At 69.8% G+C, this 57,088-nt stretch carries 50 protein-coding genes and 9 pseudogenes; 17 read left to right on the top strand and 42 right to left on the bottom strand.

What is annotated here, in order from left to right:
• Nucleotides 1-44: 44 nt before the first annotated feature.
• From BJF85_RS08590 to BJF85_RS08455, 30 genes are all read right to left on the bottom strand, one after another.
• A complete protein-coding gene (locus tag BJF85_RS08590) occupies nt 45-389 on the bottom strand; it encodes a hypothetical protein (protein ID WP_075846518.1) in 345 nt (114 codons plus the stop codon).
• A 13-nt stretch (nt 390-402) separates the two neighbouring features.
• Nucleotides 403-1,095 (bottom strand): hypothetical protein, encoded by a 693-nt coding sequence (locus BJF85_RS08585; RefSeq protein ID WP_139320533.1) that lies wholly within the window; start codon nt 1,093-1,095, stop codon nt 403-405.
• Nucleotides 1,088-2,200 carry a DUF5047 domain-containing protein gene (locus BJF85_RS08580; RefSeq protein ID WP_075846516.1) on the bottom strand — a complete coding sequence of 371 codons (1,113 nt, stop codon included), beginning with the start codon at nt 2,198-2,200 and terminating at the stop codon, nt 1,088-1,090. Before BJF85_RS08580 ends, BJF85_RS08585 begins: the two co-directional genes overlap by 8 nt.
• Complete coding sequence (locus tag BJF85_RS08575) at nt 2,197-3,600, bottom strand: hypothetical protein (RefSeq protein WP_075846514.1); 1,404 nt, start codon at nt 3,598-3,600, stop codon at nt 2,197-2,199. Before BJF85_RS08575 ends, BJF85_RS08580 begins: the two co-directional genes overlap by 4 nt.
• On the bottom strand, nt 3,597-5,189 hold the full coding sequence (locus tag BJF85_RS08570) for a phage tail tape measure protein (RefSeq protein ID WP_075846513.1): 1,593 nt from the start codon (nt 5,187-5,189) through the stop codon (nt 3,597-3,599). The genes BJF85_RS08575 and BJF85_RS08570 overlap by 4 nt, the downstream gene beginning before the upstream one ends.
• The gene (locus BJF85_RS08565; protein ID WP_139320532.1) at nt 5,189-5,653 is read right to left on the bottom strand and encodes a hypothetical protein; all 465 of its coding nucleotides are present in this window, start codon (nt 5,651-5,653) and stop codon (nt 5,189-5,191) included. The genes BJF85_RS08570 and BJF85_RS08565 overlap by 1 nt, the downstream gene beginning before the upstream one ends.
• Nucleotides 5,654-5,663: 10 nt before the next feature.
• A complete protein-coding gene (locus BJF85_RS29855; RefSeq protein WP_255375488.1) occupies nt 5,664-5,798 on the bottom strand; it encodes a hypothetical protein in 135 nt (44 codons plus the stop codon).
• Nucleotides 5,799-5,845: 47 nt separating this feature from the next.
• Complete coding sequence (locus BJF85_RS08560) at nt 5,846-6,121, bottom strand: hypothetical protein (RefSeq protein WP_075846511.1); 276 nt, start codon at nt 6,119-6,121, stop codon at nt 5,846-5,848.
• Nucleotides 6,121-6,591: a hypothetical protein gene (locus BJF85_RS08555; RefSeq protein ID WP_075846510.1), complete on the bottom strand. Its 471-nt coding sequence runs from the start codon at nt 6,589-6,591 to the stop codon at nt 6,121-6,123. The genes BJF85_RS08560 and BJF85_RS08555 overlap by 1 nt, the downstream gene beginning before the upstream one ends.
• On the bottom strand, nt 6,588-6,947 hold the full coding sequence (locus BJF85_RS08550; protein WP_075846509.1) for a hypothetical protein: 360 nt from the start codon (nt 6,945-6,947) through the stop codon (nt 6,588-6,590). Before BJF85_RS08550 ends, BJF85_RS08555 begins: the two co-directional genes overlap by 4 nt.
• Nucleotides 6,944-7,297 (bottom strand): head-tail connector protein, encoded by a 354-nt coding sequence (locus BJF85_RS08545; RefSeq protein ID WP_158056838.1) that lies wholly within the window; start codon nt 7,295-7,297, stop codon nt 6,944-6,946. Before BJF85_RS08545 ends, BJF85_RS08550 begins: the two co-directional genes overlap by 4 nt.
• A gap of 2 nt (nt 7,298-7,299) precedes the next feature.
• Nucleotides 7,300-7,497: a hypothetical protein gene (locus tag BJF85_RS08540; RefSeq protein ID WP_075846507.1), complete on the bottom strand. Its 198-nt coding sequence runs from the start codon at nt 7,495-7,497 to the stop codon at nt 7,300-7,302.
• A 2-nt stretch (nt 7,498-7,499) separates the two neighbouring features.
• The gene (locus tag BJF85_RS08535) at nt 7,500-10,448 is read right to left on the bottom strand and encodes a phage portal protein (RefSeq protein ID WP_139320531.1); all 2,949 of its coding nucleotides are present in this window, start codon (nt 10,446-10,448) and stop codon (nt 7,500-7,502) included.
• Nucleotides 10,449-10,541: 93 nt separating this feature from the next.
• On the bottom strand, nt 10,542-12,029 hold the full coding sequence (locus BJF85_RS08530; protein ID WP_083666115.1) for a hypothetical protein: 1,488 nt from the start codon (nt 12,027-12,029) through the stop codon (nt 10,542-10,544).
• On the bottom strand, nt 11,992-12,390 hold the full coding sequence (locus BJF85_RS08525) for a hypothetical protein (RefSeq protein WP_075846505.1): 399 nt from the start codon (nt 12,388-12,390) through the stop codon (nt 11,992-11,994). The genes BJF85_RS08530 and BJF85_RS08525 overlap by 38 nt, the downstream gene beginning before the upstream one ends.
• Before the next feature lie 510 nt (nt 12,391-12,900).
• A complete protein-coding gene (locus BJF85_RS08520; protein ID WP_075846504.1) occupies nt 12,901-13,083 on the bottom strand; it encodes a hypothetical protein in 183 nt (60 codons plus the stop codon).
• A complete protein-coding gene (locus BJF85_RS08515) occupies nt 13,080-13,373 on the bottom strand; it encodes a DUF6214 family protein (protein WP_075846503.1) in 294 nt (97 codons plus the stop codon). The genes BJF85_RS08520 and BJF85_RS08515 overlap by 4 nt, the downstream gene beginning before the upstream one ends.
• Nucleotides 13,370-13,510, bottom strand: coding sequence for a hypothetical protein (locus BJF85_RS28750; protein ID WP_222844471.1), 141 nt, complete (start codon nt 13,508-13,510; stop codon nt 13,370-13,372). The genes BJF85_RS08515 and BJF85_RS28750 overlap by 4 nt, the downstream gene beginning before the upstream one ends.
• Before the next feature lie 492 nt (nt 13,511-14,002).
• Nucleotides 14,003-14,239: a hypothetical protein gene (locus BJF85_RS08505; protein ID WP_075846502.1), complete on the bottom strand. Its 237-nt coding sequence runs from the start codon at nt 14,237-14,239 to the stop codon at nt 14,003-14,005.
• 810 nt (nt 14,240-15,049) lie between these two features.
• Nucleotides 15,050-15,268: a hypothetical protein gene (locus BJF85_RS08500; protein WP_075846501.1), complete on the bottom strand. Its 219-nt coding sequence runs from the start codon at nt 15,266-15,268 to the stop codon at nt 15,050-15,052.
• A complete protein-coding gene (locus tag BJF85_RS08495) occupies nt 15,268-15,591 on the bottom strand; it encodes a hypothetical protein (protein ID WP_075846500.1) in 324 nt (107 codons plus the stop codon). The genes BJF85_RS08500 and BJF85_RS08495 overlap by 1 nt, the downstream gene beginning before the upstream one ends.
• Before the next feature lie 66 nt (nt 15,592-15,657).
• On the bottom strand, nt 15,658-15,933 hold the full coding sequence (locus BJF85_RS08490) for a hypothetical protein (RefSeq protein ID WP_083666113.1): 276 nt from the start codon (nt 15,931-15,933) through the stop codon (nt 15,658-15,660).
• Nucleotides 15,930-16,208 carry a response regulator transcription factor gene (locus BJF85_RS08485; protein ID WP_075846499.1) on the bottom strand — a complete coding sequence of 93 codons (279 nt, stop codon included), beginning with the start codon at nt 16,206-16,208 and terminating at the stop codon, nt 15,930-15,932. Before BJF85_RS08485 ends, BJF85_RS08490 begins: the two co-directional genes overlap by 4 nt.
• Nucleotides 16,209-16,242: 34 nt before the next feature.
• Nucleotides 16,243-16,710, bottom strand: a complete 468-nt coding sequence (locus BJF85_RS08480) for a hypothetical protein (protein ID WP_075846498.1) — start codon at nt 16,708-16,710, stop codon at nt 16,243-16,245.
• Complete coding sequence (locus BJF85_RS08475) at nt 16,710-17,387, bottom strand: lambda exonuclease family protein (RefSeq protein WP_075846497.1); 678 nt, start codon at nt 17,385-17,387, stop codon at nt 16,710-16,712. The genes BJF85_RS08480 and BJF85_RS08475 overlap by 1 nt, the downstream gene beginning before the upstream one ends.
• Nucleotides 17,374-17,571 (bottom strand): hypothetical protein, encoded by a 198-nt coding sequence (locus BJF85_RS08470; protein ID WP_075846496.1) that lies wholly within the window; start codon nt 17,569-17,571, stop codon nt 17,374-17,376. Before BJF85_RS08470 ends, BJF85_RS08475 begins: the two co-directional genes overlap by 14 nt.
• Entirely contained in the window at nt 17,568-18,578 is a 1,011-nt protein-coding gene (locus BJF85_RS08465; protein WP_075846495.1) for a DNA cytosine methyltransferase, read from the bottom strand. The genes BJF85_RS08470 and BJF85_RS08465 overlap by 4 nt, the downstream gene beginning before the upstream one ends.
• Nucleotides 18,575-18,724, bottom strand: a complete 150-nt coding sequence (locus BJF85_RS28745; RefSeq protein WP_222844470.1) for a hypothetical protein — start codon at nt 18,722-18,724, stop codon at nt 18,575-18,577. Before BJF85_RS28745 ends, BJF85_RS08465 begins: the two co-directional genes overlap by 4 nt.
• Nucleotides 18,724-19,050 carry a hypothetical protein gene (locus BJF85_RS28740; RefSeq protein ID WP_075846494.1) on the bottom strand — a complete coding sequence of 109 codons (327 nt, stop codon included), beginning with the start codon at nt 19,048-19,050 and terminating at the stop codon, nt 18,724-18,726. Before BJF85_RS28740 ends, BJF85_RS28745 begins: the two co-directional genes overlap by 1 nt.
• A gap of 335 nt (nt 19,051-19,385) precedes the next feature.
• The gene (locus BJF85_RS08455; RefSeq protein ID WP_083666109.1) at nt 19,386-19,616 is read right to left on the bottom strand and encodes a helix-turn-helix transcriptional regulator; all 231 of its coding nucleotides are present in this window, start codon (nt 19,614-19,616) and stop codon (nt 19,386-19,388) included.
• 200 nt (nt 19,617-19,816) lie between these two features.
• On the opposite strand from BJF85_RS08455, the gene BJF85_RS27190 reads away from it, so the two are divergent.
• Nucleotides 19,817-20,158, top strand: a complete 342-nt coding sequence (locus BJF85_RS27190; protein ID WP_139320529.1) for a hypothetical protein — start codon at nt 19,817-19,819, stop codon at nt 20,156-20,158.
• Nucleotides 20,159-20,324: 166 nt separating this feature from the next.
• Here the strand turns inward: BJF85_RS27190 and BJF85_RS08450 are convergent, their stop codons facing one another.
• The gene (locus BJF85_RS08450; RefSeq protein ID WP_075846492.1) at nt 20,325-21,875 is read right to left on the bottom strand and encodes a recombinase family protein; all 1,551 of its coding nucleotides are present in this window, start codon (nt 21,873-21,875) and stop codon (nt 20,325-20,327) included.
• A gap of 35 nt (nt 21,876-21,910) precedes the next feature.
• Between BJF85_RS08450 and BJF85_RS08445 the strand changes: the two are divergent.
• Nucleotides 21,911-22,207: pseudogene (locus BJF85_RS08445) on the top strand (hotdog fold domain-containing protein); the annotation flags it as partial.
• A 144-nt stretch (nt 22,208-22,351) separates the two neighbouring features.
• Nucleotides 22,352-23,967: pseudogene (locus BJF85_RS30895) on the top strand (GMC oxidoreductase).
• Nucleotides 23,968-23,970: 3 nt separating this feature from the next.
• On the opposite strand, the gene BJF85_RS08435 reads toward BJF85_RS30895, so the two are convergent.
• Entirely contained in the window at nt 23,971-24,579 is a 609-nt protein-coding gene (locus tag BJF85_RS08435) for a dTDP-4-dehydrorhamnose 3,5-epimerase family protein (protein ID WP_075846491.1), read from the bottom strand.
• Nucleotides 24,580-24,897: 318 nt separating this feature from the next.
• Between BJF85_RS08435 and BJF85_RS08430 the strand changes: the two are divergent.
• A pseudogene (locus BJF85_RS08430) lies at nt 24,898-26,063 on the top strand (NADP-dependent malic enzyme).
• A 126-nt stretch (nt 26,064-26,189) separates the two neighbouring features.
• Here BJF85_RS08430 and BJF85_RS08425 read toward each other — a convergent pair.
• Nucleotides 26,190-27,617: a bis-aminopropyl spermidine synthase family protein gene (locus BJF85_RS08425; protein WP_075846490.1), complete on the bottom strand. Its 1,428-nt coding sequence runs from the start codon at nt 27,615-27,617 to the stop codon at nt 26,190-26,192.
• A 178-nt stretch (nt 27,618-27,795) separates the two neighbouring features.
• Here BJF85_RS08425 and BJF85_RS08420 point away from each other — a divergent pair, with 178 nt between their 5' ends.
• The 5 genes from BJF85_RS08420 (at nt 27,796) to BJF85_RS08400 (ending at nt 33,069) form a co-directional block, all read left to right on the top strand.
• On the top strand, nt 27,796-28,908 hold the full coding sequence (locus BJF85_RS08420; protein WP_075846489.1) for an ABC transporter ATP-binding protein: 1,113 nt from the start codon (nt 27,796-27,798) through the stop codon (nt 28,906-28,908).
• The gene (locus BJF85_RS08415) at nt 28,905-29,597 is read left to right on the top strand and encodes an ABC transporter permease (RefSeq protein ID WP_075846488.1); all 693 of its coding nucleotides are present in this window, start codon (nt 28,905-28,907) and stop codon (nt 29,595-29,597) included. The genes BJF85_RS08420 and BJF85_RS08415 overlap by 4 nt, the downstream gene beginning before the upstream one ends.
• Nucleotides 29,594-30,280: an ABC transporter permease gene (locus BJF85_RS08410; protein ID WP_075846487.1), complete on the top strand. Its 687-nt coding sequence runs from the start codon at nt 29,594-29,596 to the stop codon at nt 30,278-30,280. Before BJF85_RS08415 ends, BJF85_RS08410 begins: the two co-directional genes overlap by 4 nt.
• 38 nt (nt 30,281-30,318) lie before the next feature.
• Nucleotides 30,319-31,194, top strand: coding sequence for an ABC transporter substrate-binding protein (locus tag BJF85_RS08405; protein WP_187346887.1), 876 nt, complete (start codon nt 30,319-30,321; stop codon nt 31,192-31,194).
• A gap of 312 nt (nt 31,195-31,506) precedes the next feature.
• Nucleotides 31,507-33,069 carry a S8 family peptidase gene (locus BJF85_RS08400; protein WP_075846485.1) on the top strand — a complete coding sequence of 521 codons (1,563 nt, stop codon included), beginning with the start codon at nt 31,507-31,509 and terminating at the stop codon, nt 33,067-33,069.
• 66 nt (nt 33,070-33,135) lie between these two features.
• Here the strand turns inward: BJF85_RS08400 and BJF85_RS08395 are convergent, their stop codons facing one another.
• The 6 genes and pseudogenes from BJF85_RS08395 to BJF85_RS08370 all read right to left on the bottom strand — a co-directional run bounded on the left by BJF85_RS08395 (nt 33,136) and on the right by BJF85_RS08370 (nt 46,222).
• Nucleotides 33,136-36,816, bottom strand: a complete 3,681-nt coding sequence (locus BJF85_RS08395) for a multifunctional oxoglutarate decarboxylase/oxoglutarate dehydrogenase thiamine pyrophosphate-binding subunit/dihydrolipoyllysine-residue succinyltransferase subunit (RefSeq protein ID WP_369822123.1) — start codon at nt 36,814-36,816, stop codon at nt 33,136-33,138.
• Nucleotides 36,817-37,162: 346 nt separating this feature from the next.
• Nucleotides 37,163-40,869 (bottom strand): annotated as a pseudogene (locus tag BJF85_RS08390) (ABC transporter ATP-binding protein).
• A gap of 129 nt (nt 40,870-40,998) precedes the next feature.
• On the bottom strand, nt 40,999-41,889 hold the full coding sequence (locus BJF85_RS08385; RefSeq protein WP_075846483.1) for an ABC transporter permease: 891 nt from the start codon (nt 41,887-41,889) through the stop codon (nt 40,999-41,001).
• Nucleotides 41,890-41,891: 2 nt separating this feature from the next.
• A complete protein-coding gene (locus BJF85_RS08380; protein WP_075846482.1) occupies nt 41,892-42,965 on the bottom strand; it encodes an ABC transporter ATP-binding protein in 1,074 nt (357 codons plus the stop codon).
• Between the two features lie 413 nt (nt 42,966-43,378).
• Nucleotides 43,379-44,481 (bottom strand): annotated as a pseudogene (gene ald, locus BJF85_RS08375) (alanine dehydrogenase).
• A 178-nt stretch (nt 44,482-44,659) separates the two neighbouring features.
• Nucleotides 44,660-46,222 carry a CdaR family transcriptional regulator gene (locus BJF85_RS08370; RefSeq protein ID WP_075846481.1) on the bottom strand — a complete coding sequence of 521 codons (1,563 nt, stop codon included), beginning with the start codon at nt 46,220-46,222 and terminating at the stop codon, nt 44,660-44,662.
• A 105-nt stretch (nt 46,223-46,327) separates the two neighbouring features.
• Between BJF85_RS08370 and BJF85_RS31275 the strand changes: the two are divergent.
• Nucleotides 46,328-46,453, top strand: a pseudogene (locus tag BJF85_RS31275) (VOC family protein); the annotation flags it as partial.
• Between the two features lie 2 nt (nt 46,454-46,455).
• Nucleotides 46,456-46,713: a VOC family protein gene (locus tag BJF85_RS08365; protein ID WP_255375487.1), complete on the top strand. Its 258-nt coding sequence runs from the start codon at nt 46,456-46,458 to the stop codon at nt 46,711-46,713.
• A gap of 25 nt (nt 46,714-46,738) precedes the next feature.
• Here the strand turns inward: BJF85_RS08365 and BJF85_RS08360 are convergent, their stop codons facing one another.
• Nucleotides 46,739-47,227 carry a hypothetical protein gene (locus tag BJF85_RS08360; RefSeq protein ID WP_075846480.1) on the bottom strand — a complete coding sequence of 163 codons (489 nt, stop codon included), beginning with the start codon at nt 47,225-47,227 and terminating at the stop codon, nt 46,739-46,741.
• 60 nt (nt 47,228-47,287) lie between these two features.
• On the bottom strand, nt 47,288-47,893 hold the full coding sequence (locus tag BJF85_RS08355; RefSeq protein ID WP_075846479.1) for a TetR/AcrR family transcriptional regulator: 606 nt from the start codon (nt 47,891-47,893) through the stop codon (nt 47,288-47,290).
• A gap of 154 nt (nt 47,894-48,047) precedes the next feature.
• Between BJF85_RS08355 and BJF85_RS08350 the strand changes: the two genes are divergently transcribed.
• From BJF85_RS08350 to BJF85_RS08325, 6 genes and pseudogenes are all read left to right on the top strand, one after another.
• Nucleotides 48,048-48,845, top strand: coding sequence for an SGNH/GDSL hydrolase family protein (locus BJF85_RS08350; protein ID WP_075846478.1), 798 nt, complete (start codon nt 48,048-48,050; stop codon nt 48,843-48,845).
• A 109-nt stretch (nt 48,846-48,954) separates the two neighbouring features.
• On the top strand, nt 48,955-50,568 hold the full coding sequence (locus BJF85_RS08345) for a carboxyl transferase domain-containing protein (protein WP_075846477.1): 1,614 nt from the start codon (nt 48,955-48,957) through the stop codon (nt 50,566-50,568).
• Nucleotides 50,569-50,601: 33 nt separating this feature from the next.
• Nucleotides 50,602-52,575, top strand: a pseudogene (locus BJF85_RS08340) (biotin carboxylase N-terminal domain-containing protein).
• Nucleotides 52,572-53,725: pseudogene (locus BJF85_RS08335) on the top strand (acyl-CoA dehydrogenase family protein). The pseudogenes BJF85_RS08340 and BJF85_RS08335 overlap by 4 nt, the downstream one beginning before the upstream one ends.
• An 89-nt stretch (nt 53,726-53,814) precedes the next feature.
• Nucleotides 53,815-54,581, top strand: a pseudogene (gene map / locus BJF85_RS08330) (type I methionyl aminopeptidase).
• A 57-nt stretch (nt 54,582-54,638) separates the two neighbouring features.
• Entirely contained in the window at nt 54,639-55,682 is a 1,044-nt protein-coding gene (locus BJF85_RS08325) for an alpha/beta hydrolase (protein ID WP_369822122.1), read from the top strand.
• Here the strand turns inward: BJF85_RS08325 and BJF85_RS08320 are convergent.
• Nucleotides 55,679-56,866 carry an HNH endonuclease signature motif containing protein gene (locus tag BJF85_RS08320; RefSeq protein ID WP_255375491.1) on the bottom strand — a complete coding sequence of 396 codons (1,188 nt, stop codon included), beginning with the start codon at nt 56,864-56,866 and terminating at the stop codon, nt 55,679-55,681. The genes BJF85_RS08325 and BJF85_RS08320 overlap by 4 nt on opposite strands.
• Nucleotides 56,867-57,088 lie beyond the last annotated feature (222 nt).

The raw sequence follows: 57,088 nt of genomic DNA, 5'->3' as shown, positions 1-57,088 counted from the left end.
GGTCAGATCGGGATACGGAAACCCGTAGTTCGGTGTGCTGGGCATCAGGGGAACACCTCCTCTTCCGGTTCCCCGAACTTCGCCTGGTAATCGGCGTCCGACATGATTTCGAACTGCATCCCGATCGAGTCCCGGTGTTCCTCGGCGTAATACGGCGCACTCACAATCCACCCGCCGGGACTCACCCGAAGAAATTCAGGCTCTACAAAGGACGACGGGACGAGAAACAAGCTCGGCCCCTGGGACGACTCGGGGGACGCCTCGTAACACACGTGGTACCGCGCGAATCCCGCCCCGCCGAGCGCGGCCTGTACCTCGTCGGCGTTGTCTCCGTTCCACTGAATCGCGGTATACTTCGGCTCGTTGATTTCCGGGTTCTGTACAGGCATAGCTGGTTCCTTCCTAGAATGGGATAACGGTCAAAACGCGGTTGTTGATCGACGTCGTTTGATTAGGCGACCGATCGGACCGGTAGAGACAACTGAACGTGTTCTGCCCCTGCTCCAGCCCATCCGCAGCAGTGACCAACGTCGTGGCCGAGACAGTCGACTCGATACCGCCCACGCCCTTCAACCACGCGTTAGTGACGGCCGTGCCTGGCGGCCGGCTCGACGCTCCGGTGATCTGCACAGCCTGGTCGATTCGCCCCCACTGTGTGATGACGACGTCGCCGGAGACCACCGCCTCGAAACTGTGGATGACGAGCGCGCGCCGGGACGAACCGATATAGACGGTGACCTCTGGTCCGGGCGCCTCAGCCTGCGTGTAAGAGTCGCTCCAGATCTGCTGCCAATGGGGCACCCGGTCCGACGCGATGCGCTCGCCGGCGCCATATCCCGGTTCGCGCACCTTGCCCATAATGAAGTACTGCGTGCGCATCCGGAGGACGATCACCACGTCGCCCGGCACGTACGCCTGCGGCGCGCCCGTCGACAACACCAGCACGTTGTTGAACACCGTGCCGGCGATCTCCACCGTGTTGAGCCCGGTGATTTCGTCCCACGACTGGATCACGCCCGTATGCCAGCCCACATCGGACGATTGCGCGGCCTGCTCGAGCCGCGGCACGAGCACCGACGCCATGTCTCTAGCCATTGCTGTCACCTCGTCGTTTGAGTTTCGTCGTCGCGGACATGCCACCGTCGGCGAGCAGGCCGAGACTGATCGACTCGAGCACGTGAACCCCCTCGTCACCGGCCGGCGACACCACGCGCACCGGGTCGAGCACCTGCAACGCCGGATTCGGCACCGCGGTCAGATCCATTTCGTGCGGCAGGCCGGTCGAGCGCTCGAGCATCGACTGTGCCGCGTCGCGCGCCTGCTGCACCGTGGTCACGAACGACGACGCGTAGAACCGCGGCACGTGCCCGAACGGGCCCTCCCAGTAGGTCGGCGAATCGGGGTCCATGTCGTAGGCGGCCGCCGACACCGGCGGCAGCTCGCCGACCTCCTCGCCGCGCGCAACTACGGCGTTGTACACGCCGTCTCGGTTCAGCGCGCGGGACATGGACACCATGACGCCGCGCTCGCCATAGTCGACCTCGACGACCGGCACGTCAGCCGGCGGGGGCGACTCGACCCGCAACCGGCCCTCGTGATCCCAATACATGACCTTGCCGTGAGCGTCGGCGAGGTCGGCCAGGAACCCGTACCGGTCGTCCTCGACCACGTGCGCCGAGCGCAGCGTCACCGACGCGTCGAAGTCGAACACGATCTCGGCGTCGGGGTAGACGTCCCGCACCAGGAAATCGAACACCGACTCGACGGTCGAGCCGCCGCCGAACTGCATAGGCCACAACGGACGGGCGTCGATAATGCCGGCCATACGGTCCGACCCCGCGACACGCACCCGGCCGCGCGGCGCATCGTCCTGCTCGACGGACTCGATCCGGAAGAAACCCTGCGACACCCACTCGCGATCACCGTTGCCGAACACGATCCCGCGCTCGACGAACAGCTCGTTACCGTAGGGGGTGAGCATGTCGCCCACGCGCGCAGTCCACGACGACCCGTCGGTCGTCAGGTCGACGGTGGCGCGCACGTCCGCGGTCGAGTCCTGCTCGACCTGCCCGGCCACGATCGGGATTTCGACGCCGTCGGGGTCGACGCCGGTCTGCCCGGGCGGGCACACGCGGGCGCGGGCGCACATGCGGTGCGACCCGCGCACCGCGTCGAGAAACGCATCCGACACCGGCCTCACGGCACGATCACCTCGTCGGGGTCGCCGATACGCTCGGCCACCGATTCCCATGTGTCCTCGACGTCGATCAGCTCGTCCCACGTGGCGAACGTGTCCACGATGGACTGCCACGTTACGGTGGCGCCGACGATCGACGGGGCCGGCGCGGCGACCTCGGTCAGTGGGAGGGTGACGTACCGCCGGCGGGCGCGCGGGGTGCGCCGGTCGATCTCGTACTCGCCCACGACGGCGTACATGCTGCGGGGCACGAGGCAGTCGGGCCCGGACGGCACGTGCACGAACACCGGGTCGCCCGACGACATGACGGTGTCGAAATCGTCGGCGTCGTGCGGGTTCGGGAACGTGATCGTCAGCTCATAGCGGCGCGAGCCGCGCACGTCGGTCACCGCGACCGGCATCGTGCGGCCGACGACCTCGAACGTGCCACCCCGCGCCGGCCGCGAGATCGCCGACCAATCGGTCACCGTCACTTGCCGGTTCAGGAACGGGCGCGCAATGTTCTTGATCCACACCGTCGACAGTGGCGGGGTGATGTCGGTGGTCTGGGTCGAGACGATCAGCGGGTCGGACTCGTGCCGCACCGACAGGTCGGCGAACGACACCACCACGCTGTCGCTCGTACCCTCGCCCCGCGCGCCGCCGAGCGCGACCGGGCCCGGTTCGGTGTGGACGGTGTCGGTGGTCTCGACCTGCCACTCGGCCGGCTCGTCCTCGCCCTGTAGCCACACCTTGCCGCGCAGCGTGTCGCCGACGACCGCGAACCGCACGCGAAACTCGGACTCGTCCTGCGGGTCGTAGGGCGCGAGATACGACTCGGGCATCGGCAGGTCGCCGCCGGCCACATGCCCAATCGACAGTTGCACGATGGTGTCCACGCAATACAGGTGCGCGAAATAGTGGTCGTCGGGCGAGTAGAACCGCGCGCCCAGATAGGCGGCGTGCGCGTCGTCGCCGGGCGCCTCGCTGAACGACACATCGACCGTGATGTCGGCGTCCGCGGTGATCAGGTCGAGCGTGGCCCAGTAGTCCGTGCCGGCCTCGGCGACCGCGACCGTGCCGGCCCCGTCGGCGACGTCGAACGCCGCCGCGTCGGTGGTCGACCAGTCCTGCCCGCCGTCGGCCGTTCCCCACCCGTCGGACACCGTCCGGTCGAACGTGTCGACGGTGGTCGTGCCGAGCACCGACGCCCGGTACGTGTTCGGGACGTTGCCGGCGAACTCGTAGTCGTCGAGCCGCGCCATGCCGGCCGACACCCCGACGGCGTCGCCACCGCGCACCGTGCGCCACCGAATCCCGTCGGTGGAGCGCTCGAACCGCACCTGTTCGGCACCGTCGGGCAGCTCGTCGACGACGAGCCGCACCCGGCCGAGCCTGTCGTCATAGGTCGCTGTGAACGTCACGCGGCACCCCCAGCGCCGGCGCGGACCCGCCGGCGGGTGCGCCTGTTGTCCTCGTCGATCTCCTGCCGCACCACGCGCACAACCTCGCCGCCGACCTCGACGTGCACCTCGACGACCTGCGGCCCGCCGCCGAGCGCGTCGGCGGTCGCGCCGGCGTTGACCACGCGCCCGGTTCGGCCGGGCATGAACAGCTCGGGCCCCTCCTCGCCCACGAGGTGCATTCGACCGGACCGGGCCGTTCCACCGCGGGCGAGATGGGGGATGCTCGGAATGTTCGGGATCGACGGGACACCGACCGCGCCGGACACGCGGTTAACGCCGTTGATCAGTCCGTTTATCGCCCCGATCGCCGAGTTAAGCAGGCTAATCACGCCGTTGAGTGCGCTACGGGCACCACTGCGAATACTAGCCCACACGTTCGAAATAGTATTTCCGACGGATTGGAACGCAGAACCGAGCGAACTACCCGCCGAGCGGAAAGCGTCGAACACCGGTCTAATTACGTTGTTCCAAGCCCATTGCGCGGCGCGCTGGATCGCTTCCCACGCGCCCGTGACGATGTTCCGGAACGTCTCAGAGTTGTTCCACGCGTACACCAGGCCGGCCGCGAGCGCCGCGAGCGCGGTAATCACGATACCAATCGGGTTGGCGCGCATGGCAGCATTCAGCGCGGTCTGCGCGATCGTCGCCGCGGCCATAACCGCCCGGTACGTACGCAATCCGATATAAGCGACCTTGACCGCCGCGGCGAGACCGGCGATCGTGCCCGTGACGAGCAGGATCGCCTGCGGGTTCTCGCGCATCCAATCGCCGACCTGCGTCAGCACCGGCAAAAGGTGGTTTTCCATCGCCGGGATGATGCTATCGGCGATCACCGACAGGAACGGTATCGCGAAATTCTGAATGAGGCCGGCGCCGACAGTCTTCAAATCGTCCATCGCCGCGGCGAACTTGGTCGACGCGTCGATCGCGTCGCCGTCCATGATGATGCCCAGGTCGTGCGCCTTTTGCGCAGCCTCGTCGAGCGACATCGAGCCGTCCTCGAGCGCCGGCATCAACTCCCTGGCCATCTTGGTGCCGAACACCTCGGCCGCCGCCGCGGACCGCTCGGCCGGCGACTCGATGCCCTGCAAGGCGGCGATGGTCTCGCGCATCACGACCTCGGTGTCGCGCGCCTTGCCGTTGGTGTCCTCAACGGACACGCCGAGATTCGCGAACGCGTCGGCGTACTTCTGGTTACCGTCGATCGCCCGCCCAATACGCTGGTTGAGCCGCCCGACCGCACGGTCGAGCCTGTCTTGCGACAGGCCGTTCTGCTCGGCCCAGTAGCGCATTTCCTGCAACGCGTCGGTGGTCACGCCGAGCTTCGGGGCCGTGGTGGCGATCTCGTCGCCCGCCCGCGCCGTCTTGGTGACCGCGCCGGCGATCGCCGCGCCCATGCCCACCAACACGCCCGTGGCGACTTTGTTCATCTTCTCGAAGCCACGTTCCCACCGGCTGAGCTGCCGCTCGCCCTGCTTGGTCGCGTCCTCGAGACCCTTCGTCGACCCGTCGAACCTGATGCGGATGTTCCGCACGCCGAGCGCCATCAGCTACCACCGCCTATGTCGTCGGCGGTGAACCGGCGTTCGATCTCGTCGGCGACGTCCTGCCACGCGCGGCGGATGTCGGCCGACTGGTTCTCGGCCACAGGGAAGAACCAATACCCCTGCTGCCCGTTGTGCGGCCGGAACTGCGCGAGACTGTTCGACCCGAACTCGGCGCCGAACAGGATCTTGTACGCCGGCGCCTTGTTCCGGCCGACCCGTTTCGACCCGCCGACCTGTAGCGAGGGCAGACGGTCGCGGCGCGCCTTGATCGTCGACGCCATAAGCGCCGCCTGCGGCGAGTCAGACTGCGCGGCCTGCCGCGCCCGCGTCGCGAGCGTCTCGGACAACTTCTGCGACCGGTCCCGCAACTCCTGCGATGCCTCTTTCGGGAGACGACGGAACGCGCGCAGCGTCTCGCGGGCGCCCTCAATGGGCATGTTCACCGTGAGCGCTGTCTTACTCATCGCGTGCCCTTCACCCCGAGTACTGTCGCCCCGACCGGTCGGTCGGGGCCCTGCTGCTGCGCTTGCTGCGTTCCTGCTCGTCGGCCCGTTCCCTGAACAGCTCGAGCGCGGTCGCGATCGCCGGGCCGCCCTCCTCGACCCACACCGACGGGGGAATACCTGTTTCGATCGCCAGCGCGACTAACGCGCGGTTCAGGCTTCCCCGTGGGTAGGGTCCTCGTCCTCTCCGTCCTCGGTGAAGTCCAAGACGTTGAGCTCGGCGAACTCGGCCATGGTGCCGACAAACAGCCGCTGACGGCGGGCCGCCTGATAGGCAATCTCGTAGTTGGCCGCCATGGTCGGGTTGTCGCGCAACGTCGCCAACGAGCGGCCCTTGCCGGTCTTCTCCCACACGTAGATGTCACGGGAATCGGCGGTGACGCGGTACTCGTCGCCACCGTCCACCGGCTGCACCTTAAACTCGAACATCAGAACGTACCCTCGTCTCCGTTGTCGCCGCCGTTACCGCCGTCGCCGTTGTCGCCGCTGCCGACCCGCTCGAAATCCGGGACGCCGACGACCTCGAGCGTCACCTCCGTCATTTCCGTTTCGCGCGCCTCACCGCCGGCCGGCCCCGGACGCAGACGAACCTGACCGGTCCACCGCACGTGCTCGGCCGGAATGTCCGGGTGGTGGTCGAGGGTGAACTCGGCCTGCTCGCCGGCGTGCTCCCACAGGAATGCCGAGATTCCCTCCGACCTCCAGTCTGCGTAGAACGTCAGCTCGAGCGTGGGCTCGGGCTCGGGGTCCTCGATGAACTCGCCGTCGGGACAGAACGCGTAGTTGCGCTCACCGTCGCCGATACCGGGGTCGAGGTTCCACGACTGCACCTGGCACTCGAACTGTGTCCCGTCGATCGAGAACTCGATCTGCTTTAGCTTCCTGTGGTGCACGCTCATAGTGCGACCTCCACCGTTAGTTCGTAGCTGGGTAGGTTGTTGCCGCCGGCGTCGAACACACCGGGGTTGGCCTCGGTAACGACCGCGTCGCGCACGTGCTCGTCGATCGCTGCGGCCACGACCGGCACCAGTTCCCACAACCGCGACACCGCGCGCTCATCCATCGCCGCCATGACGTAGACGACGAACGTCGCCGACGTCGGCCCGCCGCATATGCCTTCCCACGTGAGCCGCGGCGGGCCCACGAGCAACGCCGGCGGGTCCGCCACCGCACCCGCCGGATCGCGGTAGACCCGCGCCCCGTCGACGTGGCGGAGCGCGTCCTCGAGGGCGGTAGCCGCCTGCTGCACGCTCATCCGACGCGCGCCCGTGCGTGCCGCCCGATCCGCAACAGACGGGCGATGTCGGGGTCGTTGGCCACGACCGTTGCCGTGCCCTGTTCGGACATGGACACCATGCCGTCGGGCGAGCGCCGGCGGGTGTTCCACCGGCGGGCGAGCATGAGCGTTCCGAGACGCACGTCAGCGGTCGGTGCGGGCAGATCGGACGCCGGGTCCTGGTCGAAGTTGAAGTCACCGCGCCGCACACGCTCGACGAACACCTCGGCTGCCTCGAGGGCAGTCTCGAGGCGCTCGTCGTCGCGCGTGTCCGACTCGTCGATGTCCATCTCGGCTTTCAGGTCGGCGAGCGTGAGCCACCCGGGCATGGTCACCGCCCCCGTCGCAGCTCGTGTTCCGGGACGAGCCCGTCGGGCGTGGGGATCATCCACACCGGACGCCGCCGGCGCGGCCGCGCGGCCGGCGCCGGCTCGGCCGGCTCGGTGGCCGGCGCCTCGTCGACGACCGGCTCGTCGTCAGGGGTCACGGCCGGCGCGGTGGCCGGCCGTGACCTCTTCCGCGTCGCCATGATCAGGCCCCGCCGCCGTCGCCGCCGTTGTCGCCGCCGTTGTCGCTCGGCGCGTAGGTGATCTCGCGGACGCCGTCCTCACGGGTGCACGCAACCGCCTTGTAGCCCCACACCCCAACGTCGACGTACGCGACGCGGTACTGGAACTCCAACCGGTTGGGCGCGCTTGCCCAGCCGTGCACGTCCTCGCGGTTGTACAGGAACGAGGAACCGCCGCCGGCGTCGTTGAGCGCCCACGCGGGCACGCCGGCGAGGCCACCGACGGCGATCGACCCGAAGAACGCATCCGCGGTGCCGTCGGCGTTCGACGGCGACAGCACGGGGAACATGGGCCGGCCGTTGCCGTCCTTCGCGCCCGCAAGCGCGTTGTAGAGCTCGCCGTGCAACTTGAAGTCACGGAACCGGTTACCGCCGCGGACGAACTGGAGCGCGGCGAGCGCCTGCTTCAGTTCGTCGGTGAGCTCGACGTCGGACCCGGTGAGGGCGATCGTCGCGACCGACAGGTCGGCCAGCATCGACGCCGCCGAATTCTCGAGGCCCTCACGGTAGGCGCGCACGATCTGCCGCCACAGGATGGACGAGAGCTGCGGGTTACCGCCCTGGTCCCACGTCTCCCGGGTGATCTCAACCTTGCCGGACACCGCCTGCGGCGTGATCGTCTGCGACGTCGTCGTGAACGTGCCCGAGTCGGGCTCGGTGCCCTCGGTGTGCTCGTTGACCAGGTTCGCCGAACTCTCGAACTTCGGCAGCACGAACGGCGTGTTGTCGCTGATCGAGCCCTTGTTGATCGAGTCCCAAATCGGCGTGACGTAATCGAGCTGGTCGACGTACATGTCGGGCCGCTGCCGCGCCGGGTTCAGCGACTCGACGTCGCCAGTCTCAACCGAGAAGTTCGCGCCGATCCACTCCTCGACGCGGGCGCGCGCCTCGTCGTCACCCTTGGCGCCGGCGATCATGTCCGAACTGAAATCGTGCTGGCCGCCGATACCGTCGAACCGGTACAACGGCTCTTCGTTCACGCTGAACTTCTGCTGCTCGCGGCCGGCCGGGTCGACGAACGCCGGCCCCGCCGTGTTGGCGACCTCGTCGGCGATCTTCTGCGGCAGCTCGGCCTGAACCTGGCCGAGACGCTCGACCGCGCCGGCCATGGCCTCGACTGCGCTCGTGAATGCGGCAGCGTCCGGCCCGGGGGCCGGCGCCTCGTTCTGACCCTCGTCGGGCTTATACACGTGTGTGTCCTTTCTGGACGCTGCGACACCCGACACGCGGGCGTCGTCGAATGCTGGGCTACTGGTGATCGCGACGCCGGCGAGCCGAGCACGCGACACGCGCCGAACCCCACCGTCGTCACCGGTGCGGGACCACTCGACCCCGCCCTCGTCGAACTCGGCCTCGATCGAGAAACCGTCGAGGATTCCGTCCTCGGCGAGCGACAACACGCGGTCGCCGTCCTCACCGCGGGCGATCTTGAAGGTGCCGACGAGGCCCTCGTCGGTGACCTCGAGGCGCCGCGCCACGCCGACCACGTCGAACCGGGCGTGTTCGCGGTTGAGCTTCACCCGCGACACCTCCGACCACGACAGCGAACCGCGGGCGAACGTGTAGGCCGCGCCGGCGGACCGGGCGACCTTGCCCCACGGCACGAGCAGACCCTCGACGGTGCGCCGCTCACGGTCGACGCGGAACTCGGCGTCGACCGGCGGACCGTCGAACGCGATGCGCTCGAGCCCGTCGTCGGTGTCGTCGGCGAACTGCGCGCCGCTCGTGTGTGACATGCGTGGTTCCTCCACTTGGCGGCGAACGCCCGGCCGCCGCACGGGCGCCACGGGCCGCGGCTCGACCGGGATGTCGGGCAAACCTTCCATCGCGCGCACCTCGGCGACCGACACGACGCCGTTCTGTAGTCCGGTCTGGTATGTGCCCCACCGCGTAGTGGGGTCGGCGCGCATGTAGTCGTCCAACTTGAACGCGACACGCTGCCCCCTGCGAGTGACGTCGTTCATCGACAGGCGGTCGGTGATCGCGCTCATGAACGGCGACAGCACGTCGTTGATCCGGTCGCGCCGACGGTCCACAGCGGACTGATAGGTGCGCGACGTCGTCGACACCTGCAAATCCTCGGAGTCGAGGCCCATCACGTTAGCGATCTCAACCGTCGCCTGTTTCTGCATTTCGACGAGCTGCAACTCGGCCGGCGACGGCATGTCCACGGTGTTGTACTTGAGCGACGCCGGCACGTACGCGGTCGAGCCCGCGCGGCGAGCCTCGCCCCACGCCGTGAGAATCTCCTCGATCTCCTCGTCGGTCGTCGGGTCGGCACCCTCCAACGGGGTGAAGTACTCGACAGGCCGCGGGTTCCGCGCGTACATCGCCGACGCACGCTCGAACACGATCGCCCGACGAATCGCACGCGCGGCCGCCGTCAGAATTCCGGGGTTGGGCGAGTCGAACCGGATCATGTCCCGACCGCGCACCGGCTCGCCGTCGACCCACAGCACCGACTCGCCGGGGTACAGACCCGACGGCAGGCGCCGCGGCGGCGCGCCGGCGGGCGGGTTGACCGACACCCGGTGCGCGTTGACGAACTCGGCCGACCGCGGGAACCCATCCGCCAGCCGCGACCGCACCCGCCACCACGCGACACCCTCGAGGAGCAAGTCCTCGACCGTCTGCGACATCGTGACGATGTTGGGCACGGCGTCGTCGATCTGCTCGAGCAACGGCGTACGCGTCTCGGTGCGGTCGGATGCCTTCGTCACCAACGGCAGCGTGGCGATAGAGCAGATCATGTTCCGCCCGCGCAGCACCGCGGGCACCGTGAGCGCCCGGTCACGCGCCACCGGCACATTGGACAGTTCGCGGCCCTCGCGGGTGATCAGATCGTCGATGGGGGACGTGTGCAGGTCCCACGAGAACGACACGTGCGGCTCGGGGGCCGGCGTGTCTGGCACGCCGGCCCACCTCAGCACCGTCCGCACGAATCCCACACCGATAACTATAACGGTATAGAAATACCGGCGTCCACTGTGGCCGCCGGCGTGGCGCTACCGAGCGACGATCACCCGCGGCCGCCCCGCCGGACGAGGCAACGTCAACGCCGCCTGAACCGCGCCGGCCGCCGCGTACACCGCCGACACGTGCCCCGCCCCGCGACGAGCGAACCGCCACCCGTCGCCCTGGTCGAGCCGCTGCGCGTTCATCACGTGCGCGTCGAGCATCGGGTCCGCCGGATGCAACACGCGGCCCGCAGCGACCAAATCAGCGAACGACTGACACGTCTCGGCGACCTTCTGCCCCGTCAACTCGACGAGCTCGAACGGACGGCCCGGCCGCCGGCCCTTCCGGTTCCCGCCGGCCGGCGCAAGACGGTCACGACGGATCACCGCGCCGAGCGCGGCCGCCGGCCCCGACGGGAACCACGCGAGCGCCCGCGGGGCGATCCGGTCGAGCAGCTCGTCGAGCTCGTCGCGCGCGGCGTCCGTCGAGTCCCACGCGGCGACCGGCTCGACACGCACCCGCCCGTCGCCGGCGTCCGCCGCCGCCAGTAGCGCCACGTGCGCCCCGTCCGGTGCGACGTCGAGCCCGACGGCGACCCGGTCGCGCGCACCCTCGAGGGACCCGCCCGGGTCCGCGCCCGTGCTCCACCCGCCCGGGTCGACCGCCGAGTCGAGCACGTCGACCCGCTGGCACAGCACCTCGGTTCGGAACACCGCCGGCGGGTCGGTGGCCTGCGCCGTGGCGATCGCCTGCTCGGTGATCGTGTGCCCAAGTCCGGGGTTGGCCTGCGCCCACGCGTCGCGGTCGTCGAGCTCGCACCCGTCCGGCGCGGACCACTCAAACAGGCCGATGGTGGGGTCGGCGCCGGCGAGCGCGGCCTCGCGTAGCGCGTTCAGCACGACCGACTGGTCGTCGCCGGCGTTCGAGATGCCCACCGTGAGCGCGTCCGGCCGCGCCATCGTCGTTTTCGACAGCGCACCCCACGCGGCCCACGTCTGGTGTTGGCGCAGCTCGTCGAGGATCAACAGGTCGACCGACAGGCCGCGGCCGGCGGCGCCCGTGGCCGCAGCGATGCGATACCGGGCGCCGTTGACGAGCCGCAACTCTTGCTCGCCGTTCGCTCGGCGCACGAGGTCGATCTCGTCGGCGAGCTCGGCGTCACCCTCGGCCAGATCGACCGCGCCCGACCACGACTCGCGGGCGATGTCGAGGGACTGCGCCGCACCGAGCACCAGGCGCGCCCGCCCCATGTACATGAAATACAGGCTCAACGCCTTGAGTAGCGTCGTCTTGCCGTTCTGCCGCGCCACCAGCGTTAGTACGGTGCGGTATCGGAACGAGCCGCCCGGCTCGAGCTCGAGCGCATGAATCAACCACCAACGCTGCCACGGGAGCAACGTCATGCCGAGCATGTCCTCGGCGAACGCGATCGCCTCGAAACCGAGCGTCGTCTTCCTGGTCAGCTTGCGCGCCGGCTCGGTGAACAGGCGCGGACACTCACGCCCGAGCAGCGCGGAGCTCGGCGAGCTTGCCACCCTTGCCACCCTTCCCCGCAGTCTTGCCGGCCGACGCTCGAGCCTTCGGCGAGCCGCCGAGCGCGTCGAGCACGGACAGCAACTTGGGCCCCAGCGACTCGAGCGCCGTACGCGCCGACAGCTTGCCCCGCAACGCCGACACCAACTCGGCGAGCTCGGGGTCGGGATCGTCGTCGTCGAGGCGCCGCAGCACCTTGTCCGCCTGAACCTCGGCCGCGCGCGCCTCGTCGAGCGCCCGGGCGTACTTCTCGGCCAATCGGCCCGCTGCGCGGTCTTCTGCCTGCAACTCGAGCGAATCGAGCGTTTCCGCGACCGACGCGGCGAACGTGTGGTCAGCAGCCTGCATGTGTTCGCGTGTCATGTGCCTACCTCACGTGATCGCGTGTGCGGGGAGAGAGAAAGACAGGGGCAGGGATGTCCCGGGGCCCTCTCGGCGGGGAAAACCGGCTCGAGCTCTGTCCACTGTGAACAGAATTTCGCGCGTCGAGCTGTTGACATTCCACGCTGAGTGTGCCCTCTCGTCTGGTTGTTCTGTTTCTGCTGCGATCAGCGAGGGGCACCCCCTCCCCCCTGGTGCCCTGCTTGTTTCGCAGCTCGGCGCGAGCGTTCACCACCTGGTGTACCTCCTCGGTTTGGGGTCGGTGGGTGTGGTGTTCGAGTTGCTGGCGCCGGCGGTGCGGTTGCACCCCCTGTGCTCGGGACCCCAGTACCCCGGTTTCCCGTCGTCCCGGTGCCCCAGGTCCCACAGGTCGGTGGGGTGTATCCGCTGTCCGCAGCGGGCACAGTCCACCCGTCCTCGGTGACGTAGGGCAGCCAGTAAGCGCGGAGTCGTCGGTGTCGGCGGCCGTAGCGGCGTGCCTGCGTCTCGCGGTCAAACGGCATCGCGGGGCCTCTCGTCGTCGAGTCCGAGCATGGCGAGTAGTTCGGCCATGTCGTCGGCGTCGTGGGCTCGTTCCACGACGGTGAGCCTCGCTTTCGCTCGTTCAATGGGGGTATTGGTGACGTTGGACCCGATCTGCGCTGTGAGGCGGGTGCGGTCGCTGTCGATGCTCACTGGTTCCGTCCTCCTCGGTTGGGGCATGGCCAGGGGTGGCGGCATTCGGCGCACGCGAGCCATGTAGCGCGGTCGCTGCCGAACCGTGCGCGTCGTGGGTAGTGCTCGCCCGCCGCGAATGCCTTCCCCTGCTCGGGCGGCAGGTTCCCGGCCTCGCGGGCAAGTCGTATCCACCGGGCGGCGGTCTGCCGCGTCATGCCGAATGCGTTCATCACCGCGCGCCGCGGGTGCTCGGTTCGCTCGACGGCGGCGCGGTAGACGTCGGCGATCTCGTCGAGGTCGTGTTTCATTCGTCGGCCCCTTCGGGTCGTTCGCCGGTGAGGAGCGCCACGAGGTCGGCGACCGTCATCGATACCCACTGTTCGGCGGGGTTGGCGTTGCCGTGTCGCTTGTGGATCACCAGACCGACGGCGGCATCGTCGTTCATTCGCTCTGTGGCGGCTTCTCGTGTCCACCCCGGGAGATCACACCGGGTGGTGTCTTTCAGCTCGCACACGACGCGCTGAGACCGCAAAGCGGGCGACATACGGACGCCGGAGAGGTCGCCGCGGTCTTTGGCGCCGTTGCGGACGCGTCGGTCGATGCGGTCGTCGACGACCTCGGCGAGGTAGTCGGCGATCTGCCGTTCGAACCGGGCGCGGCCGTTTTCGCGCTGCGGCGGTTTCGGGTCATGTGGGTCTCCTCAGATCAGCGCGAGCTGTTCGGGCTGGGTGGGCTGTCGGGTGTGGGTGGCTGTGCAGGGGCAGGTCCAGTTGCAGGCGCGGTCGGCGAGCCACACGGGCTTGTAGATGGCGCGTTTCGATCCGGGCGGGGTGGTGAGCCACGCTTCGTGTGAACGCGCCGGGCACGTTGTCGTGGTCGCGGCGGAGGTCGCGGGTCCACACGTGGGTGCGGATCCACGTCGCGGTGTCGGCGTCCATCAGGACGCACCTGGCCCGTGGCGTTCCGGTTGCTGTAGCGCCTGGTAGGCCTGCTGAATGGTGTAGACGCGTGTGCCGCGCGCCTTGAGGTCGGCCAGGTCGAGCACGTCGCACCAGTCGGGTTCGGGGATGAGCGGGTAGTCGGCGTGGGTCACGAGCTCGTGGCTGAGTGCGCGGGTCCATGTCGTTTCGAGCACGTGCCGGGCGACGATGTCGACCGCGTCGGCCTTTCTCATGCGGATGTCCTCTCGTGTTGGCGGCACTGCGGGCATGTGGCCGATGCGCCGGTGTCGGGTCGGATGAACAGGCCGCCGGGGGTGCCGTGTTCGCAGTCCTGGCGGCGGTCGCGCTTGGCGCGGTCGATCGCTGCGGAGAGCTGGTCGCGTTCGGCGTCGCGGGCGGATTCCCACTGCTTCGCGGTTCGGCGGGCGTCGGCGCACTGGCCGCAGTTCGGCGGGTCGTCGACGTGGCGGTGTCGCGGGCACCGCTCGCTCGGTCGTTCGTCGGGGTTGTTCGGGGCGGGGGGCGCGTCCGCGCGTCGATAGGTGACACCCCCTCCCCAAGGTGACCACTAGTAGGGACGGGAACGGGGACGGGAACGGGTGCAGCGTGACTCTCGTGTGAATCGGGGGTGGACTCCTCGCGTGAGTCCTCGCGGGATTCCCTGCGTGAGTCACGCCGGGTGTCACGCCGTGACTTTTCGCGTGATCGTTCCTTGCGCTGCCGCCATGCTTCGCGCTCGGCCTCGACGACGGCGCGCGTCGGTTGATAGTCGGCCCAGTCGTGGAACACGTAGCCGTGCTCGCCGTCCACTTCGGAGCGCTCCCACAATCCGACCTCGACGAGCCGTTTCGCGTACCGATGCCGCGCGTCCCACAGCTCGACTTGTTCGTCCGGGACGAACCCGTCGGCCGTGTTCGTGTCGACGTTGTCGGCGCACCACGCGCCGGCGAGCTGCCACAGCCCGACCGCAGCGAGCTTGTCGCGGCCGAGCTTGCGCACCTTGCGGTGTCGGTAGAACGAGTCGTCGGTCTTGAACCAGGGCATTACGCGGTTGCCTCTCGTGCGTATTGCGCCCGCTTCGCGTTGTCGAGGATGCGGGCCGTCGTGTAGGTCGTCTGATGGGTGTGCTCGGCGATCTCGGGGACCGTCCATCCGAGCGCGGCGAGGTCGGCGACGAGCCGTTCCCGCTCGCGCGTGGTGAGCGCTTCGGCGGGCAGGTCCCCGGATCGTGCGAGCGCGTAGCGGCGTGTGCGTGGCCGCATCACATGTCCCCATCACCGGACAGGCCGTCGAGTTCGCGTTCGAGCTCGATGGGCAGCTCGACCTGCCCGGTACGCCGTTCGAACGCGCGGCGCCACAGGCGGCGGGCCTCTTTCCCGTCGGCGGAATCGACCGTGAGCCCTTCGATCGCCCGGATGCGGGCGGTGGGTGTGACGTCGCCGGTGTCACAGTCGGTGGCGATGGTCTTGGTGTCGACGATCGCCACGATGATGTGTCGCTGCTCGGGGTTGTCGACCATCGACGCGGCGATTTTGTCAAGGCCGTTGCGGTTGTCGACGGGAAGGCTGGTGCTGATCTTGGCCATGGGGTGTCTCCTCGGGTTGGAGTGGCCGGCCGTGTCCGCCCCTGCACGGCACGGCCGGCCACCGGGTCAGCGCCGCCGGTGCCGGTCGGCGTTCGGGCAGGTTGCGAAGTGGGGGACGTAGAGTTCGATCCCGCCGGCGCGGCGTCGGGTGGCGTCGGCCTTGCCGAGCACCCCGGCGACGAGCTGCACGCCTTGCAGCATCAGCAGCACGTTTCCGCCGCGGGCGGGGGTGTCGTCGACGGGCATCCGCTCGCCGTCGGCGGTGCGGGCCCACACGATCCGGCCGTTACACGAGCGGCACCGGGCGGAGTGCTGCAACAGGGTGCGGCGGGCGATGTTCACGACATCCACCCCCGTTGGTGTGCGATGTGGACGGCGTGGGCGCGGTTGCGGGCGCCCATTTTGACGAGCAGTCGGCGAACGTGGGATTTGACCGTCTCGCGGGTGATGCCCATGGCGCGGCCGATTCCGTCGTTGTCCAGTCCGCTCGCGATGTGCGGCAGTACCTCGCGCTCGCGTGTGGTGAGGGGCTGGCCGCGCTGCGGGTACCGCTGTCGGTCGATCGGGCGCCGGCTAGGGGCGAGCGGGTAGATGGGTGCCTCGGCGAGGTCGGTCACGAGTCGTCGCCCCCGTCCTGCGCGTCGTCGGCGGTCAGTTCGGCGACCTCGGCCTCGATGACTTGGCGTCGGTCGCGTCGGCGGTCTGCCACTCGCGGCGGAGCTGGTCGAGGCGCGTTTCGGTGAGCGGTCGCACGACGAACATCGCTGACTTTCCGCGAGCCACGAGCAGCGGCACCTGCTTCGGCTTGTCCAGATGGGACAGGTGGCTAATGCGGGTGCCGCCGACCTCGGCGCCGCCGAACCGCACCGCCGGGTCGCAGTAGAGCGTTACGCGCCGGCCGACGTAGGCCGTAGCGTCGGCACCCCAACAGGACACGAGCACGCGGCGCATGGACTTGCCGGGGCGCCATGGTCGCGGGAACTCGGCGAAGTGGATGTTGACGGGTTGCTCGGAGTTGCCCGCGGTGACGCGTTCGATAGTGAACGTGCGCGGCCCGGACAGCAGGTCGACGGCGTCGAGCTGGTCGCTGGTGGGCGCGATGGTGTCGGAGAGGTCCATCAGATCGTGATCTCCTCGTAGATGATCCGCTCGGTGGCGGGCAGTCCCTCGGTTGCGGCCCGGTAGTCGGCGACCATCTGCGCGGCCGTCGTCTCGAACTGCTGGCAGGCCGCGACGATCGCCTCGTGCCACGCGGGATCGGGGTAGAGGCGTTTCGTCCACATCGGCATGCCGCCGCAGTAGCTCACGAAGTCGAGCCACGCGCGGCCGGTCACGAGCAGGCCGGCCTGACACTGCGCGACGTACTGTTCGGGCACCTCGCCGGCGAGGATCGTGCGCAAATGGCCCTTGGCGCGCGGTGCTTTCACCTCGAGGAGACCGTCGTCGCCGACGAGCCCGTCGGGCGAGTAACCAAGCGTCCACGTGTCCTCGTCGCGGCGAAGAAACCCGATCTCGGTCACGGTGTGCCCGTGGTGCTCGGCGTACCGCTCGCGGGCCCGTGGCTCGTCCTCGATGCCGCGCAACATGTCGTCGCTGACGTACGTCGGATCGGTCCATCCGGTGATGCGCTCGGCCACCAGTCGCGCGGTGAGCGCCCGGCTCGACTCGTTCTGCGCGACCTTGAGCGTTTTCCCGGTGACGAGCTGGCCGACGACGGACGCGGTGACGATGCCGGCGCGCTGCGCGAGCCACTCGTCGGACCCCTGAACCACGTCCGGAAACTCAACCGTTGCCATGGGTGGTGTCTCCCTTCGGCGGATGCGGACAGATACGCGTGAGCCCGGTTTTCGGGTCGACGCGGCCGTGTGCGGTGGCGGTGGTGCCGTGCTCGGTGAGGACGACACCGGCGGCGGGCAGGCCGCACACGACGCACGGCACGCCGCGCAGCGGGTAGAGCGGGTGGGGGCGGGAGTCGGTCACGCGATCACCTCCGCGAGGTGGTCGAGCGCGGCCGACGCTTGCTGTGGCACGACGCCGTTACCGAGCAGCCGCAGTTGCTCGGCCCGCTTCAACCCGGGCACGTCGGTCACATGCCCGTCGGGCAGGCCCATGAGCCACTCGACGAACGGCGGCGACAGCACCGCGCCACCACGCGCGCCGAACTCGGTCGGCGCGGGTGCGACGCGTCCGGTCAGGTGCTCCCAGCGTTCGACGGCGGGTCCGTACTGGCCACAGTCCAGAACACGTCCGTGAGCGTCGTCCCGCTGTGGTGACCGCTCGTTGCGCGGTTCGCCGTCGCGTTCCGGCTGCCCTTCGCGTCCGTCGCCGTCGGCGTCGGCAGCAGCCGCGCCGCTGTCGTCGCCAGATCGTCGCCACCCGATGCGGCCCGGTTCGCTCGCGCGTAGTCCGGACCCGAGTGGGACAGTTTCGCCTCGGGTGTCGGTAGCAACGACGAACACCCGGAACCGGCCGTGCGGTGCGCCGACGTCGGCAGCGCGTAGGCCGTGCCACGCCGCGTCATACCCGAGCTCGGCCAGGTCGCCGAGTACGGCACCGAGTGCCCGCACATGAGGCTCGTCGCGTCCGTCTCCCAGACACCACGGGCACGGTTCCACTGCGCTATCGGCTGCGGCACTGAGCAGTCCTCTCACGTTCTCGGCGACCACGACCTGCGGGCGGAGCACGGCGATCGCGCGTGCCATGTGCGTCCACAGTCCGGATCGGGTGTCGGGTCGCATCCCGGCGCGCTTGCCCGCGCTCGACACGTCCTGGCAGGGGAACCCGCCCGTGAGCACGTCGACCGGTTCCACGGCTGGCCAGTCGACGGCGGTGATGTCGCCGAGGTTCGGCACGTGCGGGTAGTGGTGGGCGAGCACGGCGGCCGCCGCCGGTTCGTTGTCGGCGAACCACACGGGCGACGCGCCGAACACGCACTCGGCGGCGATGTCAAGTCCGCCGTAACCGCTGAACAGGCTGCCGAGTCTCACGCGATCACCGCCGACACTGCCCACGTGGCGATGTGCAGTCCCATGTAGACCGCGGCGAACGCCACGAACGCGCACCCGACGATCCCGCCGGGGCCGGCGTCCTCTCGCCGCTCGCGGCGCGGCGTCTCGTGCCAGCGGGCGGCCATCACTCGACACCCGCCCCGGCGGCGAATTCGTCGAGGGTGAACGCGACGATCGGCTCGGGCACGGGGATGGGTGACTTGCGGGTCTTGACCGTGACCGGCGTGCCGTCGCTGAGTCGTCCGTACGCGAGGTATCCGTACTGGCCGCGGGTGACATTCGTGGCGCCGACGCTGCGCGCCCACGCCACGAAGTCGACGCGCTCCTCGAGGTGCACCGACGTGTCGATGTTGGGGAACGTGCCAACCGAGCAGATCGTGCCGGCGAGGCCGTGCTCGTAGGTGTGAGCGATGACGGACTGGAGTCGGTCGATATCGTGTGTGTTGTTCACCGGTGTTTCCTTCCTGTTGGTGCCGGTGTTCGGCGGCCTCGGCGTTGCAGCGCCGGGGCCGCGCTCATGCGGCGTGGGTGATGTCGTGGGGGACGTGCACGGGGGGCAGTAGGCGGCGCAGCGTGGCGAGCGCGTCGGGCCGGGGCTGGCCGGCGTTCGCGATGACGCGGGCGACAAGTTCAGACTTCGCCGCGTCCGTTGCACTGGTGGCACGTGACGTGTCCCGATCGCCGGTCGCTCGGGTCGGCGGGCACGGTTCCGGTGCCGTTGCACATCTGGCATGGCCACCGTTTCGGGGCCCCGTGTCCTGGCTGGGACTTGGCGAACGGGGGCATTCACGCGGCCTTGTCACTGGGAACCGCCAGCAGGTCGGCCGCCTTGACGCGCAGCACCTTGCAGAGCCGTTTGAAGTTCGGCGCGCTCGGTTCGTCGGGGCGCCGGGTGGACTCCCAGTGGCCGACGGTGGAGCGGTCGACGCCCAACGTCGCGGCGAGCTCGCCCTGTGTGAGTCCGGCCATCTCGCGTGCCCGCTTCACCGCCGGGCCGTTCACGCTTGCTGATCTCATGGGGCCCACATTAACCCCCGTAAACCCCCATAGCAACGCACGAGGGGGCGACGTCAGTCCCTGTACGTGGGTAAATGTGGGCCTGTAACACTTCTAGCAGGCAAAACGACTCCAGATTACGACTAGACAACCCACGTTTTCCCACCCAACATGGGCGCGTGACTAGGCGTGAGTACGAACCCGGAACCCTCGGTTGGTGGATGGACGACCGGCGCGGCGAGCTTGGGCTTACGTGGGACGAGGTCGCCGAGCGCGCGAACGTCTCGCCCGAGACGCTGCGGCGGAATGCTGACGACCCGACACGGATGCGCACGACTACGCGGAAGGGAATCGAAAGATCCCTCAGATGGGGGGCCGGAAGTATTGAAGCGATTCTTAACGGCCGGCGACCGATCGACAACCAACCGGAATCAGAACCGGAACCGGAACAAACACGCGCCGACCGGATAGCCGAACTCGAGGCAACAGCCGAACGCCTCGAGGCAATGGCGCGCGACCTGCGCAGACAGCTCGAGGAGCTCGACGAACCACGCGGTGTGTAACGACCTGCTTACGACATTTGGGCGTTTCCGTACGCCGCGGGTAGTTTCCGGCGAGTGGTTGAAAGACGAATTAAAACACGCCTCGACAGAATCGAGGCTCAATTACGGGACGTACGCGACGAAATCAATAGGCTAAAAGGGGGAACACAGCGGCCCGCCCTGCGGGTCATTCGGGAGGGGCAAGCGACACGGACTGTTGCGCCGGCGCGTCCGTGCCACTGGTGCGGCCTGACGGTGCTTCGTGCGAGAACGTGATGCGCGCATGAACCGGCACACCGCGCCCACCTGCACGCATGACGCGCAGCTCGCCCACATGCCCCGGACTGAGCACAACCTCGACGATCCGCCGGCGCGCGGCCGGGTCGTCGATCGCTTCCCAGCGGCGCGCGACGTCCTCGCCCGGCTCGATCAGGCTTCGCAGCACGGGCGGGGTCGACAGCTCGCGGTGTCGCGCGGCGAGCTCGTCGACCCTGGCACGCAACCCCGGTTCGACACGAGCCGCGAACGACACCGACAGGTCGCCGGCCGACACCCGCGCGGCGAGGTTCTCGAGCTCGGCGCGTGCCTCGGCGAGCTCGGCCTCGACCGTCGCGAGCTCGTCGCCGGCGACCTCGCCGTCGTGGCGCAACGCCTCGTGCACCTCGGGCGCCGCGAGCCACGCGACGATCACGCGTTCGGCGATCTCGTCGAGCTCGTCGCGCGGCACGGTCACGCATCCCGACGTGTGGCACCGGTACGCCGGCCGGCCCCGCGTCACCCGCACCGACAGCGGCCCGCCGCACACGTCGCACCGGGCGATCATCGACAGCAGGTGACGGGCGCCGCCGGGCCGGCGGGTGACGCGCTGCGGGTCGTCGAGGACCGCTTGCGCGGTCGCGAACGTGGCGCGGTCGACGATCGGTTCCCACTCGGCCGGCGTGATCTGCGCCGAGTCGCGGGCGAGCCACCATCGCGTGTTCTGGCCGGGGATGTGCACGCGCTCGGCGACGTAGCTTCGGTTCCGCAGCATCTCGCGCAGCGCCACGGGGGTGAACGGGCGGCCGGCGCGGTTGCGCACGCCGCGGTCGGTCCACTCGCGCACGATCGACCGTATCGACGCGCCGGCGGTGAACCGGTCGAACGCCTCGCGCACGAGGCCGGCCTCGGCCGGGTTGGGCACGCGGCCGAGTAGCCGGCCGGTTCCGGGGTCGTACTCGCGGGCGTAGCCGTAGGGGACTGCGCCCGCCGGTTTGCCGGCCGCCGCGCGTGCGGCGTGGTTGCGCGTCACGCGGTCGGACGTCTTGCCCGACTCGTACTCAGAGTCGACGGCGTCCTCGAGGAGTGAGCGCCGGTCGCGCGCGTTGCCGGCGTCGTAGATGCGCCCGTGCGTGGTGACGTAGATGCGCACCCCGTTGTCCTCGCACAGCTCGACGAGCTCGACCCACTCGCCGACCCGCCGGGAACCGCGCGACGACTCCCAGATGATCAGCACGTGCGCGCCGAACCGGCCGGCCCGGAGGTCGGCGAGCAGACGGTCGAACCCCGTACGCGCCTTGCGCGCGTAGCGGCTCGCCGAGCCTGTGTCGTCGTAGGGTTCGCCGAGTGTCCAGCCGTGCGCGTCGGCGGCTCGGGCGTTGTGCTCGTGCTGCTCGCCTTGCGACTGCTGGTTCCCCCACCGGTCGACCGAAACGCGCAGGTACTCGCGGGCGACGGGGTGGGGTGGCGTGGTCGGGACCATGCCGCTACAGTAGCACCCACTAACGAGGCTTATGCGTGCACAACCACCTCGGCACGTTCCACGCGATCGCGGCCTGCAACCTGGCCGAGATCGCCATGGGCATGCTCGCCGAGGCGACCGTCCCGACCACGCACCGCTGGATCCCCAAGGGCATGTCGGTGTCCTATGTGGCCAAGGCGAAGACCTCGCTGACGGCCGTCGCCGAGCTGCCGGAACTGCCGGAGCTGTCCGACGAGGGCACCGAGGTCGTCGTTCCCGTGGTCGTCACCGACACCGCCGGGACCACCGTGGTCACCGCCGACATCACCGTCTGGATCACCCCACGCGGCTGAGCGCTCGTCCCCGATCCGGGCTCCGCCCTCGGGGGAGGTCCCGCGCGTCGGCGACTGATTCATTCGGGTGACATCGATGGACAAACGCGAATTATTCTCGCGTTCTACTTGTGCCGTCGTTGTCATCACGCCAATATCGCCGCCATGACACAGTTGTCCCGCCGCACGTTCCTCGGTTACGCCGCCCTGAGCTCGGCCGCGGCCTACGGGCTGACCACCGTGTCCGCGCGCCCGGCGCGGGCCGCCGACGCCGAGGCCGGTCTGCCCGACTTCTCGCCCGCCGTGGTCGTCGGCACCGGCTACGGCGCCGCGGTGACCGCCCTGCGCCTCGGTGAGGCCGGCATTCCGACGGTGATGCTGGAGATGGGCAAGCTGTGGGACACGCCCGCCGACGACGGGTCGATGTACTCGTCGATGCTCTCGCCGGACCACCGCGCGATGTGGCTCAAGGACCGCACCGAGATGCCGCTCGCCTCGTTCCTCTGGCTCGACATCAACCGCCGGGTCGGCCGGCACACCGGCGTGCTCGACCGGGTGCACTACGGCGACATGTCCGTCTACCTGGGACGCGGCGTCGGTGGCGGATCGCTCGTCAACGGCGCGATGGCGGTGACGCCCCGGCGCTCCTACTTCGAGGAGATCCTGCCCGACGTCGACGCCGACGAGATGTACGCGACGTACTTCCCGCGGGCCAACCGGGAGCTCGGCGTCAACGACATCGACCCCGAGTGGTTCGAGGAGTGCGACGCCTACCAGTACGCGCGGGTGGCGCGGAAACACGCCGAACGCGCCGGCTACCGCACCGTGTTCGTGCCCAGCGTCTACGACTTCGACTACATGCGCCGCGAGGAGGCCGGGGAGTGCCGCGGTCGGCGCTGGCCTCGGAGGTCATCTTCGGCAACAACCACGGCAAGCTGTCGCTGGACAAGACCTACCTCGCCGCCGCGCTCGGCACGGGCAACGTGACGATCGCGGCGCTGCAGGAGGTGCGCGACATCCGCCGCGCCGCCGACGGCACCTACCGGCTCACCGTGCGCGAGCTCGACGAGACCGGCGGCGTCGTCGCCCGCCGCGAACTGGGCGCGCGCCACCTGTTCCTCGGCGCGGGCAGCGTCGGCTCGACCGAACTGCTGCTGCGCGCACGCGACACCGGGACGCTGCCCGGCCTCGGCGAGGCCATCGGCCGGGGCTGGGGTCCCAACGGCAACGTCATGGCCGGCCGCGCGAACCACGCATGGGACCTGACCGGCAACACCCAGTCCGGTATGCCCGCGCTCGGCATCGACGCGTGGGACGACCCGGAGCACCCGGTGTTCGCCGAGATCGCGCCGATGCCCGCCGGGATCGAACTGTGGGTCAGCCTCTACCTGGCGATCACCAAGAACCCCGAACGCGGCCACTTCACCTACGACCCGGCCACCGACTCGGCGAAACTGCACTGGAGCGCCGAGCAGGGGCAGCCGTCGATCGACTCGATGAAAACCCATCTCGACCGGATCAACCGCGTCAACAAGACCGTCTACCGGCACGACCTGTTCGGCGACACGCGGGCGTTCGAGAACCGGTTCACCTACCACCCGCTCGGCGGTGTGGTGCTCGGCGAGGCGACCGACCTCTACGGCCGCGTGCACGGCTACCCCAACCTGTACGTCAACGACAGTGCGCTCATCCCCGGCAACACCGGCGTCAACCCGTTCGTCACGATCACGGCGCTCGCCGAACGCAACGTGGAGCGCATCCTCGCGGAGGACTTCCGCTGACGGTCAGCCGGCCGCGCTGCGGAGTCGGTCGTAGTGGGCCAGGCAGTCGGCGTGGCTGGGCAGGAAGCCGCGCTCGCGGGCCTCGGCCACCGACGGGGCGGTGCGGTCCTTGTCGGACTGCAGGAACTCGAGGTCGTCGGGCCACGGCAGGCCGAGTTCGGGGTCGAGCGGGTTGACGCCGTGTTCGGTGGGTGGGTTGTACGGCGTCGAGCACAGGTACGTCATGACGGTGTCGTCCTCGAGGGCCACGAACGCGTGGCCGAGGCCCTCGGGGATGTACAGCGCGCGATACGTCGTGCTGTCGAGCACCACCGAGTCGTGCACGCCGAACGTCGGTGATCCCACGCGCAGGTCGACGACGACGTCCAGCAGCGATCCCCGCGGGCAGTAGACGTACTTCGCCTGCCCGGGCGGGACGTCGCTGAAGTGCACCCCGCGGAGCGTCCCCCGGCGCGACACGCTGTGGTTGACCTGCGCCAACGTCAGCGGATGCCCCACGGCCTCGACGAACGCCGCCTCCTGGAACGGCGCCGCGAACAGCCCCCTGTGGTCGGGGAAGGCGGGCGGGGTGAACTCGACGGCATCCGGGACGGCCAGCGTGCGGGCTTGCATACCGCGAAGACTAGCGGGACCCCGTTCGGCGACAACGAAGCCACCCAAGCCACCCAAGTCGGACGTCCGTCTTGCTATTAGAGGCATGACCTGCGAAACAAGGTCGAATCTGTGATCCGGACCGCACCGGCACGCTGAGTGCCGGAAGGGATGTCACACTGATACGACCGCCGCGTCCGCGGCTACGCCTGACCAAGGGCCTTGACGGACACCTTGCCGGCAGACGGCGCTACCGCGCCGAGTCAGCCGGGACCAAGGAGCCCTCTACCGACGGGAGCTGCCCGTCGGACCTTCCCTTTTTCAGCCCTGGAGTTAAACGTGTCTCAAGCTCAGGTGAGCGACGACGATATCTTCGGCGGACACGAGGGCGGCAAGCTCTCGGTGTCGGCCACCCGTCCGATCACGGAGCGCGTGATCTGTCCATCGCCTACACCCCTGGGGTAGCGAAGGTCAGCCGCGCCATCGAGCAGGAGCCTGCTCTTGCGAAGCGGTACACGTGGGCGGACCGGCTTGTGGCGGTGGTCAGCGACGGATCGGCGGTACTCGGACTCGGTGACATCGGCGCGAGCGCCTCGCTGCCGGTCATGGAGGGCAAGTCGGTCCTGTTCAAGACCTTCGCCGGGCTGGACTCCATCCCGCTGGTGCTCGAGACCTCCGACGTCGACGAGATCGTCGAGACGCTCGTGCGGCTGCGGCCCTCGTTCGGCGCCGTCAACCTCGAGGACGTCTCGGCGCCGCGGTGCTTCGAGCTCGAGGCCAAGCTCAAGGACGCCCTCGACTGCCCGGTCATGCATGACGACCAGCACGGCACGGCCATCGTGGTGCTCGCCGCGCTGCGTGGTGCGAACCTCGTCACCGGCCGCGACATCGCCCAGCAGCGGGTCGTGATCTCCGGTGCGGGCGCCGCGGGCGTGGCCTGCGCGAAGATCCTGCAGGCCGCCGGTGTCGGCGACGTGACGATGCTCGACTCGCGCGGCATCATCCACACCGGCCGCGAGAACCTCAACGCCGTCAAGGAGGAGCTCGCCGAGACCACGAACAAGGCGGGCCTGCGCGGCGATCTGGCCGACGCGATGGCTGGTGCGGACGTGTTCATCGGACTCTCGAGCGCGAGGATCGACGAGAACCTGCTCGCGACCATGGCGCCCGAGCCGATCGTGTTCGCGCTGTCCAACCCGGACCCGGAGGTCCACCCGGACATCGCGGCGAAGTACGCGGCGGTCGTGGCCACCGGCCGGAGCGACTTCCCGAACCAGATCAACAACGTGCTCGCCTTCCCCGGCGTGTTCCGTGGTGCGCTCGACGCCGGCGCGCGGGCGATCACGGAGAACATGAAGCTGGCCGCGGCCGAGGCGATCGTGTCGGTGGCGGCCGACGAGCTGTCCGCCGACCGCATCGTGCCGAGCCCGCTCGACCCGAGGGTCGCCGAGGAGGTCGCGACCGCGGTCGCGAAGGCCGCGGAGGACGACGGCGTCGTCAGCTGACGTAGCAATCCAGAGGTGCCCCGAGGACGACCGTCCCCCGGGGGGCACCTCTGTGTTCGGAGCTCCCAAGGGCATAGTCGCGTTGAACGCGACTATGGGGCCCTTGGGAGCAGTGTCGGAGCTGCGTCAGTCGCCGAGGCGGTCGCGGACCTCGGCGACGCGGTGGCGGGGCAGGTCGATGAGGCGTTGGTCGGCGACGTCGTCGGGGGCGTCGGGCCAGATGTTGCCGAGGCGGGCGTGCGCGCGGGTGAGCACGGCGCGCACGGTGGCGTCGGTGTGCCCGGTGGCGCTCGCCGGCGGTTCGGCCACGACGATCGCGTGCGTGTTGGTGGGCGTGCTGCGGAGCAGGCGCAGCCGGTACTTCGGGCCGATCAGTTGCGTCAGCGCCTGCTGTGAGGCGGCGTCGACGAGGTCGGGGTGGGAGTTCGGCAGCAGCACGGCGACGCGGTCCGCGTTGACCCCCAGCAGGGTGCGCAGCAGCCACGGCCCGGGGTCGGCGCCGAGGTCGACGGCCACGGCCGTGCCCGGCTTCGTCGCGACCGGTTTGGTCCAGTCCGCGCCGCGTTCCTCGACCCGCAGCCCGTTCTGGCCCGCGAACCCGCGCAGCGCCTCCAGCAGCTCGGGCGTCGTCTCGCCCGCCTCGAGGGACTGCGCACCGCGTGTGTAGATCGTCTGCTTGCTCGTCTTCCGCCCGCCCTTGCGTGCCTTCGTCGTCGGCTGGCACACGTAGAGGTCCGCGGCGCTGCCGATCGCCTGGGCGCCGCTGTACCGGTGGAAGCCGGGCACGATGGACTCGAACGCCAGCCCCAGTCCGATCAGCGCCCGCTGCGTGCGGTGGCCCAGCGCCGGATGCCGCGGGCTGTAGCCGTAGGCGAGCACGAGCCTGCCCGCGGGCGGATCGGCGAGGCATTCGAGCCCGCGCGTGGCGAACAGCGCCATGCCCTCGGGGGTGTACGGCGGATCGCTGAACACGACGTCGGCCTTGCCCATCACCGACAGCGGCAGGCCAAAGCGCAGGTCGGCGTGCACGGTGCGGATCGTGCGCGAGCTCTGCCGGTCGACGTAGTCGAGGATGCGGTCGTCGACGTCGATGACGGTCAGGTCGGCCTCGGGTCGCAGGGCGCGCACGGCCAGCGACGTCAGGTCGTGGTCGCCGAGGAACGTCAACCGCGTGGTGCGCAGGTCGTAGTGCTCGTCGAGCCACCGCGCGCGGCGCACGACCGTGTCGGCCGTGGCCTGCACGTGGTCGAGCGCGGGCAGCGGCGGCGGCACGTGGGCGATGTGCCGGGCGACCTCGGTCTCGAGGCCGTCCGTGGTGTGCGGGCTGCCGGCGTGCTCACGGTAGGTCTCGGCGGCGTCGGCGCGCAGCCACACCGAGTCTCCTTCGCGGTGGAGGTCGCCGCCGATCGCCTGCAGCAGTTCCTCGACGGTGCGCCGCGGGGCGGCGAGTTCGCGCACCAGGTCGTCGAACAGCCAGCGCCGTTCGGCAAGCAACGCGATGGCGTGTCGCAGCGATTTCGCGTCCACGCCGAACACCTGACGCACCGAGTTCATGGCGCCCACCCTAGATGCCGTGACCAGCGGAGCTGCCGCCCGGCCGCCGCCGCCCGCCGGGCCACGTCACGAGCGGGAACTCGGTTCTGTCGGGCCTGTCGGTTACGGTCGTTCGAACGCGTCATCCGGGTCACATTTCGCGCCCGGCCACCCGCCGCGAGGGGAGCAGGACACCACGATGACGATCGAGTTCCGTGGCGTCACCAAGCGCTACGAGGGCCACGACGGTTCCGGCGGCGGTGCGGTCGCGGTCGACGACCTGTCGCTGACGGTGCCCGACGGCAGCATGACCGTGTTCGTCGGCCCCTCGGGCTGCGGCAAGACGACCTCGCTGCGCATGGTGAACCGCATGGTCGAGCCCACCGCCGGCGAGGTGCTGCTGGACGGGCGGGACGTGCGCGCGGTCGACCCGGCCGAGTTGCGCCGCGGCATCGGCTACGTCATCCAGCACGCGGGCCTGTTTCCACATCGGACCGTGCTCGGCAACATCGCGACCGTGCCGATGCTGTCCGGCTGGAGCCGCCGGGCGGCGCGGCGCCGTGCCGGTGAGCTCCTCGAGACGGTGGGCCTGCCCGCCGATCTGGGGTCGCGGTACCCGGCGCAGCTGTCCGGCGGACAGCAACAGCGGGTCGGGGTGGCCCGCGCGCTGGCGGCCGATCCGCCGGTGCTGCTCATGGACGAACCGTTCTCGGCCGTCGACCCGGTCGTGCGCGAGGGGCTGCAGGACGAACTGCTCGATCTGCAAAGGCGGCTCGGCAAGACCATCGTGTTCGTCACCCACGACATCGACGAGGCCGTGCGGATGGGCGACCGCGTCGCCGTGCTGCGCGTGGGCGGCCGGCTGGCCCAGTACGGAACGCCCGCCGAGGTGCTGCGCCATCCCGTCGACGATTTCGTCGCCGAGTTCGTCGGCAAGGACCGCGGATACCGCGGACTGTCGTTCCTGTCGGCGCGTGGTCTGGACGTCGCGGACGTGCCGACCGTGTCGCTCGGCGCCCCGGCCTCGCCCACCGGCGAGTGGCGGCTCGCGGTCGACGCCGACCGCAGGCCCCGCGGCTGGCTCGCGCCGGGGTCCACAGTGGACGGCGAGCTGGTCGAGGCGGACCTCGTGGCGGGCGGTTCGCTGTACCGGGAGGGCACGTCGCTGCGGGGCGCCCTCGACGCCGCGTTGTCCTCGCCCGCGAGCCTCGGCGTCGTGGTCGACGGCGACGGTGCGGTCGTCGGGGCCGTCACCGCACGGCACGTGCTCGACGTGATCGAAGGGCACCCGGAGAGCGCGGGTGCGCCATGACCCTGCTCGACGAGCTCGGCACCTATCTCGGCAGCGCCAACACGCGGGCCCAGCTCTGGTCCGGGCTGCTCGAGCACTGCTACCTGGCGCTGGTGCCGATCGTGCTGGGCGTGCTGCTCGCCATCGGCGCCGGCTGGGTCGGGCGAATGTGGCCGCCGATCCGGCCGACGCTCGGCGTCGTGGCCAACCTCGTCTACACGATCCCGTCGCTCGCGCTGTTCGTCGTCATCCCCGGCATCATCGGCACGACGATCCTCGACAGCATCAACGTCGTCATCGCCCTGTCGCTGTACACCGCGGCGCTGCTGGTGCGGCCGATGCTCGACGCGCTCGACGCCGTGCCGCCCGCCGTCACCGCATCCGCCACGGCGATGGGGTATCGGCCCGCCCGGCGGTTCTTCGGTGTCGAGCTCCCGCTGGCCGTGCCGGTGCTCGCCGCGGGCGTCCGGGTCGCGGCCGTGAGCAACATCAGCCTCGTCAGCGTCGGGGCGTTGATCGGCGTCGGCGGGCTCGGCAGGCTGTTCACCGACGGCTTCCAGCGTGAGTACTACGCGCCCATCCTGGTCGGCGTCGCGTTGACGCTCCTGCTCGCGCTCGTCGTCGACCTGCTGCTGGTGCTGCTGCGCCGGGTCCTCACACCCTGGCAGCGGCCCGCGCCGGCGAGCACCGGGCGGGAGGTGTCGGCATGATTCCCGAGACCCTCGCGTGGTTCGGCGACGCGGCGAACTGGGGCGGCCCCGGCGGCGTGCCGATGCGCGTGCTGGAACACCTCGGTTACGTCGCCCTCGCCCTGGCCGTGGCGTTGGTGATCGCCGTGCCCATCGGCCTGATCGTCGGCCACACCGGCCGGGGCGCGGTACTGCTCGTCGGCACCGGCAACATCGTGCGCGCCCTGCCGACGCTCGGCGTCGTGACGCTGTTCTTCCTGCTGCTGGCCGAGAGCACCCCGGCGGCGCTCGTCGGTCTGGTCGTGCTGGCCGTACCGCCGATCATGGCGGGCACGTATGCCGGGGTCGAGGCTGTCGATCCGCACGTCGTCGACGCGGCGAGCGGCGTCGGCATGCGCGGTATGCAGCGGTTGTGGCAGGTCGAGGTGCCCATCGCGTTGCCCATGTTGCTCGGCGGTGTGCGCAACGCGGTGCTGCAGCTCGTCGCGACGGCCGCCGTGGCCGCCTACGTCGGACTCGGCGGACTCGGCCGCTACCTCATGGACGGACTGGCCGTCCTCGACTACGGACAGGTCGTCGCGGGCGCGGTGCTGACGGCGGCGCTCGCGGTCGTGCTGGACCTGCTGTTGGCGGCGCTGCAACGTCTCGTCGTGCCACGGGGCGTGCGTCTGGCCGAACGCGCCGGAACACAGGAGGCCGCGTGAACGATGATCGTCGGGGCGCTTTTCGGCGCCGGGGAGTCGTGGCCGTGCTGTGTGCGGTGCTGCTGCTGGTGACCTCGTGTGGCAATCCGCTGCGCGGGGGAGCCGAGGGCGGTGACGACGGGAGCATCGTCATCGGTGCGTCCGACGTCGGTGAGGGTCTGTTGCTCGCCGAGATCTACGCCGGCGCGTTGCGCGCCGCGGGAGCCGACGACGTCACCGTCCGCCCGCCCGTCGGCGGACGCGAGGTGTTGGTGCAGGCGCTGCAGGACCGCTCGTTGACGCTCGCCCCCGACTACAGCGGCAACCTGCTCCGCCATTTCGACCCCGACACCGAGGCGACGACGTCGCAGGAGGTCGACCGAGCACTGCCGCGTGCTCTGCCGCCGGAGCTCGAGGTGCTCGAGCGCTCGCCCGCCGAGAACACCGACATGCTCGTGGTGCGCCGCGACCTCGCCGAACAGGGCATCCGGTCGATCTCGGACCTTGCGCCGCGCTGCGAGCGGCTCGTCCTGGGTGGCCCGGGGCAGTGGGCCGAGCGTTGGCGCGAGGAGATCCGCGCGCTGTACGGCTGCGAGTTCGCCGAGATCCGCACCACCGACACGGGCGGTCCGGTGACGGTCGAGGCGCTGCGTTCCGGCGAGGTGCAGGTCGCCAACATGTTCAGCACGTCGGCGTCGGTCGACGCCAACGGCTTCGTACCCCTCGATGACGACCGGAACATGTTCCCCGCGCAGAACATCGTGCCGCTGGCGGCCACGGGATCGTTGTCGGACCGCGAACGCGCGGCACTCGACCGGATCTCGGCCGCACTCACCACCGAGAAACTGACCGAGTTGAACGTCGAGTTCTCCGAACGGAAGCGCAACCCCGCCGACATCGCCGACGAATTCCTGGCCGGGATCGGCGACCGCTGACCGACGCTCGGGGTGCCCCGGAGCCGAGTGTCGGCGCCCGGGGTCGCCGGATTCACCACCTTGGTCCGGTACTTTGGTCGGGGTTCGAGCGGCGGGTTTTCTCCGCGCCGTGCAACGGAATCCGCACCGGACGGTCACGGCCCGGATGCATTTCCCCGCCCGTCGTGGGCCGAGGCGCCGAAACGGTTGCGCAGAACGGTCCAATGCCCCGACTTTCGTCGCGATCTCCGTAAATCATTCGACCGTGTCGTCTCGTTGCCTTTCCGCTTACTGTCAGCCCATTCCGGACAAAGTTCGACGGAAGGGAAAAACGTGCGAAGTGACAGACGCAGGATCGCCCGCGTTGCGGGGGTGAGCACCACCGCGGCCGCCCTGGTGCTGGGCATGGCGGGCACCGCCCACGCCGCACCGCAGGAAGGCACGATCCTCGGTGCCGACGCCGCGACCGCGGTCGAGGGCGAATACATCGTGGCGTTGAAGGACGGGGTGCAGACCACCGCCGCCGATCTCGGCGGCGACGTCACCCACACGTTCTCGAGCGTGTTCAACGGCTACTCGGCCGACATGTCCGAGGCGCTGGCGAAGCGGATCGCGGCCAACCCCGCGGTCGAGTACGTCGAGCAGGTGCAGACCATGCACACGATGGACGAGCAGACCGACCCGCCGTCGTGGGGGCTGGACCGCATCGACCAGGCCGAGCTGCCGCTCGACGACACGTACGCCTACCCGAACGAGGGCGAGGGCGTCACCGCGTACATCATCGACACGGGCATCCGCGCCTCGCACGAGGACTTCGGCGGCCGGGTCACCGACGGTTTCGACGCCATCGACAGCGGCGGCGACGCCGACGACTGCAACGGCCACGGCACGCACGTCGCCGGCACCGTGGGCGGCGCCGAGTACGGCGTGGCCAAGAGCGTCGACCTCGTCCCCGTGCGTGTGCTGGGCTGCGAGGGCAGCGGCACCAACGCGGGCGTGATCGCCGGTATCGACTGGGTCACCGAGAACGCCTCGGGCCCGTCGGTGGCCAACATGAGCCTCGGCGGCACGGCCTCTACCGCCGTCGACGACGCCGTGGAGAACTCCATCGCCGCCGGCGTCACCTACGCCCTCGCCGCGGGCAACGAGAACGCCGACGCGTGCAACTCCTCGCCCGCCCGCGTGGCCGACGGCCTGACCGTGGGGTCGACGACCGACACCGACGCGCGGTCGAGCTTCTCGAACGTCGGCTCGTGCGTGGACATCTTCGCGCCGGGCAGCGACATCACCTCGGCGTGGCACACCGGCGACACGGCCGACAACACGATCTCCGGCACGTCGATGGCGGCCCCGCACGTCGCCGGCGCCGCCGCGATCTACCTGGCCGCCAACACCTCGGCCGCCCCGTCGGAGGTCCACGGCGCAATCGTCGACGGCGGGTCCGAGGGCGTCGTCGGCAACCCCGGTTCGGGTTCGCCCAACGTGCTGCTGAACGTCGTCGACTCCGGATCGGCACCCGACCCCGACCCGGAACCGGACCCCGATCCGGGCACCTGTGCGGCCGTGACCAACGACGAGGTCACCGCCATCCCGGACGCCGACTCGATCGACAGCACGGTCACCGTGTCCGGCTGCGAGGCCGGCTCGACCGAGGCGACCGTCGAGGTCGACATCACCCACACCTACCGCGGTGACATCGCCCTCGACCTCGTCGCCCCGGACGGTGCGGAGTTCTCGCTGAAGGAGGCCTCGGCCGACCCGGGCGCCGACATCTCCGAGACCTACACCGTCGACCTCTCCGACGTCGCCGAGCTCAACGGCGAGTGGACCCTGACGGTGACCGACGCGTTCGTCTTCGACACCGGCACCCTCAACAGCTGGACCCTCACCCCCTGAGGTTCCGCCCGAAAAGCACCCGAGGGCCCCTATGGGGCCCTCGGGTGCTTTTAGCGGTTCAGCGGCTTACTCGAAGGCCTTCGTGATGAGGGCCTTCTGCTCGACCTCGTGCACCTTGGACGAACCGGCCGACGGGGCGGCCATCGGACGCCGTGCCACCACGTCGAGGCGGGGGAACAGCTCCGGCAGCCTGCGCGGCAGGTTCAGCCCGAAGAACGGCCAGGCGCCCTGGTTCTCCGGCTCCTCCTGCACCCACACGAGCTCCGCGTTCGACGAGTAGCGCTCGAGCGCCGCGGCGATCTTCCGCTTCGGCAGCGGGTAGTACTGCTCGATGCGCACGATCGCGACGTCGTCGATCTCGCGCTTGGCCCGCTCGGCCACGAGCTCCCAGTAGAGCTTGCCCGAGGTCATCAGCACCTTGCGCGCCTTCGCGGGGTCCACGTCGGTGTCGTCGATGACGGACAGGAACTTCGAGTCGCCGATGAAGTCCTCGACGTTCGACGTCGCGGCCTTGTTGCGCAGCATCGACTTCGGGGTGAAGACGATCAGCGGACGCTTCACACCGTCGAGCGTGTGCCTGCGCAGCAGGTGGAAGTAGTTCGCCGGGGTCGACGGCACCGCCACGGTCATCGAACCCTCGGCGCACAGCTGCAGGAACCGCTCGATCCGGCCGGACGTGTGGTCGGGGCCCTGGCCCTCGTGGCCGTGCGGCAGCAGCAGCACGACGTCGGACAGCTGGCCCCACTTGGCCTCACCGGACGAGATGTACTCGTCGATGACCGACTGGGCGCCGTTGACGAAGTCGCCGAACTGCGCCTCCCACATCACCAGCGCCTCGGAGTTGGCCACGGAGTAGCCGTACTCGAAGCCGACGGCCGCGTACTCGGACAGCGCCGAGTCGTAGATCATCACGCGGCCCTGCTCGTCGGCCAGGTGCTGCAGCGGGGCGTACTCCTTGCCGGTGTGCCGGTCGATCAGCACCGAGTGGCGTTGGGTGAACGTGCCGCGGCGGGAGTCCTGACCGGACAGTCGGACGAGGTGACCCTCGAGGGCCAGCGAGCCGTACGCCAGCAGTTCGCCGAACGCCCAGTCGATGCCGCCCTCGCGGGACATCTTCTGCCGCCGGTCCATGACCGGCTTGACGCGCGGGTGCGGGGTGAAGCCCTCGGGCACGTTGACGAACGCGTCGCCGATGCGCTCGACGGTCTCGCGGGACACCGCGGTCGGCAGGTTCGCCGGCACCTGCTGCTTGCCCTCGACCGACGGGCTCGGAACCGGCGGGTGCTTCTCGAGCTCGCGCACCTCGTTGAAGACGTGCTCGAGCTGGCTGGAGAAGTCCCGCAGCGCGGCCTCGGCGTCCTCGACCGACAGGTCGCCGCGGCCGATGAGCGACTCGGTGTAGGTCTTCCGGACGCTGCGCTTCTTGTCGATGATGTCGTACATCCCGGGCTGGGTCATCGAGGGATCGTCACCCTCGTTGTGACCGCGGCGCCGGTAGCAGATCATGTCGATCACGATGTCCTTGTTGAACGCCTGGCGGTAGTCGACCGCGAGGCGGGCGACCCAGTACGCCGCCTCCGGGTCGTCGCCGTTCACGTGGATGATCGGCGCGCCGATCATCTTCGCGACGTCGGTGGCGTACTGCGAGGACCGCGCGTGCTCGGGCGCCGTCGTGAAGCCCACCTGGTTGTTGATGATCACGTGCACGGTGCCGCCGGTGCGGTACCCGCGCAGGAGCGAGAGGTTCAGCGTCTCGGCCACCACGCCCTGGCCGGCGAACGCCGCGTCGCCGTGCAGCAGCACGGGCAGCACGGTGAAGCCGTCGGCGTCGCCGCCCTTGTCGAGGATGTCCTGCTTGGCGCGGACGATGCCCTCGAGCACCGGGTCGACCGTCTCCAGGTGCGACGGGTTGGCGGTCAGCGACACGCGCGTCTCGCCGTCGCCGAACATGCGGAAGTACTTGCCCTCGGCGCCCAGGTGGTACTTGACGTCACCGGAGCCGTGCGCCTGACCCGGGTCGAGGTTGCCCTCGAACTCCTGGAAGATCTGCGAGATCGGCTTGCCGACGATGTTGGCGAGCACGTTCAGCCGGCCGCGGTGCGGCATGCCGACGACGACCTCGTCGAGGCTGTGCTCGGCGGCCTTGTCCAGCAGCGTGTCGAGCATCGGGATGACCGTCTCGCCGCCCTCGAGCGAGAACCGCTTCTGGCCGACGTACTTGGTCTGCAGGAACGTCTCGAACGCCTCGGCCGCGTTGAGCTTGCTCAGCACGTACTTCTGCACCGTGGGCTCGGGCTTGTCGTGCGGGACCTCGACGCGCTCCTGGATCCAGAGGCGTTCCTCCGGGTCGAGGATGTGCGTGTACTCGACGCCGACCGTGCGGCAGTACGAGTCGCGCAGCACGCCCAGGACATCGCGCAGCTTCATCTTCTCCTGGCCCGCGAAACCGCCGACGGCGAACTCGCGGTCCAGGTCCCACAGCGTCAGCCCGTGCGAGAGGACGTCGAGGTCCTCGTGCCGGCGCTGGCGGTAGTTCAGCGGGTCGGTGTCGGCCATCAGGTGGCCGCGCATCCGGTACGCGTCGATCAGCTCGAGCACGCGGGCGGTCTTGTCGATCTCGCCCTCGGGGATGTCGGAGACCCAGCGCACCGGCTCGTACGGGATGCGCAGCGACGTGAAGATGTCGTCGTAGAAGCCGTCCGCGCCGAGCAGCAGCTCGTGGATGCGCTTGAGGAACTCGCCCGACTCGGCGCCCTGGATGATGCGGTGGTCGTAGGTCGACGTGAGCGTCATGATCTTGCTGACGCCCAGGTCGATGAGGGTCTTCTCGCTCGTGCCCTCGTAGTGGGCCGGGTACTGCATCGCGCCGACGCCGATGATCGTGCCCTGCCCGGACTGCAGTCGCGGCACCGAGTGGTTGGTGCCGATGCCGCCCGGGTTGGTCAGCGAGATCGTGGTGCCGGAGAAGTCGTCGGCGGTGAGCTTGTTGTTGCGCGCCTTGCGGACGATGTCCTCGTAGGCCTGCCAGAACTGCAGGAACGACATGTTCTCGCAGTTCTTGATCGACGCGACGACGAGGTTGCGGCCGCCGTCCTTGCCCTTCATGTCGATCGCGAGGCCGATGTTGACGTGCTCGGGCGTGACCGCGTGCGGCTTGCCGTCGATGAGCTTGTAGTGCCGGTTCATGTTCGGGAAGTCGTGCAGCCCACGGATCATGGCGTAGCCGATGAGGTGGGTGAACGAGATCTTCCCGCCGCGCGTGCGCTTGAGGTGGTTGTTGATGACGATGCGGTTGTCGCCCATCAGCTTCGCCGGAACGGCGCGCACGCTCGTGGCCGTCGGAACGGTCAGCGAGGCGTCCATGTTCTTCGCGATCGCCGCCGCGGCACCGCGGAGAACCTTCGACTCGGGCTCGCTCTTGTCGCCACCCTTGTCCGCCTTCTCGGCCTTGTCTGCCTTGCCACCGCCCTGGTCCGCCTTGTCGGCGGCCTTGGCGGGCTGCTGGGCGGGCTTGGCCGGGGCCGCGGGCTTCGACTCGGCAGGCGCGGCGGCCGCTGCGGGCGCCGCGGGTGCCTGGGCTGCGGCCGGGGCGGCCTGGCTCGCCGATCCGTGACCGTTGGCCGAGGGCGCCGCGTCGGTCGTGTCGGTCGTGTCCGGCTTTCGCTGCTGCGTGGGGGAGAAGTCGGCAAAGAACTCATGCCACGCGGCGTCGACGGAGGAGGGATCGGCGAGGAACTGGTCGTACATTTCCTCGACGAGCCACTCGTTGGGGCCGAACTGTGACGCAGGACTGCTGGACACGGCTGGGACTCGCCTCTATCTGTCTCGATGTGCCAATTACGCGCGTACCAGGCTAACCCCCCGGCTCGTCACCTCGGTCACCGAACTCGCACTTCGGACCGGTTTCGTCCACGCACAAGCCCCCCGGCTTGTCGCTGAATCGATACGGGTAGCGGGGTGTGGGCCTCTACACACCCCGGAGGGTACGGAACGGCCCGGTGGGGGCAGGAGTTCGTGAGACGTCTCATGCGACCGGCCACCCGTTCGCACCAACCCGCCACCGGCGGTGCGGGCGACGGCGGGTCGGTGCCGGTCACCGGTGGGCGGGTGCGCCGTCGCCGAGCTCCCACAGCGTGGCGTAGGCCCCGCCCGCGGCGACGAGGTCGGCGTGCGTGCCCTCCTCGACGACGCGCCCGTGGTCGAGCACCACGATCCGGTCCGCGCGGGCCGCGGTCGCGAGCCGATGGGCCACGACGAACGTGGTGCGGGTCGCGGCGAGCCGGTCGGTCGCCCGCAGCACGGCGTCCTCGGTGGCGGGGTCGAGCGCGGCGGTCGCCTCGTCGAGCAGCAGCACGTCGGGATCGACGAGCTCGGCCCTGGCGAGTGCGACGAGCTGCCGTTGGCCGGCCGACAGCGCCCGTCCGCGCTCGCCGACCTGGTGGGCGAAGCCGCCGGGCAGGCCGGCGATGCCGTCGAGGGCGCCGACGGCGCGGACGGCGCGTTCGACGTCGGCGTCGCTCGCCTCGGGACGTCCGTAGCGGACGTTGTCGGCGACCGTGCCCGCGAACAGGTGCGGTTCCTGGGGGACGACGCCCACGCGGGTGCGCAGCGCCGCGAGGTCGTACTCACGCACGTCGACCCCGTCGATGCGGACGCTTCCCGAGGTGGCGTCGTAGAACCGGGCGAGCAGCTTCACCGCCGTCGACTTGCCCGCGCCGGTCGAGCCGACGAACGCCACCGTGGTGCCCGGCGGCACGTCGAGCGAGACGTCGGCCAGGGCGGGCGTCTCGGTGCCGGGGTAGTGGAAGCCGACGTCGTCGAGGCGGACGTGCCCGCGCAGGCGCTCGCCCACGCCGACCGGCGTCTCCGGCGACGGGACCGACGTCGGGGTGCGCAGCAGGTCGCCGATGCGCCGCAGGCCGACCTTCGCCTGCTGGTAACCGTCGAACACCGACGACAGCTGTTGGACCGGGGTGAAGAACAGGCCGAGGTACAGCACGAACGCCATCAGCACGCCGGGCGAGAGCGTGCCCTCGGCGACGCGGCTCGCGCCGACCGCCAGGACGAGCACCTCGGCGACGCCGGACAGCAGCGTCACGAACGGGAAGTAGGTGGCGACGTAGCGCTGCGCACGCAGCCGGGAACGGCGGTAGGCGTCGCTGCGGGAGGCGAAGTCGGCCGCGGAACGCTCCTCGCGCGTGTAGGCCTGCGCGACGCGCAGGCCGCTCACGTTCTCCTGCATGTCGGCGTTGACGGCGCTGACGCGTTCGCGCGCCTCGGTGTAGGCGGCCGAGGCGAGCCTGCGGAACACCACGGTCGCGACGATCAGCACGGGCAGCACCGCGAACACGTACATCGCGAGGCTCGGGTCGGTGACGATCAGGGCGACGCTGATCCCGGCGAGCGTGAGGATGCTGACGACGGCGGTCGCCAGACCGGTCTGCAGGAACGTCGACAGCGCGTCGACGTCGGTGGTCATCCGGGTCATGATCCGCCCGGACAGTTCCCGTTCGTAGTAGTCGAGCCCGAGCCGCTGCAGATGGGCGTAGCTGCGAACCCGCAGCAGGTACAGCACTGATTCGCCGGTGCGGGCGGTGAGTCGGGTCTGCAGGGCCACGACGAGCCAGTCGACGAGGATGACGCCGAGGCCGACGGCGGCCGCGATGAGCACGACCGATTCGACACCGGTCCGCACGCCCTCGTCGACGCCCCGTTGGTAGAGCGCGGGGATGGCCAGGGTCGCGAGCGCGTCCACGGTGACGAGCGCGATGACCGCCGCCAGCAGGCCGCGCACCGGCCGTAGCAGGCCGGCGAGCCGGAAGCGCGGGTCCGGGGCGGTCGGGTCGACGTCGCCCAGGTCGGGCCGCGCGGTCGCGGGGGCGAGTGCCTGCACCCGTTCGAGCAGTTCCGGGGTCGGCGGCTGTTCGAGGGAGGCGCTCGAACCGCGGCCGGGGCCGGCAGCGGCAGCGGCCGCGGTGTTTGTCGAGACCGATGGTCCCGTCGAGTCGGTCCCGAGGTCCGGCCACAGCTCGGGGGTGATGCCGTCGGGGCCCGGTTCGCGCGGGGGCGTCCGGCCGGGCGCCTCCGCGTCGTCGTCGGGACCGGACACCAGGTCGCGGTACAGCGCGCAACGGCCCTCGAGCTCGGCGGCGGTGCCGACGTCGACGACGCGGCCGCCGTCGAGGACCGCGATCCGGTCGGCCAGTGACAGCGTCGAACGGCGGTGCGCCACGAGCAGGGTGGTCCGGTCGCGCATCACGGCGCGCAGCGTGTCGTGGATGGCGGCCTCGGTGGCGGTGTCGACGGCGGACGTCGCGTCGTCGAGCACGAGGACCCGCGGATCGGTGAGCAGTGCGCGGGCCAGTCCGAGGCGTTGCCGCTGGCCGCCGGAGAGGGTGAGCCCGCGTTCGCCGACCAGGGTGTCGTAGCCGTCGGGCAGGGCGCTGATGAACTCGTGCGCCTCGGCCGCCTTCGCGGCGGCGATCACCTCGGCGTCGGAGGCGTCCGCCTGCCGTAGGCGATGTTGTCGCGCACCGACGTCGAGAACAGGAACGCCTCCTCGAACACCACGCCGACGGTGCGGCGCAGCTCGGTCAGTCCGAGGTCGCGCACGTCGGTGCCGCCGATGCGGACCTCGCCCTCGTGCACGTCGTAGAAGCGGGGCAGCAGCAGCGAGATCGTCGACTTGCCGGAGCCGGCGGTACCGACAAGGGCGAGTGTCTCGCCCTGGCGGGCCGTGAGTGTCATCCCGTCGAGGACGGGCTCGGACAGCGTGTAGCCGAACCGGACGTCACGCAGCTCGACGTCGAGCGGGCCGTCGGGCACCGGCGCGGGATCGGGCTTCTCGCGCACCTCGGGCTGGGCGTCGATCAGTTCGTGCACGCGCTCGGCGCCCGCGCGCGTGAGCTGCGCCTGCACGACCAGGCTCGCCAGCATGCGGGCCGGACCGGTCAACGACGAGACGTACGTGGCGAACGCGAGGAACGTGCCGAGGCTGATCTCACCGCGCAGCGCGAGGATGCCGCCGACGGCCAGGACGGCGATCTGCCCTGCCGCCGGCAGCGCGGCGGTGGTGGCCGTCGGCACGGCCGACAGGTTCGCCGCGCGCAGCCGCTCGGCGAACAGGGCGCGCGCGGTGCGCGACAGCCGGCTCGTCTCGCGGGCCTCCTGGCCGAAACCCTTCACGACGCGGACACCGGTGACGGTCTCCTCGACGTGCTGGGCGATCTCGGCGGCCCGTTGCTGGGCCGCCCACGTCGCGGGGAACAGCGTGCGTCTGCTCACCGCCAGCACGATGGCGACCGCGGGCGCGACGATCAGCGCGATCACGGTCAGCAGCGGGGACATCCACAGCATCGCGCCGAGCGCGAGCAGGGCGAACACCACCGAACCCGCCGACAGCGGCACCTGCATCAGGAAACCGGTGACGAGTTGCAGATCGGTGATGGCGCGGGAGGCGATCTGCCCCGTTCGGAGCGAGTCCTGCTTGCCGCCGTCGAGTCGCGACACTGCGGCGAACACCGACCGACGCAGGTCGTGTTGGACGTCGAGGGCCAACCGGCCGCCGACGTAGCGCCTGCCGAACGCGGCGCCGAACGCCACGAGGTGCAACGCCAGCAGCACCAGCGCCAGCAGGCCGAGCCCCTCGGTGGACCCGGCGACGGCGGTGTCGATGCCGTCGCGGATCAGCAGCGGGCTGACCGCCTGGACGCCGACACCGAGGATCGCAGCCCCGAGCGAGAGCACGACCAACACCGGATGCCGCCAGCACGCCGCGGCGATCCGCCGGACCCAGCCCACGTGCGGCCGGTCGGGGGCAGAGGGGGCGGTGGGGGCAGCGGGGTTACCGGGAGTGTCGGGTCGGTCGGCCGTAGCTCCGGTCTCCGCGTTACCGACCTGCCCCGACACGCCCGGTTCCCTCCTCGTTCGTTACGTGATGTCGCGCTTCTGGTTGATCAGCCAGCCGCCGCCGAAGGCCGCCAGCACCCAGCCGCCGAAGATCAGCGCCGAGGCCCACCACGAGAATGCCCCAGGGGCACCGGCGATGAACTGCAGCCCCCACGCCAGATACTCGTCGACGCCCGGGACGCGCACTCCCGCAGCACCGGCGGCCTCGGCGCCGAGCGCACCCACGACGCCGTTGAGCGCACCGTTGGGCAGCACGCCGCCCATCCACGCGGCACTCGGTCCCCAGATCCCGTACGAGACCCAGATCCACAGGTTCTCGAGGACGACCATGTAGAGCAGCAACGTGACGACCGAACCGGCCACGCTGTTCCACAGCGCGCCGAGTCCGACACCGAACAGGGTCGCCAGCGCACCGGCCAGTACCGACGCGCCCATGACGGCCAGCCACTGCGTGGCGCTCGGCAGCCGTTCCGACTCGACGGTGAGGACGATGGCCAGGCTCGACACGCCCGCGAAGAGCAGGCCGTACAGCGCGCCCCAGCTGACGTAGGTGATCATCTTCGACGCCAGCGCCGTCGCCCGGTTGGGCGCGGTGAGGAACGTCGTGGTGATCGTCTTCCGGCCGTACTCGCCGGCCACCGCGAACACGCCGAAGATGACGGCGAACATCAACGCCAGGTTGATCGCGCGTCCGAAGGCCAACATGCCCATCGGCAGGTTGCCGGTCTCGACCCCCAGTGCCGTGGCCAACTGTTCGGTCTCCCGGCCGCTCAGGAGGTTGCCGACCCCGTTCGCGGTGTAGCCCAACCCGAGCGCGATCACGAACGCCAACGTGGCCGCCGGAACGAGCAGTGCCCACCAGCCGTTCGTGGTGAGGATCTTGCGGAACTCGGACTTGACGAGATTGCCCATCATCAGTGGCCACCTCCCCAGCCCTGACCCTGCTGATACGGGTTCTGCGGCGGCATCCCCGGCGGCGGACCGGGCGGGGCTCCCGGTGGCGCTCCGGGCGGCGGACCCGGCGGCCCCGGCGGTCCGGGCGGCTGCTGGTACGGATTCGGCGCCTGCTGATACGGCTGGCCCATGTACTGCGGACTGGTCATCCGGAAGAACAACTGCTCCAGATCCGCCTTGTCCTCCTCCATGCCGTACACGGCGACACCGGCCTTCGCCGCCGCATCACCGATCTGCTGCACCGTGGCGCCCGCCACCGCGACCTTGCCGTCCGGCGTCGGCTGCACCTCCGTCAGGCCCGCCTCGTACAACGCCGAGATCAACGCGTTCGGATCGGCAGGCTGCACGATCACCCGCGACTGCTGCGAGGCCCGCAACTGCTCGAGCGGACCGTAGTACCGCGTCATCCCGGCACTCACGATCACGACCTGGTCGATCATCTGCTCCACCTCGGACAGCAGATGGCTCGACACCAACACCGTGCGCCCCTGCTTCGCGAACGACTGCAGGAACCCCCGCAGCCACACGATGCCCTCCGGGTCCAGACCGTTCGACGGTTCGTCGAGCACCAACACCTGCGGGTCGCCCAACAACGCCGTCGCCAACGACAACCGCTGGCGCATACCCAACGAGAACTCGCCCGCCGCCCGATCCGCCGCCGGGGACAAACCGACCAGACCCAACAACTCGTCGACCCGCTGATCGGGCACCCCGATCGCCGCCGCATACACCCGCAGGTGATGACGCGCCGTGCGCCTCGGATGGAACCCCTCGTTCTCCAGGACCGCCCCCGCCACCCGGGCAGGATTGCCCAACTGGGTGTACGGACGTCCGTTGATCGTCGCCGAACCCGAGGTCGGTGCCACCAGCCCCAGGATCATGCGCAGGGTCGTCGTCTTGCCCGCGCCGTTCGGACCGAGAAAGCCGGTCACCGAACCCGGCTCCACCGTGAAGCTCAGGTTCTGCACGGCCGTCACGGGCCCGAACTGCTTCGTCAGGTTCTGCACCGCGATGCGGCCACTGCCGTCGTGCATGGATCTCCCCTCAGCTGCGCCGTTGCTTGGGTGCGCACTGCGGGCGCCATCCTGCCCCATACCCCGTGGTGCGCGTGTGGTGAACGACCCGACGTGCGCAATTTGCCGGAACCGACAGTGTGACGTGGACAAAAAACCACCACCGTTGCCCACCCCGGGGCGGCGAACCCGCGAACGAGGCCCTAAACTGGAACGTGGCGGCCCGCTCCCGGTGACCCCCAGGCTGGTTGAGCGGGCGCCCCTAGTCGCTTTCGGCTTTCGCCTTCGCTCCCTCTCGCTCAACTTCGCGTCGTCTGTGGGGCCCGCCCCCACACCCCCCAGGCCGGCGGGCTCCGCCCCCGGACCCCCATCACGGTCGTCACCTCGCCGCTCGTCCGTCACCCTGCGAGATCGGTGGGCCGGCCTGGTTGGGGTTACTGCATGGGGGTGTGCGGGAGGTCGTGGGCTTCGGCCACCGGGGCGTTCGTCAGGGTTCCTGCGTGCGTGTTGAGGCCCTTGGCCAGGCCGGGGTCGGACGCCAGGGCCGCTTCCCAACCCTGCTCCGCCAGACGCAACACGTACGGCAGGGTCACGTTCGTCAGGCCGTACGTCGACGTGCGCGGCACCGCGCCCGGCATGTTCGCCACGCAATAGAACACCGAACCGTGCACCTGGTAGGTCGGCTCGTCGTGCGTCGTCGGCCGCGAGTCCGCGAAGCACCCGCCCTGGTCGATCGAGATGTCGACCAGCACGCTGCCCGGCTTCATCCGCGCCACCAGATCGTTCGACACCAACTTCGGCGCCTTCGCCCCGGCCACCAGCACGGCGCCGACGACCAGATCGGCCTCCAACACCGCCTGCTCCAACGAGAACGCGTTCGACGTCACCGTGCGGATCCGGCCACCGAAGTCCTTGTCGATCTGCCGCAGGCGGTCCACGTTCGTGTCCAACACCTCGACATCGGCACCCAGGCCCAACGCCACGCGCGCCGCGTTCAACCCGGCCACGCCGCCGCCGATCACCACGACCCGCGCCGGATGCACCCCCGGAACGCCGCCGATCAACACACCCCGGCCACCACCGGGCTGCATCAGCGAATACGCCCCGACCTGCGGCGCCAGCGGCCCGCGACCTCCGACATCGGCGCCAACAACGGCAGACCGCCGTCCACGCCCTGCACCGTCTCGTACGCGATCGACGTCGTCCCCGCCGCCAACAACGCCTCGGTCAACGCCCGATCCGCGGCCAGATGCAGATACGTGAACAACACCTGCCCCGACCGCAACCGGCCGTACTCCTCGGCGATCGGCTCCTTCACCTTGAGCACCACGTCGCCCTCGGCCCACGTGTCGGCCGCGCCCGGCAGGATCTTCGCGCCCGCCGCCATGTACTCCTCGTCGCGGATCGCCGAGCCCTCCCCGGCCCCGGCCTCGACCACCACCTGGTGGCCGCGCTGCACCAACTCGTGCGTACCGGCCGGGGTCAACGCGACCCGGTACTCGTGCTTCTTGACTTCCTTCGGGACGGCGATCCGCACGGTTCCTCCTGGGAGACGGCTCCTTGTGGGAGCACTGATCGGCAGCAGAGGTGTCTTCGACCACGGTGAACCACCCGGACAGCGGTGTCATCATGCCGAGAAGACAATTATCGCCCCGACGGGTGGTTCCGGCGCGACAAGCCGGAACCGGAACCAGCAGCGTCAGGACCAGCGGCCGTCAGGACCAGCGCAGCGTGATCAACTGCGCCGTGAGCGCCAACCGGACATCCGGATCGTCGAGATCCACCCCGGCCACCTCGAGCAGCTTGCGCATCCGATACCGCAACGTGTTGGGATGCACGCGCAGGTCCGCCGCCGCGCCGCGCGGATCGCCGGGCCGCCGCAACCAGTGGTACAGCGTGTCGACGTACTCCGTGCCGTGCGCATGGTCGTGCTCGACCAGTACCCGCAGCGGACCGAGCCCCGGCACGTCGGCGGTGCGGGCCACCGTCGCGGTGCGATGCAACGTCAGCGGCGTCCACACCTCGTCGAACGTCACCGTCCGGCCCGGCACGACACCGGACCGGAGCAGGCCGAGCGCCTCGTCGGCCTCGGCCCGGGACTGCGCCAGCGCCCCCAACGGATACGCGCCGCCCGCCGCGGCGTGCAGCTCGCCCGCCTTCGGACCGGCCTGAACGTCGTCGAGCGCGCAGCGCAGTTCCGGCCACGAGCCCGGACCGTCGCCCTCGGGAACCACCGCGTACAGCAGGCCGGCGTGCTCGGCTGCGACCGGCCGCCGGCCGATGCCCTGCGACAACCGTTCCGACAACGCCAGTCGCATGCCCTCGCCGTCGAGGGTGTCCCCGCCCGGGGTGTCGACCGCGACGACGCGGTGCGGTTCGTCGGGCAGCCCCAGTTCCGCGACGGCCTTGCGCGGTCCCACCTCGCCGTGCAGCAGGGCCCGCAGCAGTTCCGCAGACGCCCGCCTGCGGACGTCGGCGTGGGCCCGCCGGCGCAGCAGGTGCAGCGCGACCACCGGGGCCGTGTCGGCGAACGCGGCGGCCCGCTCGTCGGACACCGGGCCGTCGACGACCGCCCAGATCGACCCGAGCAGTTCGCCGCCCATCCGCACCGGTGCGATCAGCCGGGGCAACGTACCGTCCTTCTGCCCGGGTACGAAGATCGTCTGCCGGCCGCGGCTGAGGTCGCGGAACACGCCGCGGGACCGGAACCGGGCGAGCACGTCGTCGGGGATGCGCCTGCCGACGATCGTGGCCACGCGCGCCGGGTCCGTGAGGTCCTGGCGGGCCGAGTAGGCGAGCACCCGCGAGTTGGTGTCCTCGATGGTCACCGGCGCGTCGACGACCGAGGCGACCGCGTCGGCGAGCCGGAACAGGTCGCCCGCGGCCGGGTCGGCGTCGACGGCGTCCGAGTCGTCACCCTCGGCGTCGAGCACCGTACGCAGCAGCCACACGAGCTGGGCCCACGCCGTCGCCCGGTGCACCTCGACCAGGCCGATGCCCGCGCGGCGGGCGGCCTTGCGCACAGCCGCCTGCGCCGCCAGCGGAGCCTTGACCAGCACCCCGGCCGCCTCGGCCGCGGCGGCGTCCTCGAGCAGCGCGGTGACGGCTGCGGTGTCCCGTGCGGCCACGGCCAGCACCAGATCGCCCGCGCCCGGATTCGCCGCGACGTCGGGCTCGGCGATCACGACGTCGGTCACCGCGACCGCCTCGTCCGGCAGGTGCAGCGCGTGCAGCAACGTCGGCCCGACGCGGTCGACGACACTCCGGACCGTGCTCATCGGAGTCCGGACAAACTGCTCATCGCGGCTCGCGGATGCTGCTCGTCATGGCCGAGCAGCCTACCGTGACAGTCGGCCTGCGGGCCCGAACACGAGGAGTGCGACATGGCTGTGCGCGGAGTGGCGAAGGTGCTGATCGGCGTGACCGACCAGCAGCGGGCGAAGGAGTTCTGGGTCGACCTGCTCGGCTTCACGGTGACGACGGACGCGCCGTACGACGACGCGGGGACGCGGTGGCTGGAGGTGACGTCACCGGACGGTGCGACCGTGCTGATCCTCGGCCCGGACCCGGAGGCCGGTACCGCGCCGACACCGGTCCCGAGCGGCCCAACACCAACGTGTTCTTCTACGCCGACGACCTCGAGGGCACCTACGCGGAGCTGTCGGCGAAGGGCGTGGAGTTCCCCGCGCCGCCGTCACGGCAGCCGTGGGGCTGGTGGTCGACGTTCGTCGACTCGGAGGGCAACCGCTTCGCCCTCCAACAACGCTGACGAGAGCGCTGACGACGACGCCTGCCTAGTCGGTCAGGGCCTCGGCGATCCACGGTTCGACGTCGAGGCCCCGTTCGAGGCAGGCCGTCGACAGGCGCATCGTCCAGCGCAGCGCCTGCACGACGAGGCTCTCGACCTCGTCGGCGGAGGCGTTGTCGAGGGCGATCTCGAGCTGTTGACGCGCGTCCTCGGTGTTGCCGTGGACCTCGGCGAGCAGCGTGCGCACGGCCGTGCGCACGGGTGGGTCGGCGTCGTCGATGGGCACCTCCTCGCCCTCGGCGTCGAAGACCTGAACCTTGACCGGCGCCGCGCCGCCGTCGCCGAGCGTCGCGACCATCTCGCTGCACGCGCCGAACAGCAGCAGCATCAGTTCGCGCGTGTCGTCGGCCGCCAGCGCCTCGAGCGCGGCGGCCTCGAGTGCGCCGGCGTCGTCGCCCAGGCGCATGGCGAGCAGTGCTCGCTGCGCCGTCTCGACGAGCCGTGGTGGCGTTCGGTCCTCGTGCACGGATGTCATCAAACACCAGAGTCGGTGTGATCGTCGCGCGCCGCAGGGGTGATCATGCCCGCACGGCGGTTACTTGGCGGCGTACAGCGCCCCGAGCGCGAGCCGGATGAGCAGTTCGGCGAGCTCGTCGTCGGGCAGGTGGCGGTGGTACGGGGTGGAGTTCATCAGGCCGAACACGGCGTGTGCGGCCGATCGGGCGCCTGCCTCGTCGAGTCGCGGCACCGCGGCCCGCACGGCCGAGACCCACACCTCGACGTAGCGACGCTGAATTCCCCGGACCGTGCGACGGTCGTCGTCGGCGAGGCTGGCGAGGCTGCGTTCCTGCACGGTGATCAGCGCGGGCTGCTTCAGGGCGAAGTCGACGTGGAAGCGCACGAGGCCGGCGAGGATCTCGTCGGGGTCGCCGTCGCGTTCCAGGCGTGCGGTGCCACCGGCGAGCAGGTACTCGCTGATCTTGGTCAGCATTTCGCCCAGCATGGCGTCCTTGCTCCGGAAGTGCCGGTAGAGTGCGGGGCCGGTGATGCCGACGGCCGCGCCGATGTCGTCGATCCCGACGCCGCGGAAGCCGTGCTGGGCGAACAACTCCGCGGCCGCGGCGAGGATCTGATCACGCCGGGACGGTTTCACGCGCGCACGAGCGTCGTTATCGTCCCTCGGAGTCGAGCCCGTGATCATCGGCCCATCATACGGGAAACAGTTAGCGAACGCTAACATCTGCCCCGACTTACGTCCTGCGCCATGAGGTGTAACTCCGCGCCGAACCCTCGGCCGAGACGTGGACCACTGATATTCGTTTTGTCGGCCAACGGCAAACGGAAAGGTGGCCCTCATGGTCAAGGGTTCCCGTCTTCTGGGCACCGCGATGATCGCCTGTCTGGCACTGGTCGGTGGTGCGACCACGGCGGGCGCGGCGGAAACGACCGCATACGACAGCTACGTCGCCCTCGGCGACTCCTACTCCAGTGGCGTGGGCGCCGGTGCCTACGGCGATTCGGGCAACTGCAAACGCAGTGCCAACGCCTTCCCTCAGCTGTACGCCGACGAGGCCGGTGTCGGCGACTTCACCTTCGTGGCCTGCCTCGGCGCCCGCACGGGCGACGTGGTGAGCCAGACCGATTCCCTGTCCGCCGACACCGATCTGGTCACGGTGTCGGTCGGCGGCAACGACGCGGGGTTCACCGATGTCATGATCTCCTGCACGACCAGTTCCGACCAGGGCTGCATCAACCGGGTCGAGGAGGCCAAGTCCTACGCGGACGACACGCTTCCCGGGCTGCTCGACGACGTCTACGCGGCGATCAGCGCCAACTCGCCGAACGCCGAGGTCTACGTGCTCGGCTACCCGCGCTTCTACGAGATCGGCGGTTCGTGCAACGCCGGCCTCAGTGACACCAAGCGCGAGGCGATCAACTCCGGGGCCGACAAGCTCGCCGAGGTGACCGAGGCGCGGGCGTCCGCGGCCGGTTTCACCTTCGTCGACGTGCGGCCCAACTTCACCGGGCACGAGATCTGCTCGGCCGACTGGTGGCTCAACAGCGTCACGTGGCCGGTCGACGAGTCGTACCACCCGAACGTGGCGGGTCAGGCCTCCGGGTATCTGCCCGCGTTGCAGAGCGCCATGGGCTGAGTTCCCGTCGGCGTCCTCGTTCAGGGCGACGGCGAGCAGGCTGGACCTCAGGGTTAGTAGCCGCTAACATCGAGTCTGGTGTTAACGGCTGCTAACCCTGAGGTGTGTCATGGACGGTCCGGCGCTCACCACCCACGCCGATCCTCGCTCGGAGGCGTTCTCCCGCAACGTCGCAGGACACGGTGAGCTGGTCGAAGATCTGCGGAAGCGGCTCGCCGCCGCGCGGCTGGGCGGCCCCGAGAGGTCGCGCTCCCGTCATGTGGAACGTGGCAAGCTGCTGCCGCGCGACCGGGTCGACGCGCTGCTCGACCCCGGGTCGCCTTTCCTCGAGCTCTCCGGGCTCGCCGCCACCGGCATGTACGACGACGAGGCGCCGGCGGCCGGCATCATCACCGGTATCGGCCGCGTGTCCGGTCGGGAGTGCGTCATCGTCGCCAACGACGCCACCGTCAAGGGCGGCACCTACTACCCGGTGACGGTCAAGAAGCACCTGCGCGCCCAGGAAGTGGCGTTGCACAACAATCTGCCGTGCATCTACCTCGTCGACTCGGGCGGTGCGTTCCTGCCGCGGCAGGACGAGGTGTTCCCCGACCGTGAGCACTTCGGCCGCATCTTCTACAACCAGGCCACGATGTCGGCGCGCGGGATTCCGCAGATCGCCGCCGTGCTCGGTTCCTGCACCGCGGGCGGGGCGTACGTCCCGGCGATGAGCGACGAGGCCGTGATCGTGCGCAACCAGGGCACGATCTTCCTCGGCGGGCCGCCGCTGGTGAAGGCGGCGACCGGCGAGGTCGTCACCGCCGAGGAGCTCGGCGGCGGCGACGTCCACTCGCGACAGTCCGGGGTGACCGACCACCTGGCCGCCGACGACGCGGACGCGTTGCGCAAGGTCCGGTCGATCGTGTCCACGCTCGGCCCGCGCGAGCCGCAGCCCTGGGACGTCGCGCCCACCGAGGAGCCCGCGGTCGACCCGCGCGAGCTCTACGGCGTCGTCCCCACCGATTCGCGCACGCCCTACGACATGCGCGAGGTGATCGCGCGGGTCGTCGACGGCAGCCGGTTCGCCGAGTTCAAGAAGGAGTACGGCACGACGCTCGTCACCGGGTTCGCCCGCATCCACGGGCATCCGGTGGGCATCATCGCCAACAACGGCGTGCTGTTCGCCGAGTCGGCGATGAAGGGCGCGCACTTCATCGAACTGTGCGACAAGCGCTCGATCCCGTTGGTCTTCCTGCAGAACATCACCGGCTTCATGGTCGGCAAGGACTACGAGGCAGGCGGGATCGCCAAGCACGGCGCCAAGATGGTCACGGCCGTCGCCTGCGCGCGGGTGCCGAAGTTCACCGTGATCATCGGCGGTTCGTTCGGCGCGGGCAACTACTCGATGTGCGGCCGGGCGTACTCGCCGCGCTTCCTGTGGATGTGGCCGAACGCCCGGATCTCCGTCATGGGCGGCGAGCAGGCGGCCTCGGTGCTGGCCACGGTGCGCCGCGACGCGATCGAGGCGCGCGGCGACGAATGGCCCGCCGACGACGAGGAAGCGTTCAAGGACCCGATCCGCGAGCAGTACGAGGAGCAGGGCAACCCGTACTACTCGACGGCGCGGCTGTGGGACGACGGCGTCATCGACCCGGCGGACACGCGCACGGTGCTGGGGCTGGCGCTGTCGGCGTCGGCCAACGCCCCGCTCGAGCCCGTCGGCTACGGCGTCTTCCGGATGTGAGGGGTGGCTGCTGTGGGAGAGGTCGGTGCGGCAATGTTCGACACGGTGCTGGTCGCGAACCGCGGTGAGATCGCGGTGCGGGTCATCGCGACGTTGCGGCGCATGGGAATCCGGTCGGTCGCGGTGTACAGCGACGCCGACGCGGGCGCGCGGCACGTGCGTGAGGCCGACGTCGCGGTGCACCTCGGCCCGGCCGAGGCGGCGCGGAGCTATCTGTCCGTTCCGGACGTCGTGCGCGCCGCCGTCGAGACGGGCGCGCAGGCGGTGCACCCGGGTTACGGTTTCCTGGCCGAGAACGCGGCCTTCGCGGCGGCGTGCGCGGAGGCGGGGATCGTGTTCATCGGCCCGCCGCCGGGCGCGATCGACGCGATGGGCGACAAGATCCGGGCCAAGGAGACGGTGTCGGCCGCCGGTGTGCCCGTCGTTCCCGGACAGTCCGATGTGGACGATGTCGCGGCAGCGGCGGCGGAGGTCGGCTACCCCCTGCTGCTCAAGCCGTCCGCGGGCGGTGGCGGCAAGGGTATGCGCCTGGTCACCGAACCGGCGGAGTTGGCGGACGCGGTCGAGGCGGCCCGGCGCGAGGCGCGCGGCGCTTCGGCGACGACCGGCTGCTCATCGAACGGTTCGTCGACACGCCCCGGCACATCGAGGTGCAGGTCCTGGCCGATACGCACGGCACGGTGCTGCATCTCGGCGAGCGGGAGTGCAGTCTGCAACGACGGCACCAGAAGATCGTCGAGGAGGCACCGTCGCCGCTGCTGGACGACGCCGCCCGCGCGCGCATGGGCGAGTCGGCGGCGCAGGCCGCTCGGTCCGTCGGCTACGTCGGCGCGGGCACGGTCGAGTTCATCGTGTCGGCGACCGACCCTGACGAGTTCTTCTTCATGGAGATGAACACCCGCCTGCAGGTGGAGCATCCGGTGACCGAGCAGGTCACGGGTGTCGACCTGGTCGAATGGCAGGTACGGGTCGCCGCGGGCGAACGGTTGACGCTGCGCCAGGACGACGTCCGGCTGGACGGGCACGCCGTGGAGGCGCGGGTGTACGCCGAGGATCCCGCCCGCGGTTTCGTGCCCACGGGCGGCACGGTGGTGGGGCTGGCCGAGCCGCGCAGCCCGTACGTTCGCGTCGACTCCGGCATCGCGGAGGGCACCCGGGTCGTCGGACTACGACCCGATGCTGGCCAAGGTCATCGCGTGGGGCCCGGACCGCGCCGCGGCGCTGCATCGTCTCGATCGGGCGCTCGCCGATACCGCGGTTCTCGGGTTGCGGACCAATGTGGACTTCCTGCGCCGTCTGCTGTCCGACGCCGACGTGCGCGAAGGGCGGCTCGACACCGGACTGGTCGAGCGCAAGCTGGACGAGCTGACCGCCGTCGACGTTCCGGACGACTTCTTCGTCGCCGCGGCCCTCGACCGGCTCCTCGCGCTGGAACCGGCGGGACCCGTCGTGGACCCGTGGGACGTGCCGAGCGGATGGCGTGCCGGCGGCGAGGCGGGCGTGACGTTCCTGCTGCACGCCGACGGCGTCGAACGTCTGGTGCGCGTGCGGGGTTCGTCGGCCGAGGCCGTGGTCACGGTCGGCGTGGACGGCGAACCGGTGGCCGCGTCGGCGGAGCGGACCGGCGGCACCCTGTCCGTCCACTGTGGCGGGCGGTATCTGCGTTATGCCAGGGCCGAACAGCCGGACGGAGGCGTGTGGTTCGGCCGGGCCGGCGTGACGGTCGTGGTGGGGGAGCGGCCGAATCTGCTGGCCGGACAGGCCGAGGACGTCGAGGGCGGGCCGGTGACGAGCCCGATGCCGGGCACGGTCCTCGTGGTGAAGGTCGCCGCGGGCGACGAGGTCACGGCGGGCACGCCGCTGGCGGTCGTCGAGGCGATGAAGATGGAACACACGATCACGGCGCCGGTCGACGGCGTCGTCGCCGAGCTGTGCGTTCAGGCGGGCCAGCAGGTCGCGCTGGACGAGAAGCTCGCACTGGTCACCCCTCGGGAGCAGACATCATGATCGACTTCAGGCTCGACGACGAGTACGAGGCGCTGCGCAAGACGGTTCACGACTTCGCCCAGTCCGAGGTGAAGCCGGTGATCGGGGACTTCTACATCCGTGAGGAGTTCCCCTACGAGATCGTGGCGAAGATGGGCGAGATGGGCCTGTTCGGCCTGCCGTTCCCCGAGGAGTACGGCGGGATGGGCGGCGACTACTTCGCCCTGTGCCTGACGTTGGAGGAGCTGGCCAGGGTCGATTCGTCGGTGGCGGTGACGGTCGAGGCCGGCGTCTCGCTCGGCGCGATGCCGATCTATCGGTTCGGTACCGAGGAGCAGAAGCGGCAGTGGTTGCCTGCGCTGTGCTCGGGCGAGGCGCTGGGCGCGTTCGGCCTGACCGAGCCGGGCGGCGGTTCGGACGCGGGCGCGACGAGGACGAATGCCCGGATCGACGGGGACTCGTGGGTGATCAACGGCAGCAAGTCGTTCATCACGAACTCGGGCACCGACATCACGCGTGTCGTCACGGTCACCGCGGTGACGGGTACGAAATCCGGTGGTGGCAAGGAGATCTCGGCGATCCTGGTGCCGTCGGGCACGCCCGGGTTCACGGTCGCGCCGAAGTACTCGAAGGTCGGCTGGAACTGTTCGGACACGCACGAGCTGGCGTTCGACGACTGCCGGGTGCTGCGGAGAACCTGCTCGGCGAGCAGGGCCGCGGCTACGCGCAGTTCCTGCAGATCCTGGACGAGGGCCGGATCGCGATCGCCGCGTTGAGTGTCGGTCTGGCGCAGGGGTGTGTCGACGAATGCCTGCGGTACGTCGACGAGCGGGAGGCGTTCGGCAACAAGATCGGCGCGTATCAGGCGATGCAGTTCAAGATCGCGGACATGGAGACGCGGGCGCACACGGCGCGGCTGGCGTACTACCAGGCGGCGGCGAAGATGCTGCGCGGCGAGCCGTTCAAGAAGGAGGCCGCGATCGCCAAGCTGGTGTCGTCGAACGCGGCGATGGACAACGCGCGCGATGCGACGCAGATCTTCGGCGGCTACGGGTTCATGAACGAGTTCCCGGTGGGCCGGTTCTACCGGGACGCCAAGATCCTCGAGGTCGGCGAGGGCACGAGCGAGGTGCAGCGGATGTTGATCGCGCGGGAGCTGGGCCTGACGTGAGCGTCGTACTGGCCGTCGACTGTGATAGAAATACCGGTATAGGTATTCGAGACAGGTGGCGAGCGTTTGCGTGGCGGAGGAGTCGGGCGATGGTGGAGCTGAAGACGGCGGCCGAGGTCGAGGCGATGGCGGTGACCGGTGCGTTCGTGGCGGACGTGCTCGCCGACCTGGTTGCCAGGGCCGAGCCGGGGGTGAACGTGCTGGACCTGGAGCATCGCGCGCGGGACATGATCAAGCATCGGGGTGCGGAGTCCTGCTACTGGGACTATGCGCCGTCGTTCGGGGAGGGCCCGTTCCGCAACGTGGTCTGCCTGTCGGTGAACGACGCGGTGTTGCACGGGTTGCCGCACGACTACGAGCTGCGCGACGGCGATGTGTTGACGATGGACATGGCGGTGTCGATCGACGGCTGGGTGGCCGATTCGGCACGCACGGTGATCGTGGGTACGCCGCGTCCGGAGGATCAGCGCTTGATCGAGGCGACCGAGCGGGCGTGGACGAGGCGATCGCGGCGGCGCGTCCGGGCAACCGGCTCGGTGACGTGTCGGCGGCGATCGGCGAGGTGGCACGGCGGTACGGCTACCCGGTGAACACGGAGTTCGGTGGGCACGGCTTGGGGCGCACGATGCATGAGGATCCGCATGTGCCGAACAGTGGCCGGCCGGGTCGGGGCATGGTGTTGCGGCCGGGGTTGACGCTCGCGATCGAGCCGTGGTTCGCGGCGGGGACGGATCGGATCGTGTACGACCCGGACGGGTGGACGATCCGGTCGGCGGACGGGTCGCGTACTGCGCACAGTGAGCACACGATCGCGATCACCGAGGGCGACGCGCGTATTCTCACGCCTGTTCCGTAGGGCCTTGTCGAGACGAGCTGGCTGGAGGTGTCGGTGTTGGTGGAGCTCCCGTCCCAGCTGGCTTCGGTGGCGACCGATGTGGCGACGAATGTGCGGGACAAGGTCGCCAGGGGCGGTGTCGCGGATCTGCGGCCGTTGCCTCGGGTGTTGATCGATCGGGGGCCGAACCGGTCGGTGTATCGGATGACGGGTCCGGACGGTCCGCCGTCGGGTGCGCCGGTGTTGTTGGTGCCGCCGTTGGCGGCGCCGGCGTTGTGTTTCGATCTGCGGCGCGGGTGCAGTCTGGCGGAGCACCTTGTGGAGGGTGGGCGCCGGACGTATCTGGTCGACTACGGCAGTGTGGCGTTCTCCGATCGGAATCTGGGGATCGAGCATTGGGTCGACGAGGTGTTGCCGCGGGCGATCCGTAAGGCCAGCGACGATGCCGGTGGCGTGCCGGTGCACGTCGTGTCGTGGTGTTTGGGCGGCATCTTCTCGGTGTTGACGTTGTCCGATCAGCCGGATCTGCCGGTCGCCTCGTTGACGACGGTCTCCGCGCCCTTCGATTACACGGCGATTCCGTTGGTGGCGCCGTTCCGCCCGTTGGTCGAGGTCACGGGCGGGCACATCCTCACGCCGTTCTATCGCATGTTGGGTGGTGCGCCGTCGGCCGTGGTGTCGCGGGTGTTCCGGGCGACGGGTTTCGAGAAGGAGATCACGAAGCCGCTGGCGATCCTGCGAAACCTGAACGACCGCGACTTCCTGGCGCAGATCGAGGCGGTGGACCATTTCATGTCGAACATGGCGGCCTACCCCGGTCGGACGTTCGGCCAGTTGTACCACCGTTTCTTCCGCGCCAACGACCTGGCCGAGGGCGCGTTCGCCCTCGACGGCCGCACCATTTCGTTGTCCAAACTGGACGTTCCGACGTTGGTGGTCGCCGGCGAGACCGACAGCATCGCGCCGCGCCGCGCGGTCGAGCGTCTGGTGGGCCTGTTGGATCACGCCCCCGAGGTGCGTTTCCGGGTGGCGCCGGGTGGCCACCTGGGTGTGCTGACGGGCAGGCGTGCCCGTACGACGACGTGGCGCCATATCGACGAATTCCTGGACGACCACGCCTAGAACGGCGGCGGTTCGAGGTCGGGTGGGTCGTCCGCGTCGTCGGTTTCGGGCGATCGTGGTGGCAGGACGGTTTCGCGTTTGTCGGTGTAGGTGATGCCGAGCGGGGTCGTTGTCGAGGATGTGCCGTGGATGGGGTCGTAGTCCTGGATCCAGCCCGGGGCGTTCTTGAGCCGGTGGTGTTTGCGGCATCGAGGTGCGGCGTTATCCGTGGACGTCGAGCCGTTGTCCTTGGCCCACTGTTGTTGGTGGTCGAAGTCGCAGTGCCGGGCAGGCCTACGGCACCACGGGACGATGCACATCCGGTCGCGCACCTCGACCAGCTTGCGGATCGTCGAATTCGGACGATAGGACGATCGGCCCAGGTCAACCGGGTTCCCGGTGGCCGGGTCACAGAGGACTTTGCGCCAGACCGACTTGGGGTTGGTCATGATCTCGCGCGCGTACGCGGCCGGGACCGGCCCGATGCCGTCGATCGATGCGCCCGTCTCGGACATCGACAGTGCGGTGTCGATGGGCATGTGGAGATAGACCATCGCCGCCGACTGGGGCACGGTGACGCCGGGATCGTTGCCGAGCAGCAGGTCGGCGAACACGTCGGCGCGTAGTTGGTCGAGGTTGCGTGAGGAGTCGGCGAGCCGCAGCTTGCGAGCCATGGCGTCGACGCGCGCGTACGCGGCCGAGGCAACGTCGGACGGCAGGTCGGCCGAGATCCGCGACTGGGCATAAACGCCGTGGTCGAGCGTGACCTTGCGACCTTCGTGCGCCATGCGAGCAGCAGCGGTCTCAGCACCAGGATCAACCTGCTTGACGATCTGCGAAGCATGCCAAGCCATATTCCGAGGCTGCCACGCCGTCAGAGGCAGACGGGAAAGCTTCTCCTCAAGCCGCCGGTCCACTTCGAGCGCATCAGCATCAGAAACCGGCGCAACAGTATTCAGCACCCGCTCGGCGCAATACCGATCCACCTGCCCCTCGCGCATAGCCTGCAACAGCCGAGGCATGCGATAAGTCAAAGCCAAAGCGGTATGAATCCGATCAAGAACACCCTGCGGAGAAAGCCGAAGCTCAGGCGCCAACGCCTCAGCCAACGACCGCCGTTCCACCGAATCCGACGACGCGCCGTCATCGAGCGAAGCAAGAAACGACACCTCAGCAGCATCAGCCCGAGCCCGCAAAGCAAGCACCGAGCGAGCCCGATCAACGATCCCCTCAATATCTGTCACGCAACCAACTATACCGAACAATTGATCGACAAACACCACCCACAAGCATGACAAAGAACCACCACGCGAAGTAACCCCACCACCGCCACCCCAAATACCGCCACCGCCGAAGCGAAGCAAGGCAACCCCGCCAACCACCCCAGACCCCACACACAAATCCGCCCCAGCGAAGTGTCATCCCGT

It is taken from the genome of Saccharomonospora sp. CUA-673, assembly GCF_001942305.1.
GTDB lineage: Bacteria > Actinomycetota > Actinomycetes > Mycobacteriales > Pseudonocardiaceae > Prauserella.
Note: the sequence above shows the minus strand (reverse complement) of the source record. Positions and strands in the feature narration are given on the sequence as shown.

Excerpts from the sequence above, each read along its gene's own strand:
- BJF85_RS08590 (WP_075846518.1), bottom strand. The coding sequence starts at position 389 with ATGCCTGTACAGAACCCGGAAATCAACGAGCCGAAGTATACCGCGATT.
- BJF85_RS08585 (WP_139320533.1), bottom strand. The coding sequence starts at position 1,095 with ATGGCTAGAGACATGGCGTCGGTGCTCGTGCCGCGGCTCGAGCAGGCC.
- BJF85_RS08570 (WP_075846513.1), bottom strand. The coding sequence starts at position 5,189 with ATGGCGCTCGGCGTGCGGAACATCCGCATCAGGTTCGACGGGTCGACG.
- BJF85_RS08565 (WP_139320532.1), bottom strand. The coding sequence starts at position 5,653 with ATGAGTAAGACAGCGCTCACGGTGAACATGCCCATTGAGGGCGCCCGC.
- BJF85_RS08560 (WP_075846511.1), bottom strand. The coding sequence starts at position 6,121 with ATGTTCGAGTTTAAGGTGCAGCCGGTGGACGGTGGCGACGAGTACCGC.
- BJF85_RS08555 (WP_075846510.1), bottom strand. The coding sequence starts at position 6,591 with ATGAGCGTGCACCACAGGAAGCTAAAGCAGATCGAGTTCTCGATCGAC.
- BJF85_RS08550 (WP_075846509.1), bottom strand. The coding sequence starts at position 6,947 with ATGAGCGTGCAGCAGGCGGCTACCGCCCTCGAGGACGCGCTCCGCCAC.
- BJF85_RS08545 (WP_158056838.1), bottom strand. The coding sequence starts at position 7,297 with ATGCCCGGGTGGCTCACGCTCGCCGACCTGAAAGCCGAGATGGACATC.
- BJF85_RS08540 (WP_075846507.1), bottom strand. The coding sequence starts at position 7,497 with ATGGCGACGCGGAAGAGGTCACGGCCGGCCACCGCGCCGGCCGTGACC.
- BJF85_RS08525 (WP_075846505.1), bottom strand. The coding sequence starts at position 12,390 with ATGACACGCGAACACATGCAGGCTGCTGACCACACGTTCGCCGCGTCG.
- BJF85_RS08515 (WP_075846503.1), bottom strand. The coding sequence starts at position 13,373 with ATGAAACACGACCTCGACGAGATCGCCGACGTCTACCGCGCCGCCGTC.
- BJF85_RS28750 (WP_222844471.1), bottom strand. The coding sequence starts at position 13,510 with ATGAACGACGATGCCGCCGTCGGTCTGGTGATCCACAAGCGACACGGC.
- BJF85_RS08505 (WP_075846502.1), bottom strand. The coding sequence starts at position 14,239 with ATGAGAAAGGCCGACGCGGTCGACATCGTCGCCCGGCACGTGCTCGAA.
- BJF85_RS08500 (WP_075846501.1), bottom strand. The coding sequence starts at position 15,268 with ATGCGGCCACGCACACGCCGCTACGCGCTCGCACGATCCGGGGACCTG.
- BJF85_RS08495 (WP_075846500.1), bottom strand. The coding sequence starts at position 15,591 with ATGGCCAAGATCAGCACCAGCCTTCCCGTCGACAACCGCAACGGCCTT.
- BJF85_RS08480 (WP_075846498.1), bottom strand. The coding sequence starts at position 16,710 with ATGGACCTCTCCGACACCATCGCGCCCACCAGCGACCAGCTCGACGCC.
- BJF85_RS08475 (WP_075846497.1), bottom strand. The coding sequence starts at position 17,387 with ATGGCAACGGTTGAGTTTCCGGACGTGGTTCAGGGGTCCGACGAGTGG.
- BJF85_RS28745 (WP_222844470.1), bottom strand. The coding sequence starts at position 18,724 with ATGGCCGCCCGCTGGCACGAGACGCCGCGCCGCGAGCGGCGAGAGGAC.
- BJF85_RS08455 (WP_083666109.1), bottom strand. The coding sequence starts at position 19,616 with ATGAGATCAGCAAGCGTGAACGGCCCGGCGGTGAAGCGGGCACGCGAG.
- BJF85_RS27190 (WP_139320529.1), top strand. The coding sequence starts at position 19,817 with ATGGACGACCGGCGCGGCGAGCTTGGGCTTACGTGGGACGAGGTCGCC.
- BJF85_RS08450 (WP_075846492.1), bottom strand. The coding sequence starts at position 21,875 with ATGGTCCCGACCACGCCACCCCACCCCGTCGCCCGCGAGTACCTGCGC.
- BJF85_RS08435 (WP_075846491.1), bottom strand. The coding sequence starts at position 24,579 with ATGCAAGCCCGCACGCTGGCCGTCCCGGATGCCGTCGAGTTCACCCCG.
- BJF85_RS08425 (WP_075846490.1), bottom strand. The coding sequence starts at position 27,617 with ATGAACTCGGTGCGTCAGGTGTTCGGCGTGGACGCGAAATCGCTGCGA.
- BJF85_RS08420 (WP_075846489.1), top strand. The coding sequence starts at position 27,796 with ATGACGATCGAGTTCCGTGGCGTCACCAAGCGCTACGAGGGCCACGAC.
- BJF85_RS08415 (WP_075846488.1), top strand. The coding sequence starts at position 28,905 with ATGACCCTGCTCGACGAGCTCGGCACCTATCTCGGCAGCGCCAACACG.
- BJF85_RS08410 (WP_075846487.1), top strand. The coding sequence starts at position 29,594 with ATGATTCCCGAGACCCTCGCGTGGTTCGGCGACGCGGCGAACTGGGGC.
- BJF85_RS08395 (WP_369822123.1), bottom strand. The coding sequence starts at position 36,816 with ATGTACGACCAGTTCCTCGCCGATCCCTCCTCCGTCGACGCCGCGTGG.
- BJF85_RS08385 (WP_075846483.1), bottom strand. The coding sequence starts at position 41,889 with ATGGGCAATCTCGTCAAGTCCGAGTTCCGCAAGATCCTCACCACGAAC.
- BJF85_RS08380 (WP_075846482.1), bottom strand. The coding sequence starts at position 42,965 with ATGCACGACGGCAGTGGCCGCATCGCGGTGCAGAACCTGACGAAGCAG.
- BJF85_RS08370 (WP_075846481.1), bottom strand. The coding sequence starts at position 46,222 with ATGAGCACGGTCCGGAGTGTCGTCGACCGCGTCGGGCCGACGTTGCTG.
- BJF85_RS08360 (WP_075846480.1), bottom strand. The coding sequence starts at position 47,227 with ATGACATCCGTGCACGAGGACCGAACGCCACCACGGCTCGTCGAGACG.
- BJF85_RS08355 (WP_075846479.1), bottom strand. The coding sequence starts at position 47,893 with ATGATCACGGGCTCGACTCCGAGGGACGATAACGACGCTCGTGCGCGC.
- BJF85_RS08350 (WP_075846478.1), top strand. The coding sequence starts at position 48,048 with ATGGTCAAGGGTTCCCGTCTTCTGGGCACCGCGATGATCGCCTGTCTG.
- BJF85_RS08345 (WP_075846477.1), top strand. The coding sequence starts at position 48,955 with ATGGACGGTCCGGCGCTCACCACCCACGCCGATCCTCGCTCGGAGGCG.